Annotated in this window: 56 protein-coding genes, 1 pseudogene and 1 riboswitch (2 of these 58 running past the window's edge); of the genes and pseudogenes, 30 read left to right on the forward strand and 27 right to left on the reverse strand. The window is 65.9% G+C overall.

All coding sequences use genetic code 11. The features are described from left to right. The 3 genes from ACIA48_RS11650 to ACIA48_RS11660 all read right to left on the reverse strand — a co-directional run. Positions 1–44, reverse strand: partial view of an SGNH/GDSL hydrolase family protein gene (locus ACIA48_RS11650; RefSeq protein WP_396730973.1) — the start only. 727 nt of this gene lie to the left of the window's left edge; the window shows 44 of its 771 coding nt (coding positions 1–44); the start codon lies at positions 42–44; its stop codon lies beyond the left edge, outside the window. A gap of 9 nt (positions 45–53) precedes the next feature. After that, positions 54–1001, reverse strand: coding sequence for an ankyrin repeat domain-containing protein (locus tag ACIA48_RS11655; RefSeq protein ID WP_396730975.1), 948 nt, complete (start codon positions 999–1001; stop codon positions 54–56). Between the two features lie 66 nt (positions 1002–1067). Beyond that, complete coding sequence (locus ACIA48_RS11660) at positions 1068–1874, reverse strand: hypothetical protein (RefSeq protein ID WP_396730977.1); 807 nt, start codon at positions 1872–1874, stop codon at positions 1068–1070. 110 nt (positions 1875–1984) lie between these two features. On the opposite strand from ACIA48_RS11660, the gene ACIA48_RS11665 reads away from it, so the two are divergent. The 3 genes from ACIA48_RS11665 to ACIA48_RS11675 are packed head-to-tail and all read left to right on the forward strand — an operon-like array spanning position 1985 to position 4050. Beyond that, positions 1985–3304 carry an NAD(P)/FAD-dependent oxidoreductase gene (locus tag ACIA48_RS11665; protein WP_396730979.1) on the forward strand — a complete coding sequence of 440 codons (1320 nt, stop codon included), beginning with the start codon at positions 1985–1987 and terminating at the stop codon, positions 3302–3304. Between the two features lie 33 nt (positions 3305–3337). Then, complete coding sequence (locus ACIA48_RS11670; RefSeq protein ID WP_267305020.1) at positions 3338–3529, forward strand: hypothetical protein; 192 nt, start codon at positions 3338–3340, stop codon at positions 3527–3529. Positions 3530–3558: 29 nt separating this feature from the next. Further along, on the forward strand, positions 3559–4050 hold the full coding sequence (locus ACIA48_RS11675) for an NUDIX domain-containing protein (protein WP_396730981.1): 492 nt from the start codon (positions 3559–3561) through the stop codon (positions 4048–4050). A 22-nt stretch (positions 4051–4072) separates the two neighbouring features. Here ACIA48_RS11675 and ACIA48_RS11680 read toward each other — a convergent pair. From ACIA48_RS11680 to ACIA48_RS11695, 4 genes and pseudogenes are all read right to left on the reverse strand, one after another. Next, positions 4073–4510, reverse strand: a pseudogene (locus tag ACIA48_RS11680) (nuclear transport factor 2 family protein); the annotation flags it as partial. Beyond that, a complete protein-coding gene (locus ACIA48_RS11685; protein WP_396730983.1) occupies positions 4462–5901 on the reverse strand; it encodes a serine/threonine-protein kinase in 1440 nt (479 codons plus the stop codon). The gene ACIA48_RS11685 and the pseudogene ACIA48_RS11680, both read right to left, overlap by 49 nt. 22 nt (positions 5902–5923) lie before the next feature. Beyond that, complete coding sequence (locus ACIA48_RS11690; protein WP_396730985.1) at positions 5924–7030, reverse strand: PDR/VanB family oxidoreductase; 1107 nt, start codon at positions 7028–7030, stop codon at positions 5924–5926. Then, entirely contained in the window at positions 7030–7923 is an 894-nt protein-coding gene (locus ACIA48_RS11695) for a metal-dependent hydrolase (protein ID WP_396730987.1), read from the reverse strand. The genes ACIA48_RS11690 and ACIA48_RS11695 overlap by 1 nt, the downstream gene beginning before the upstream one ends. 121 nt (positions 7924–8044) lie before the next feature. Here ACIA48_RS11695 and ACIA48_RS11700 point away from each other — a divergent pair, with 121 nt between their 5' ends. Both ACIA48_RS11700 and ACIA48_RS11705 read left to right on the forward strand, forming a co-directional pair. Further along, complete coding sequence (locus ACIA48_RS11700) at positions 8045–8890, forward strand: lysophospholipid acyltransferase family protein (RefSeq protein WP_396730989.1); 846 nt, start codon at positions 8045–8047, stop codon at positions 8888–8890. Further along, the gene (locus tag ACIA48_RS11705; RefSeq protein WP_396730991.1) at positions 8887–9321 is read left to right on the forward strand and encodes an SRPBCC family protein; all 435 of its coding nucleotides are present in this window, start codon (positions 8887–8889) and stop codon (positions 9319–9321) included. The genes ACIA48_RS11700 and ACIA48_RS11705 overlap by 4 nt, the downstream gene beginning before the upstream one ends. Here ACIA48_RS11705 and ACIA48_RS11710 read toward each other — a convergent pair. From ACIA48_RS11710 to lysA, 3 genes are all read right to left on the reverse strand, one after another. Beyond that, positions 9318–9737, reverse strand: coding sequence for a hypothetical protein (locus ACIA48_RS11710; protein WP_396730993.1), 420 nt, complete (start codon positions 9735–9737; stop codon positions 9318–9320). The genes ACIA48_RS11705 and ACIA48_RS11710 overlap by 4 nt on opposite strands. A 93-nt stretch (positions 9738–9830) precedes the next feature. After that, positions 9831–11963 (reverse strand): 4-alpha-glucanotransferase, encoded by a 2133-nt coding sequence (gene malQ / locus ACIA48_RS11715; protein ID WP_396730995.1) that lies wholly within the window; start codon positions 11961–11963, stop codon positions 9831–9833. Between the two features lie 19 nt (positions 11964–11982). Then, on the reverse strand, positions 11983–13299 hold the full coding sequence (gene lysA / locus ACIA48_RS11720; protein WP_396730997.1) for a diaminopimelate decarboxylase: 1317 nt from the start codon (positions 13297–13299) through the stop codon (positions 11983–11985). Between the two features lie 77 nt (positions 13300–13376). Here lysA and ACIA48_RS11725 point away from each other — a divergent pair, with 77 nt between their 5' ends. Together ACIA48_RS11725 and ACIA48_RS11730 are read left to right on the forward strand one after the other, a co-directional pair. Beyond that, positions 13377–13994 carry a TetR/AcrR family transcriptional regulator gene (locus ACIA48_RS11725; RefSeq protein WP_396730999.1) on the forward strand — a complete coding sequence of 206 codons (618 nt, stop codon included), beginning with the start codon at positions 13377–13379 and terminating at the stop codon, positions 13992–13994. Next, positions 13991–14950, forward strand: coding sequence for an SDR family NAD(P)-dependent oxidoreductase (locus ACIA48_RS11730; protein ID WP_396731001.1), 960 nt, complete (start codon positions 13991–13993; stop codon positions 14948–14950). Before ACIA48_RS11725 ends, ACIA48_RS11730 begins: the two co-directional genes overlap by 4 nt. Here the strand turns inward: ACIA48_RS11730 and ACIA48_RS11735 are convergent. Both ACIA48_RS11735 and ACIA48_RS11740 read right to left on the reverse strand, forming a co-directional pair. Then, positions 14891–15184: a DUF202 domain-containing protein gene (locus ACIA48_RS11735; RefSeq protein ID WP_396731003.1), complete on the reverse strand. Its 294-nt coding sequence runs from the start codon at positions 15182–15184 to the stop codon at positions 14891–14893. The two genes, ACIA48_RS11730 and ACIA48_RS11735, sit on opposite strands and share 60 nt — an antisense overlap. A 3-nt stretch (positions 15185–15187) precedes the next feature. Continuing rightward, positions 15188–15535 (reverse strand): YidH family protein, encoded by a 348-nt coding sequence (locus ACIA48_RS11740; RefSeq protein ID WP_396731005.1) that lies wholly within the window; start codon positions 15533–15535, stop codon positions 15188–15190. A 43-nt stretch (positions 15536–15578) separates the two neighbouring features. On the opposite strand from ACIA48_RS11740, the gene ACIA48_RS11745 reads away from it, so the two are divergent. Beyond that, entirely contained in the window at positions 15579–16778 is a 1200-nt protein-coding gene (locus ACIA48_RS11745; RefSeq protein ID WP_396731007.1) for an MFS transporter, read from the forward strand. On the opposite strand, the gene ACIA48_RS11750 is transcribed toward ACIA48_RS11745, so the two are convergent. The 4 genes from ACIA48_RS11750 to ACIA48_RS11765 are packed head-to-tail and all read right to left on the reverse strand — an operon-like array spanning position 16747 to position 19017. Further along, positions 16747–17070 carry a DMT family transporter gene (locus ACIA48_RS11750; protein ID WP_396732737.1) on the reverse strand — a complete coding sequence of 108 codons (324 nt, stop codon included), beginning with the start codon at positions 17068–17070 and terminating at the stop codon, positions 16747–16749. The genes ACIA48_RS11745 and ACIA48_RS11750 overlap by 32 nt on opposite strands. After that, the gene (locus ACIA48_RS11755) at positions 17070–17438 is read right to left on the reverse strand and encodes a DMT family transporter (RefSeq protein ID WP_396731009.1); all 369 of its coding nucleotides are present in this window, start codon (positions 17436–17438) and stop codon (positions 17070–17072) included. The genes ACIA48_RS11750 and ACIA48_RS11755 overlap by 1 nt, the downstream gene beginning before the upstream one ends. A 23-nt stretch (positions 17439–17461) precedes the next feature. Next, positions 17462–18079 carry a TetR/AcrR family transcriptional regulator gene (locus tag ACIA48_RS11760; protein ID WP_396731010.1) on the reverse strand — a complete coding sequence of 206 codons (618 nt, stop codon included), beginning with the start codon at positions 18077–18079 and terminating at the stop codon, positions 17462–17464. Continuing rightward, positions 18076–19017 (reverse strand): oxygenase MpaB family protein, encoded by a 942-nt coding sequence (locus ACIA48_RS11765; RefSeq protein WP_396731012.1) that lies wholly within the window; start codon positions 19015–19017, stop codon positions 18076–18078. The genes ACIA48_RS11760 and ACIA48_RS11765 overlap by 4 nt, the downstream gene beginning before the upstream one ends. An 89-nt stretch (positions 19018–19106) precedes the next feature. Between ACIA48_RS11765 and ACIA48_RS11770 the strand changes: the two genes are divergently transcribed. From ACIA48_RS11770 to ACIA48_RS11790, 5 genes are all read left to right on the forward strand, one after another. Continuing rightward, positions 19107–20669: a carboxylesterase/lipase family protein gene (locus tag ACIA48_RS11770; protein WP_396731014.1), complete on the forward strand. Its 1563-nt coding sequence runs from the start codon at positions 19107–19109 to the stop codon at positions 20667–20669. 39 nt (positions 20670–20708) lie between these two features. Beyond that, positions 20709–21629 (forward strand): sterol desaturase family protein, encoded by a 921-nt coding sequence (locus ACIA48_RS11775; protein ID WP_396731016.1) that lies wholly within the window; start codon positions 20709–20711, stop codon positions 21627–21629. Positions 21630–21672: 43 nt separating this feature from the next. Beyond that, positions 21673–23079 (forward strand): NAD(P)/FAD-dependent oxidoreductase, encoded by a 1407-nt coding sequence (locus tag ACIA48_RS11780; protein WP_396731017.1) that lies wholly within the window; start codon positions 21673–21675, stop codon positions 23077–23079. Between the two features lie 189 nt (positions 23080–23268). Continuing rightward, complete coding sequence (locus ACIA48_RS11785; protein WP_396731019.1) at positions 23269–23895, forward strand: LysM peptidoglycan-binding domain-containing protein; 627 nt, start codon at positions 23269–23271, stop codon at positions 23893–23895. A gap of 221 nt (positions 23896–24116) precedes the next feature. Then, positions 24117–24797: a hypothetical protein gene (locus ACIA48_RS11790; RefSeq protein WP_396731021.1), complete on the forward strand. Its 681-nt coding sequence runs from the start codon at positions 24117–24119 to the stop codon at positions 24795–24797. On the opposite strand, the gene ACIA48_RS11795 is transcribed toward ACIA48_RS11790, so the two are convergent. After that, positions 24794–25234 (reverse strand): nitroreductase family deazaflavin-dependent oxidoreductase, encoded by a 441-nt coding sequence (locus ACIA48_RS11795; RefSeq protein WP_396731023.1) that lies wholly within the window; start codon positions 25232–25234, stop codon positions 24794–24796. The two genes, ACIA48_RS11790 and ACIA48_RS11795, sit on opposite strands and share 4 nt — an antisense overlap. A 101-nt stretch (positions 25235–25335) precedes the next feature. Between ACIA48_RS11795 and ACIA48_RS11800 the strand changes: the two genes are divergently transcribed. From ACIA48_RS11800 to ACIA48_RS11820, 5 genes are read left to right on the forward strand one after another with little or no spacing between them, the layout of a single operon-like run. Beyond that, the gene (locus tag ACIA48_RS11800) at positions 25336–26013 is read left to right on the forward strand and encodes a TetR/AcrR family transcriptional regulator (protein ID WP_396731025.1); all 678 of its coding nucleotides are present in this window, start codon (positions 25336–25338) and stop codon (positions 26011–26013) included. A gap of 42 nt (positions 26014–26055) precedes the next feature. Next, complete coding sequence (locus ACIA48_RS11805) at positions 26056–26403, forward strand: ArsR/SmtB family transcription factor (protein ID WP_396731027.1); 348 nt, start codon at positions 26056–26058, stop codon at positions 26401–26403. After that, on the forward strand, positions 26396–27034 hold the full coding sequence (locus tag ACIA48_RS11810) for an SRPBCC domain-containing protein (protein ID WP_396731029.1): 639 nt from the start codon (positions 26396–26398) through the stop codon (positions 27032–27034). Before ACIA48_RS11805 ends, ACIA48_RS11810 begins: the two co-directional genes overlap by 8 nt. 45 nt (positions 27035–27079) lie before the next feature. Continuing rightward, on the forward strand, positions 27080–27577 hold the full coding sequence (locus ACIA48_RS11815) for a VOC family protein (protein ID WP_396731031.1): 498 nt from the start codon (positions 27080–27082) through the stop codon (positions 27575–27577). Continuing rightward, positions 27574–29055, forward strand: a complete 1482-nt coding sequence (locus ACIA48_RS11820; RefSeq protein ID WP_396731033.1) for an FAD-binding protein — start codon at positions 27574–27576, stop codon at positions 29053–29055. Before ACIA48_RS11815 ends, ACIA48_RS11820 begins: the two co-directional genes overlap by 4 nt. Here the strand turns inward: ACIA48_RS11820 and ACIA48_RS11825 are convergent. The 3 genes from ACIA48_RS11825 to ACIA48_RS11835 are packed head-to-tail and all read right to left on the reverse strand — an operon-like array spanning position 29052 to position 34526. Continuing rightward, on the reverse strand, positions 29052–30968 hold the full coding sequence (locus ACIA48_RS11825; protein WP_396732739.1) for an ABC transporter ATP-binding protein/permease: 1917 nt from the start codon (positions 30966–30968) through the stop codon (positions 29052–29054). The genes ACIA48_RS11820 and ACIA48_RS11825 overlap by 4 nt on opposite strands. 58 nt (positions 30969–31026) lie before the next feature. After that, positions 31027–32928, reverse strand: a complete 1902-nt coding sequence (locus ACIA48_RS11830) for an ABC transporter ATP-binding protein/permease (RefSeq protein ID WP_396731034.1) — start codon at positions 32926–32928, stop codon at positions 31027–31029. 5 nt (positions 32929–32933) lie between these two features. Then, entirely contained in the window at positions 32934–34526 is a 1593-nt protein-coding gene (locus tag ACIA48_RS11835) for an FAD-dependent monooxygenase (protein WP_396731036.1), read from the reverse strand. A 20-nt stretch (positions 34527–34546) separates the two neighbouring features. Between ACIA48_RS11835 and ACIA48_RS11840 the strand changes: the two genes are divergently transcribed. The 12 genes from ACIA48_RS11840 to gcvP all read left to right on the forward strand — a co-directional run bounded on the left by ACIA48_RS11840 (position 34547) and on the right by gcvP (position 48066). After that, the gene (locus ACIA48_RS11840) at positions 34547–36205 is read left to right on the forward strand and encodes an acetolactate synthase (RefSeq protein WP_396731038.1); all 1659 of its coding nucleotides are present in this window, start codon (positions 34547–34549) and stop codon (positions 36203–36205) included. A 288-nt stretch (positions 36206–36493) separates the two neighbouring features. Beyond that, entirely contained in the window at positions 36494–38842 is a 2349-nt protein-coding gene (gene secA2 / locus ACIA48_RS11845; protein ID WP_396731040.1) for an accessory Sec system translocase SecA2, read from the forward strand. 11 nt (positions 38843–38853) lie between these two features. After that, positions 38854–39477 carry a CDP-alcohol phosphatidyltransferase family protein gene (locus tag ACIA48_RS11850; RefSeq protein WP_396731042.1) on the forward strand — a complete coding sequence of 208 codons (624 nt, stop codon included), beginning with the start codon at positions 38854–38856 and terminating at the stop codon, positions 39475–39477. 11 nt (positions 39478–39488) lie between these two features. Next, a complete protein-coding gene (locus ACIA48_RS11855; protein WP_396732742.1) occupies positions 39489–40391 on the forward strand; it encodes a DUF881 domain-containing protein in 903 nt (300 codons plus the stop codon). Positions 40392–40401: 10 nt separating this feature from the next. Next, positions 40402–40734 carry a small basic family protein gene (locus tag ACIA48_RS11860; RefSeq protein WP_006243660.1) on the forward strand — a complete coding sequence of 111 codons (333 nt, stop codon included), beginning with the start codon at positions 40402–40404 and terminating at the stop codon, positions 40732–40734. Positions 40735–40737: 3 nt separating this feature from the next. Further along, positions 40738–41562: a DUF881 domain-containing protein gene (locus tag ACIA48_RS11865; protein ID WP_396731044.1), complete on the forward strand. Its 825-nt coding sequence runs from the start codon at positions 40738–40740 to the stop codon at positions 41560–41562. Positions 41563–41593: 31 nt separating this feature from the next. After that, the gene (gene gcvH, locus ACIA48_RS11870) at positions 41594–41989 is read left to right on the forward strand and encodes a glycine cleavage system protein GcvH (RefSeq protein WP_396731045.1); all 396 of its coding nucleotides are present in this window, start codon (positions 41594–41596) and stop codon (positions 41987–41989) included. A gap of 173 nt (positions 41990–42162) precedes the next feature. Continuing rightward, positions 42163–42636: a glycogen accumulation regulator GarA gene (gene garA / locus ACIA48_RS11875; RefSeq protein ID WP_396731047.1), complete on the forward strand. Its 474-nt coding sequence runs from the start codon at positions 42163–42165 to the stop codon at positions 42634–42636. Between the two features lie 3 nt (positions 42637–42639). Next, the gene (locus tag ACIA48_RS11880) at positions 42640–43389 is read left to right on the forward strand and encodes a MerR family transcriptional regulator (protein ID WP_396731050.1); all 750 of its coding nucleotides are present in this window, start codon (positions 42640–42642) and stop codon (positions 43387–43389) included. Positions 43390–43437: 48 nt separating this feature from the next. Next, positions 43438–43932: a bifunctional nuclease family protein gene (locus tag ACIA48_RS11885; RefSeq protein ID WP_006243655.1), complete on the forward strand. Its 495-nt coding sequence runs from the start codon at positions 43438–43440 to the stop codon at positions 43930–43932. A 251-nt stretch (positions 43933–44183) separates the two neighbouring features. After that, complete coding sequence (locus ACIA48_RS11890; protein ID WP_396731052.1) at positions 44184–44807, forward strand: MerR family transcriptional regulator; 624 nt, start codon at positions 44184–44186, stop codon at positions 44805–44807. A 129-nt stretch (positions 44808–44936) separates the two neighbouring features. Further along, positions 44937–45035: riboswitch (glycine riboswitch) on the forward strand. Positions 45036–45192: 157 nt separating this feature from the next. Continuing rightward, positions 45193–48066, forward strand: a complete 2874-nt coding sequence (gcvP, locus tag ACIA48_RS11895; RefSeq protein ID WP_396731054.1) for an aminomethyl-transferring glycine dehydrogenase — start codon at positions 45193–45195, stop codon at positions 48064–48066. A 3-nt stretch (positions 48067–48069) separates the two neighbouring features. On the opposite strand, the gene ACIA48_RS11900 is transcribed toward gcvP, so the two are convergent. From ACIA48_RS11900 to ACIA48_RS11930, 7 genes are all read right to left on the reverse strand, one after another. Next, the gene (locus tag ACIA48_RS11900; RefSeq protein WP_396732745.1) at positions 48070–48930 is read right to left on the reverse strand and encodes a haloalkane dehalogenase; all 861 of its coding nucleotides are present in this window, start codon (positions 48928–48930) and stop codon (positions 48070–48072) included. 215 nt (positions 48931–49145) lie between these two features. After that, entirely contained in the window at positions 49146–51302 is a 2157-nt protein-coding gene (locus tag ACIA48_RS11905) for a substrate-binding domain-containing protein (protein WP_396731056.1), read from the reverse strand. Positions 51303–51340: 38 nt separating this feature from the next. Continuing rightward, positions 51341–53536 carry a malate synthase G gene (locus tag ACIA48_RS11910; RefSeq protein WP_396731058.1) on the reverse strand — a complete coding sequence of 732 codons (2196 nt, stop codon included), beginning with the start codon at positions 53534–53536 and terminating at the stop codon, positions 51341–51343. Positions 53537–53600: 64 nt separating this feature from the next. Beyond that, positions 53601–54584, reverse strand: a complete 984-nt coding sequence (locus tag ACIA48_RS11915; RefSeq protein WP_396732747.1) for a 3-methyladenine DNA glycosylase — start codon at positions 54582–54584, stop codon at positions 53601–53603. Continuing rightward, positions 54577–55641 (reverse strand): hemolysin family protein, encoded by a 1065-nt coding sequence (locus ACIA48_RS11920; RefSeq protein WP_396731060.1) that lies wholly within the window; start codon positions 55639–55641, stop codon positions 54577–54579. The genes ACIA48_RS11915 and ACIA48_RS11920 overlap by 8 nt, the downstream gene beginning before the upstream one ends. Then, positions 55641–57002 carry a hemolysin family protein gene (locus ACIA48_RS11925; protein ID WP_396731062.1) on the reverse strand — a complete coding sequence of 454 codons (1362 nt, stop codon included), beginning with the start codon at positions 57000–57002 and terminating at the stop codon, positions 55641–55643. The genes ACIA48_RS11920 and ACIA48_RS11925 overlap by 1 nt, the downstream gene beginning before the upstream one ends. Positions 57003–57219: 217 nt before the next feature. Then, a protein-coding gene (locus tag ACIA48_RS11930; RefSeq protein WP_396731064.1) for a GuaB1 family IMP dehydrogenase-related protein crosses the window boundary here: on the reverse strand, positions 57220–57671 show its end. Its footprint extends 985 nt past the window's final position; the window shows 452 of its 1437 coding nt (coding positions 986–1437); its start codon lies off the right edge, out of view; it ends in the stop codon at positions 57220–57222.

The raw sequence follows: 57671 nt of genomic DNA on the forward strand, positions 1-57671 counted from the left end.
GTCTGGCTATCGCCGATCGCGACGTATCGGGTGTACCTGGGCACACCGGCACTCTAGCGGCGAAGCGCTGCCTCCACCTCTGACGCTCCGGCGTTCGCCGCGAGTTCACGGTGGCGCTGCGACACCTCGGCCCCGCCCGCGCGCAGGAGATCGACGAGCTCCGCGACCGCCACAGCACGGTAACCGTTGAACTTCGAGCCAACTGACCACCACGCCATCAGCGAGTCCAGGCCGCGGCCGGGCTCGGCACCGAGGTCGACCATTGCGGCCACGGTCGCGGGCAGGACCATCCGCGCCGCGAGTTCGATCGGCTGGGTCCCGCTCGGCAGCGGAGTGTTGACGGAAGCACCGGCGCGCACCAATGCGCGCACGATCTCCGGGTTGACGTTGTCGGCCGAGTCGTTGATCACGTGCATCGGGGTGGCGCCGTCGGAATCGATGAGGCCGGGATCGACGCCGTGCGCGAGCGCATGGTTGAGCGCGACGGTGCGCCCCCGCCGCACGATCTCATGCAGAATAGTCGTGAATTTCTCACCGCGAGCGGATAATTCGATACGACGTCCCGCATCGGCATCCGCGTCGATCAGTGCGACCGAGATGCCGGCGGCCAGCGAGCGCAACGCGTACCACAGCGGTGTGGCGCCGCACGGGTCGACGGGGTCGGGGTCCGCGCCCATAGCCAGAAGTTCGATGACCCGCGTGTCACCGCGATGTGCGCGCTCGAAGAGATCCAGGTCCGTCGGCGCCAGGGGTTCAGTCCAGGCGGGGCGACCGGCCCCGAGCGCGTCCAACACCTCCAGCGTGCCTGCGCGCCTGGCCCCTAGGTCGAACCACGGCCAGGGCCCCGGGCCCTTGCGAACGAATTCGTCGACCGGGACGCGGTGTTCCTCGGTGATGGTCCTGCCGAAATCCTCGTAGGCTGACGAGAACGCCAGGTCGTCAGCGTCGCGCGAGACAACGACCTCGACGGGTCCCTCTTGGTAGCGCGCGATTTCGGTCACAAGACAGGCATTGTCGCAAACGACCGAGGGGCCATCCGAGTGGATGACCTCCTGGTGGTCTTCGGGCTAGAGGAGGCGCGTCAGTCGTGTGAGGTTCAGCGGAACTCCCGCGACGCTGAGCTGACCGAGGATGTCCTCCAGTCGCTTGCGGGGCAGGTCCATCTGCCATTCCGACACCGACGCCGAAAGGCATATCGCATCGGGGGCGAAGCGGATACCGGTGAGCCGCAGGCCGTGCGGCAGCTCGGGCAGGTGCACCGGGTACGCCGGGGTGTTGGCGGGCAGAGGCATCCGTGATCGGCGGACGACGAGGGCGCGCGGTCGAAGCCACAATGTCGAACCATCGAGGCGCGCGTCGATTTCGAGGTGGCCGAGCAAAGGCCGTCGCGCCATCCGCAGTCGCGCTACACCGTCGCTACCGACCTCACCGGACAGCCGCGGCGCCGCCCAACGAAACAGGTCGTGCAGCGCCGCGGTGGGCACCTCCAGCGTGAGGTCCACCGGCGCGGCGACCACGACCGGCGGCGCGGTCGGCCGGATGTGCACGTTGTGCAGCGTCGCCGTCGCATTGTTGAAGGTCTGGTCTTCCCAGCTGATGTCGCGGACTGCGATGCGGACGTCGTTGAGTTGCCCTACCGCCAGGCCGCGGACGTCGAGCCTGGAATCGAACTCGGTGACCGTCAGCGTGAGCATGCCGTCGTCGAGGCGAATTGCGAGGCGGCGGCCCACAACGAGCCTGCGCACGGTCGTGAACAGCGACCGGTAGGCCATCGCCGCGCCGCTGCTGACCGGAGCCACCGCCGCCGACGACCACAGTGACGTCAACATGTCGATCGGCCGAAACGGATCGAACCGGCGGAGCGGGCCCGTCATGTCATCCAGCATCCGCTATCCGCGTTGCGAAATGGAAGGGACACCGGGTGAATCATGATCGGCAACAGGGGGACTACGGCATTGAGAGCACCTTCCGTAAGGTGGAAACGATGACTTCGGTGGTAGTGGTCGGCAGCGGATTCACCGGCTTCGAATGCGCCCGCCAATTGGCGCGAAAGATGCGTAAACACTCGAAGGCCGGGGCTTCGGTCGACATCACGATCATCTCGCCCGTCGACTACATGCTGTACACGCCGCTGCTGCCCGACGTCGCCGGTGGACTCGTCGACGCGCGGTTCGTCGCGATCCCGCTCGCCAACGCCCTGCGCGGCGTGCAGGCCATCCGCGGGAGAGTCGACGACGTCGACTTCGACGGCAAAACCGTGACGTTCACCGACCCGGAGGAGCGCGTCCGTAGCCTCGCCTGGGACCGGTTGGTGTTGACGCCGGGTTCGGTGACCCGGCTGTTCGACATCCCTGGGCTCGCCGAGTACGCCCGCGGCCTCAAGTCGACGGCGGAGGCGCTGTACCTGCGTGACCATGTGCTCGAACAACTTGAACTGGCCGACGTCGACGACGACGAAGGCCGAGCTGCGGCGCGGCGCACGATCGTCGTGGTCGGCGCGTCGTACTCGGGCACCGAGCTGGCTGTTCAGTTGCGGGCGCTCGCCGATTCCGCGGCCAAACAGATGGGCTTCGACCCCTCCGAGGTGAAGTTCGTCCTGCTGGACCTGGCCGACCAGGTGATGCCCGAAGTGGGCGAAAAGCTTGGCGCCGCAGCGCAACGTGTGCTCAAGTCGCGTGGTATCGACGTGCGGCTCGGTGTCACGCTCGCCGAGGTCCACCCCGAACACGTTGTGCTCAGCGATGACTCGCTGATTCGCACCCATACCGTCGCATGGGTTACCGGAGTCACCGGCGCACCGCTGATCGAGAAGCTCGGGTTACCCACCGAGCGGGGCCGTCTCAAGGTGACGACGGACCTGCAGGTCCCCGGATATCCCGATGTGTTCGGTGCGGGCGACGCGGCGGCGGTCCCCGATGTGACACAGCCCGGAAAGATCACCCCGCCCACCGCGCAGCACGCCACTCGACAGGGAAAAGTGCTGGCGCGCAACGTCGCCGCAAGCCTGGGTTACGGCAAGGCCAAGTCATACAAACACCGCAACATGGGCCTGGTCGTCGACCTCGGGCCCCGATACGCCGTCGCCAATCCGCTCAACGTGCAGTTGTCCGGCTTCCCGGCCAAAGTCGTGACCCGGGCATACCACATCTACGCGATCCCGCGATTCGTCAACAGGTGGGCGGTGTCCCTGGCGTACCTGACAGATGTGTTCTTCGACCGCTCGGTCGTCTCGTTCGGACTGTCGACTCAAGAGGATGCGCGGTTCTCGACCAGCGAGGGCATCCCGATGCCCAAACCGGACTGATTGAAGTCGTCCTCAGCGGGAACGTTAAGCGGTATGGCTACATATCGCGTTTTGAACCCCAAGGGTGACGTTGTCGACACGAAGGACATCGAGAGCGCTGATGACGCGCATGCCTGGTTCGTCGATCAGAAGGCCGATCCGGAACTCGGATGGCGCATGGAGGTCAAGTCCGACGACGGCGATTGGGCATTCTTCGACAGCAGCGAGGGCGACCGCAAGTACTGACTGGCGCGGGTACTCACTAGGCTTGAGCGGTGCCCAAACTCAGTGCGGGTCTGTTGCTGTACCGCGTCGTCGACGGTGGACTCGAAGTGCTGATCGGGCATCCGGGCGGCCCGTTCTGGGCGCGCAAGGACGACGGTGCCTGGTCAATACCCAAGGGGGAGTACACCGAAGGTGAAGACCCGTGGACGGTCGCCCAGCGTGAGTTCTACGAGGAACTCGGCAAACGCGCACCCGACGGCCCACGCATCGAATTCGATCCGGTAAAACAGCCCAGCGGCAAGGTGATCACCGCCTTCGCTGTCCGCGGCGACCTCGACCTCGCCGGCACCTTCTCCAACACGTTCGAGCTGGAGTGGCCGAGGGGTTCGGGGAAGGTCAGGGAGTTTCCCGAAATCGACCGGGTGGGTTGGTTTCCCGTGGCTGAGGCTCGGTTGAAGCTGCTGAAAGGTCAGCGGCCGCTGCTCGACCGTCTGCTTTTGGCGCTCGAAGGCGACGAACCGGTCTCGTCTCGATCGCGTTGATGGTCAGCGCGCGACCGTGGATCCGCCACCCGGCCGGCGTCCGCAAGTATTCGTCGTCGTACCGCAGATGCCACACCAGATCTGTGATTTGATCTCCTGCGGTCGTCCAGTGGTGCGCTATGCAGGTGATCCGGCCCAGCGCGTAGTCGGCCCGGTCACCCGGCGCGTACACCTCGCCGACGATCGCGTGTTCGGTGCGGGTCACTGTGCCCAGCGACGTCATCGCGGACCGGACGCCGTCGCGGCCGTGGTGCGTCAGCACCGGCTCCAACGACCGGGGTGGATCCGGTAAGCGCAGTTCGGCTGTGTGGGTGAATAATTCGACCACATCGTCGAAGCGTCGGTCATCTACCGCCGAGGCGTAGAGATGCACAAGGTCGGCGAGCGCGAGCCGGTCGGACGTGGTCAGGCTCATGGCAGCGGGGGTAGGCCGTTGCTTTCCCGGATATCCCTGCGGCATTCGCGACGGGTCTGCCCGGTTTGTTGCATGCACACCAGTACCGGGTTCTCTTCGGCGACCGGCAACGGTTCTTCGGTCGCTTCGGTGGTGACGGTGGGGCTTGGGACGTCGCCCTGGGTCAGCGACCAGATCGAGTCACCGGTGGGTTGCAGGGTCGAGCAGTACGCCGTGGAGCCGTCGGCCGTCGTGGATGTGCTCCCGACGGGGGAGCAACTCGCACCGATCACCGCCGCGGCGGGAGCCGAAGTGGTAGTCGTCGTATCCGTCGGCGACGCTGTGGTCGTGGGGGAGGGTGGCGGCTCCGGCGGCGGGGGCAGGGGTGTGAACGTCGGCCTCGTGACCGCGGCAGATGTCGTGGTCGGGGCGGCAACGGGGCGGTCTTCGTTGTCGGCGCGTCCGGCCTCGAAGACCGCCACCACAATCGCGACGAGCAGCAGTACCGCCAGGATGGCCGGAACGATGACGCCGGCGCGAACCCATGAAGGTCGAGGAGCCTTTTCGGGCTTCGCCACCGAGGCGGCGAGGCTGGTGCCCACATCGGCGGGTGTGTCCGATCCGAGCTGGTGGGCCAGCGCTCGCGCGAAGTCGGCGCACCGCTCGAATCGGTCGGCCGGGGACTTCGCCAGCGCCTTGGTGAGCACCGGATCGAGTCCGGCCAGCTCTGGGCGCTGCTCGGCGATAGCGGGCGGCGCCGCCGACAGATGCTGGCTGATGACGACAGCGGGGTTGGAATGCTGGAACGGGGGCCTTCCGGTCAGCAGATGAAACGCGGTGGCTGCCAACGCATATTGATCGGCTCGTCCGTCGAGACGCTCGCCCATCAGCTGTTCGGGTGCGGCGTAGGACACCGTGCCGACCGTCATGTTCGTCGCCGTCAGACCGCTGATGTCGTTGGTCCAGCGAGCGATCCCGAAGTCCGCCAATAGAATCCGTTGATCGCTGCCCTCGGGGTTGGCGAGCAGGATGTTGGCGGGTTTCACGTCGCGGTGCAGCAGGTTGCGCTGGTGCGCGTAGTCGAGAGCATCGGCAACTGAGGAGATGATCTCGGCGACCTCACCTCTGGCCATCCCGTCGGGATAACTCTCACGCAGTAGGCACGCCGCATCGGTGCCCTCGACGTAATCCATCGAGATCCACAGCTGGCCCTCGAACTCGCCACGATCGTGCACGCCGACGATGTGCGGATGCCACAGCGTGGCGGCGATATCGGCCTCACGGTCGAACCGTTCTCGGTACTCACTGTCGGCGGAAACCGACGCGGGCAGCACCTTGAGCGCGTCGCGGCGCGGAAATCGCGGGTGTTGCGCGAGGTAGACCTCACCCATGCCACCGGCGCCGAGTAGGCACACGATGGTGTATCCCGCGAAAGTCGCGCCATCGGCCAACGGCATGGCCGAATAGTACGAGATGCCGCTACAGGTCGAGCGTGAGACGCGACCCGTCGGCGGCCCGGGATATACAGATCAACATCATCCGGTTCTCGTGTTCGGGGTCGGTGAGCAGCGTGTCGCGGTGGTCGACGACCCCGTCGAGCACCCGCGTCCGGCACGTCCCGCAGAAGCCCTGCTGACAGGAGTACGGGGCGTCGACGTCAGCCCGTTTCAACGCGGTGAGGAGGGTTTCGTCTGCGGCGACCCGGATCTGCTGTCCGGTCGACGAGACCGTGACCTCGAACTCCCTGCCGTCGACCACCGGCGGTGCGGCGAACCGCTCGAAATGAAGCTCGACCTTGTCGCGGCCCGCGAGCGCAGACCGGACCGCAGTGAGCATGGGGGCGGGCCCGCACGCATAGACCGCCGTGCCGTCCGGGCAATCGCCGAGCAGATCCGACGCCGTTGGCAGCCCGCCGTCGTCGTCGGTGTGGATACGGATCTCGTCGCCGTAACCCGCGACCTCGTCGACAAACGGCAGGCTGTCGCGGGTGCGTCCCGCGTAGACCATCGACCAATCGACTCCGAGGCGTCGTGCCAGCGCCAGCATCGGCAGGATCGGGGTGATCCCGATCCCGCCCGCGATGAACCGGAATCGCGTGGTCGGTGAACCGTAACCGGGCACCGTCAACGGGAACGCGTTGCGCGGGCCTTGCGTCGTCGCGGTCGCCCCGACGTCGAGCACGTCATGCACCTCGATCGAACCGCCGCCGCCGTCGGGAATTCTGCGCACCGCGATGCGGTACACATCGGTGCGATCCGGATCGCCGCACAGCGAGTACTGGCGCAACCGTCCGCTCGGCAGGCCCACATCGATGTGCGCGCCCGGATGCCAGCGGGGCAGTGGCTCGCCGTCCGCGGCGGCGAACGTCAGCGCTACCACGTTCTCGTCGTGGGCCACCGTCTGCCTGTCGACCACCCGCAACACCCGTGTCCGGTCGGACGCTTCCGGCAGCGTCACCCGCTTGGTGACATGCGACAGCGCGTCCATCCCGGAGATCACCGCGCCGGCGAAGCCCATAAGCACGTCGCGGCGGCCCGGCCGAAACGGGTTGGTCGGCAGCTGCCGGTAGCGCTCGCGCAGCCCCATCAAAGGTGTGCCGCGCGGGCAGCCGGAGAAGAGGCCAGATAGGCGACGGCCTGCGCGGTGGAGCCCATCTCCTCCGGTGTGTACGCGCGCCGGAAGTAGGTCAGGGTCTGCGAGCCGAACAACACGCGGAACTTGGGCAGCAGCCCCAGTTCGGAGTCGCGCACCCGCAACCGCTGCATCTTGAGCCAACCGATGTCGTTGGCGGGATCGGACTTGAACAGGTACCAGGTGCCGCGTTGGAAGAACGCGAAGATCGCCGATGCGGACAGAGCCATGGCTTTGATGCGGGCGGGGTAGCTGTCGTGGAAGTACACCGCCACGTCGTGGGCGACGCTGCGGTGCTCGACCTCCTCGCTGCCGTGCCACCGGAACAGGTCGACCATCGTCGGGTCGGCGCGGTGCTCGTCCCAGGTGGAATTGAGTGCGAAGTCGCCGAGGACAGCGGTGTAATGCTCGATCGCCGCGATGATCCACAGGCGTTCACAGAGGTTGTTCAACCGGCGCTTCGGATTCGTGGAAGTGGTCGGGGTCAAGACTTTTCCGAACAGATACTCGACCATCTCCAGGATCGGAGCGGGGTCGACACCGTTGCCGACCAGGAAATCGCGGATCACCGCGTCATGGGCGGCCGCGTGCGTGGCTTCCTGGCCGATGAATCCGCGGATGTCCTCGGCGAGCTTCGGGTCCTTGACCAAGGGCAGTGCCTCGTTGAACGTCTCGACGAACCAGTGCTCGGCGGAGGGCAGTACGACGTTGAAGAGGTTGATCATGGTGGACGCGACCGGATGGGCCGGGATCCACTCAAGCGGGACATCCGCAAGGTCGAAGTGCACCTTGCGGGCCTGGATCTGCACGGGTCCCGGATCGATTTCCCGGGCGGGCAACGCTGCCATGGCGGACTCCTTCACGAGAAGGTGGTGCACGGAAGCTTACCGGAATTAGGTGGGAACGCCGGTATCGGGTTCTTGCCGGATTGCGAGTTTCAAGCTTCCGTCCACGGTCAATAATCACGCTATGGCGGGTCTCGGCGACATTCTGAACTGGACTCGGGACCAGGTCACCTCCCGGGTGCCGAAGGCCGATCTGGACCAACGCGACCCCGACTACATCCGCGAGCAGCTGCCTGGATTGTGGCTGCTGGCGTCGCTGTACTTCCGCGCCGACGTCCGAGGCCTCGACCGGATACCGACCGACGGTCCGGTGCTCATGGTGGGCAACCACAGCGGCGGCAATCTCCCGCCGGATACGTTCGTTTTCACGCTGGCGTTCTGCTCCTACTTCGGCGTCGAGCGGCCGTTCTATCAACTTGCCCACAACCTCGTCGTATCGATGCCGGGATTGGGCTCGCTGCGCAAGTTCGGCACCGTGGCCGCGAACCACGAAAACGCCGAGCTGGCACTGGAATCCGGTGCCGCGCTGCTGGTGTACCCCGGCGGCGACTACGAAGTGTTCCGGCCGTCGTGGCAGCGGCACGATGTCGACTTCGGCGGTCGTAAGGGCTACGTCAAGCTCGCCCGCGAGGCCGGAGTGCCGATCGTGCCGATCGCCAGCGTTGGCGGGCAGGAGGCGGCGCTGTTCCTGGACCGCGGGCAGTGGTTGGCCAAGCTTCTGATGGTCGACAAGATGGCGCGGTTGAAGAGCGTGCCGATTCTGCTGGCGCCGCCGTGGGGTCTCACGGTCAGCGACATGGTGCCGAGGTTGCCGCTGCCGACCAAGATCGCGATCGAGGTGCAGGACCCGGTCGACCCCGACGACATCGCCGCCAGCGACGACGCCGTCGTGCACGAGAAAGTCGAAGCCGCCCTGCAGGCTGGCGTGGACCGGTTGGCGGCGGAACGACGATTTCCGGTGTTGGGATGAGGGTTCAGCGGCAGTGCGTCGTAGACGCCGATCGCGAAGCGGTGTGGAAAGTGGTGAGCAACCCCGACTGCTACCCGGAGTTCATGGCCAGCCTCGAACGTTGGGAGACGGCCGACAACGGGACCCCGGGCCTCGGCGCCCGATACACCGTGCACTGGAAGGTCGGATCGGTGCCCATCGGCGGGACCATCGAGCTCGTCGAGTTCGATCCGCCCCGCGAGCTGTCGTGGGTCGGGCTGGCCGGCGTCTCACAGCGCGGACGGTTCCGGCTGCGCGAGACGGCCGACGGTCGGACCCAGGTGACGTTCCGGCTGGCCTACGAATCAGCGGGCAACGTGCTCGGGCTGATCGCAGACCGCGTGGCCGCCGGCCAGGTGGGCCGGACCATGGGTGAGACGCTCAAGAATCTGCGCCAAATGGTCGAAGGCTAGGCCGGAGGAGCCGGCGGGGCACCGGCTCCCGGAGCGCCCTGGATTGGCACCACCGGCGTCGGGGTGACCGTGGTGACGCCGTTACCGCCGACGCGGGGACCACCCGACGGACCCATCTGTTCGAGTTGGTCGGCTGCTGCCTGGCTGCAATCGAGCATCAGCAGAATTCGGCCGCTGGACGTGATCTTCTGGCTGTCGACCAGGCAGTTGGCCTGCGACAGCACGCTGCCGAACGATCCGCCGAAGTAACCCTTGTAGCCCTGGGCCTTGAGGAGCTGCAGTGCCTTGTTATAGGGCTCGCCGACGACGTTCGCGTAGTTCGAGCCGCCCGGCTGAGACATCGCGATTCCCGCGCCGACCAGCGCGGCGGAGCCGACTGCCACGAGCCCCCCGCTCAGGACAACGAGCTTCTTCACGTGAAATGTCTCCCTACGTCGATGCGGTGCGAACATATCGCAGACGTGACAATTGTGAAACCGGAGGAGAACCGCCCGGCGTTACATCTGGGATTACACCTGGGTATTGGCCGCGACCCGCATGACCTCGGCCAACGCGGCCGCGCGCGGATCGGTGAAAACGTCTTCTAGCAGCAATTTCTTGCCATCTGGATCCGTCAGCGGGACTCTCCAGTTCGGATACTCGTCGGTGGTACCCGGCTGATTCTGCGTGCGCAGGTCCCCGACGGCGTCGGCCAGCGACAGGGCCAGCAGCCGAGACCGCGTTCGGCCCAGATACTTGTACAGCGCCTCGACCACCTGATCGACCCCGGCCTCGTCGAGATCACCGCTCAACAGCCCGACCCGGCGTAGTTCGTCGAGCCACGCGGACTGCTGATTGCGATCGGCGGCCAGCTCTTCCTCGGCGGACCGCGTCAGCAGGCCGAGCTTGTCACGCAGCCGGACATGCTCACCCGCCAGGTAGCCGGGGGTCGGCGGTAGGTCGTGGGTGGTCACCGAGGACAGGCAGTACTCGCGCCAGCGTTCGGCGCGCAGCGGCCCGCCGTCACCGTCGCGGTCGAATTCGAACCACAGGATCGAGGTGCCGAACAGGCCGCGCTCGCGCAGATAGTCGCGCACCCAGGGTTCGACGGTGCCCAGATCCTCGCCGACGACGACGGCGCCTGCGCGGTGAGCTTCCAGCGCGACGATCCCGATCATCGCCTCGTGGTCGTATCGCACATAGGTGCCCTCGGTCGGTGGGGCTCCCTTTGGAATCCACCAGAGCCGGAACAGCCCGATGATGTGGTCGATCCGTACGCCACCCGCATGCCGAAGCAGTGCGTTGACGAGCGCGCGAAACGGTTCGTACGCCTGCTTCGCGAGTTCGTCGGGTCGCCACGGGGGCTGTGACCAGTCCTGTCCGAGCTGATTGAACTCATCAGGCGGTGCGCCGGCTGTGGCGCCCAGCGCCAGCACGTGCTGCAGGGCCCACGCATCGGCCCCGTTCGGGTCGACTCCGACGGCGAGGTCATGCATGATGCCCAGCCCCATGCCCGCGGCTATCGATGTCGCCTGCGTCGCGGTCAGCTGATCGTCCAGCTGCCACTGCAGCCACCGGTGGAAATCGACGGTTGCTTCGTTGTCGGCGGCGAACTCGGCGACGGCGGGACTCTCGGGATGACGCAACTCCTCGGGCCACTCGTGCCAATCGGCGCCGTGCTTTTCGGCCAGGGCGCACCATGTCGCGAAATCGTCGAGGCTACGGCCCTGCCGATTGCGGTAGGCCTCGTAGGCCAGCTCGCGGCCCGTAGATCGCTTCACGCGATACACCGTCTCGAGGGCGGCGCGCTTGCCTTTCCAAACGGCGTCGCGGTCGATCAGACGCGACTTCTGCGCGCGCGACTGGGCGTACTCGCGGACTTTTCGGATGCGCCCCCGGTGCGTGACGAAGGCGAACTCCGGGATCGCCTCCACTCTCAGGTACATCGGGTTGACGAACCGCCGTGAGGTCGGCAGATACGGCGATGGTTCCATCGGTGCGGTGGGTGCGGCGGCGTGCAGGGGATTGACGAGGACAAAGCCGGCGCCGTATCGGGCCGCCGACCAAACGGCGAGATCGGTGAGATCCGTCAAATCGCCGATTCCCCATGAGTTTTGGGATCGGACGCTATACAGCTGGGTGGCCAGGCCCCATGCCCGGCCGGTTGGCGGTTCGAGCGAGGCAGGGGAGACGACGATCGGGCAGCTGACATCTGACGTCCCGAGCTGGAGATGCAGCTCGTGGTACCCCAGCGGCAGGTCGGCGGGCAGCTCGAAGCTGGCCTCGCCGATTAGTCGACCGTCGAGATCGTAAGGGGCCCTGTTATTTTCCAGCTGGCGCAGACCCATCCGGACGGACCCATCCTCGAGTCGGATCCATAACTGCGCCGGATCCCCGTGCGTGACGTGCACCCAGAAAGACGATGTCGCTCCGGCGCGGCCGACGATGACCGGCGGAAGTGAGCGAGACCAGTGATCGTGATCGTGTTCGGCCAGCGCCGCGGTGCGCCGGTAGTCCGTGGCGGCCTGAACACCGAGGGCGTCGAGCACACCGACGAGCGTCGATTCACCGACCGTGATGCGCCGTCCGGTCCAATCGTCGTATTCCGTTGCAACGCCGTAGCGTCGCGCCAACTCGACGAGCGACTCGGGGAGATCGGTCATGCGACTATCTTGCCCGCTATCAGTCGATGTCACGCATCAAGAGGTCGTCCCAGGTGTCGCGGCGGACCACGAGTCGCGCCGCACCGTCCCGTGCGAAGACCACGGGAACGCGGCGCGCGCCGTTGTACTGGTTGGACATCGTGTAGCAGTAGGCCCCTGTGACGGGCACCGCGAGCAGATCGCCGACCGACGGTTCGCGCAGTGCGACTCCGTCGACCAGTTCGTCGCCCGATTCGCAGTGCCGTCCGACCACGCTGACGGTTTCCCCGCCACCGACCCGGTTGACGATCGTCGCCTCGAACCGCTGACCGGTGAGTGAGACCTCGAGGTTGTCGCCCATGCCGCCGTCCACCGCGACGTGGGTGACGACGCCGCGTTTGAGGGTCGTGACGCGATAGACCGTGCACGCACTGTTGGCGACCATGCTGCGGCCGGGTTCGACGATGATGCGGCTGCCGGCGGGCAATAGCGCCTTCGCCTGGGTCACCATCGCGTCGGCGTAGTCGTCGAGAGTCGGCGGGAGCTCGTCATAGGTGTAGCGCACTCCGAGGCCGCCGCCGAGGTCGTAGACCTCGAATGTGCCGAGCTTGGCGATGGGCTCGACGGCCTGCGCGAGTTGTTCGACATTGAGAAGCTGCGAGCCGACGTGGGTGTGCACACCGTCGAGCCGCATCTTGGCGCTGCGCTCGATCCGAGCGATCGCGGCACGGGCGTCGTCGGGCATGAGACCGAATTTCGACCCCGCGTGTCCGGTCGCCTGCGAGGCGTGGGTGGCGGCGTCTACGCCAGGGATGACGCGGACCAGGCAAGGCTGGATTCTTGAAGGAAGATGGCCCGAGCCTACGATGCGCTCGAGCCGGTCGATGTCGTCGAAGTTGTCTACGACCACCAGGCCGACGCCGCGCGCGACGGCCAGCTCGAGTTCCTCGTCGGATTTGGCGTTTCCGTGTAGCACGAGTCGCGCGGGATCCGCACCGGCCCTGAGCGCAGTCAAAATCTCGCCGCCGCCCGCGACGTCGAGGTGCAGACCCTCCTCGACCATTACCCGCTGAACGGCGGTGCACGGGAACGACTTCGACGCGAAGGCCACGTCGCAGCGCGTCCAGCGAGTTCGGAAGGCGCTCAGGTAGTCCCGGGCGCGCTGACGCAGCGCGTCTTCGGAGACGACGATCGCCGGGGTGCCGAACTGCGCGGCCACGTCGTCGAGTCGGCAACCGCCGACCATGAGGGTCCCGTCGCTGTCGGTGCCGGTGCCAGGCGGAAAGAGCCCGACCAACTCGGCGGCCTCGGCTTTCCTCTGCTCTTCGCGCGAGCGCTCATCGCCGTGGATCGTCATCGACTCAGGGTCCCACCGCGCATGCCCGGGTGACCGCGGTCGACAAACTTCACGAAGACCGCTACTTTATGTCTGTAATGATCCTTACAGAGCGAATTCCGACGAAGAAACAGCAGCAGGGCGAGCAGTCCCGCGAGCAGATCCTCGACGCGACGGAGAAGCTGATGAGCTCGCGCGGCTATGCCGCGACGTCGATCAGCGACATCCGCAAGGCCTGCGGTCTGCCGGCGAGCTCGATTTACTGGCACTTCGGCTCCAAGGACGGCGTGCTAGCGGCCGTCATGGAACGCGGTGCGCAGCGGTATTTCGCGGCGATTCCCGCCGAGGCCACCGTCGAACGGCAGCTCGATGCGGTGATTTATCAGCAGTCGCAGCATCCCGATTTCCTGCGGCTGTTCCTGCTTCTGTCGCTGGAGCGCAGCGACGATCCCGCGGCCGCGGAGGTGATACGCCGGGTGCGCGACACCGCGATCGCACGGTTCCGTGACGCGATCACCCAACTGCTTCCCGCTGACCTCCCGGAACCCAAGGCCCAGCGCATTCTTGATGAACTCGCCGCGGTGGCCGTCGCGCTGTCGGACGGCATCTTCCTCGCGGTCCACCTCGAGCCCACCACCACAGACGTCGACCGGATGTACCGCCGGCTGTTTCAGACCGTGACCGCCTTGATCCCGATTCTCTTGGAGGAGAAGTGACTGCAGCGCCAAACAAGACCGCAATCATCACCGGTGCCAGCGCGGGACTCGGATTGGAATGTGCGAGAGAGCTTCTCGCGAACGACCCGTCCTGGCATGTCGTGTTCGCGGTTCGCGATGTCGCGCGCGGCGTGCACGCCGTCGAACGCGCCGGCCACCCGGCGCGAAGCACGGTTCTCGAAATGGACCTCGCGTCGCTGACGTCGGTCCACGCTTTTGCCGAGGACTTCCGCAGCCGCAACCTGCCGCCGCTGCACGCGATCGTCTGCAATGCCGGTCTTCAGGTGGTGTCGGGCACCGAGCGCACCGCCGAGGGAGTGGAGATGACGTTCGGCGTCAACCACCTCGGACACTTCGCCCTGGTGCAGGATCTGCGCGCGGACCTCGCTGCGCCGGCGCGCATCGTGGTGGTCGCCAGCGGCACCCACGATCCGGCGAAGACCACGGGGATGCCGTCACCGCAGTACACAAACGCCGCCGATCTCGCATACCCCGGGGACGACGAACCGGTCGACGGTCGCCGCCGGTACACCACGTCCAAACTATGCAACGTGCTGTACGCCTACGAACTCGACCGCCGGCTCGGCCGGGGCACCGAGGGTGTCACCGTAAACGCGTTCGATCCCGGCCTCATGCCCGGTTCCGGCCTCGCCCGCGACTACTCGCCGATGGGGCGGTGGGCCTGGCGATATGTGTTCCCGCTGCTGCGGGTGCTGCCCAACGTCAACAGCACGCGGTCCTCGGGCGCCCGCCTTGCGGCGCTGGTGCGGGACTCGCGGTTCAACGACGTCACCGGTATGTACTTCGAAGGGAAGCGGCCGATCCAGTCCTCCGTCGACTCCTACGACCGCGAGAAGGCGCTCGATCTGTGGGCGACCAGTGAGCAGCTACTGACTCTAGAGACCGCCGAACACCAGGATCAGGGCCGCGAATCCCGCAGTCGCCCAGCCGAGTAGGAGGATTTCGGCCCTCGGTACGGTCGTGTAGCGATGCGCCCGGCGGCGACCCAGCCACACGACGAGTATCGCCAAGAGGGCCCCTATGGCGGGCAGGACCATTCGCCCATCGTCCAGCGGCCCCTGGCCGAACAGCGGCAATGCTCCGGCCACCAGAAAGCTGAGTGCGCTTCGCTCCCAGGATAATTGGGTGCGTTCCGCCTGCAGTCCCGGTCTTTCGGGTCGACCTGCCATGGGCTACGGCTGGACCGCGATAACGACGATCAGCGCGATGGTCAGTACGACGATGGCGCCGCCCAGCAGCGCAGGCATCCGCGACCGGGGCAGTTCACCGCCCTCATGCATGGCCGCCTGTACCGCACGCCAACGTTGCACGGCCAATACCGCGAGAATGCCACCCGACGCCGTCAGCACCATTCCCAGACCGTGGCGCACCCCGGGGATGGTCAGGGCTGGAACGAGTTGTACGACCGCGACACCACCGGCGATGAGTGCCAGCGCGGTGCGAATCCACGCGAGGAAGGTGCGCTCGTTCGCGAGCGTGAAGCGATAGTCCAGATCCTCGTGATTGTCGGCAACTGCCACGGTGAATCAGCCTAGAGGCCTCCGATCGGTAGTGTCGCCGGACATGGCGCCTGAACCGCTCGACGTCGTTGTGGCGCAGCACCGAAAGGCCAGGATCGCCGTCGCGGCCCTGTTCCTGAGCAACGGAGCTCTATTCGCCAACCTGCTGCCTCGCTATCCCGAGATCAAGACCGACCTGCAGCTGTCCAATACGGTCTACGGCATCGCGATCGCGGCGTTCTCTGCCGGCGCCCTGGTGGCCGGCCTGACGGCTGCGGCGTTGATCCGGCGGTACCGGTCGTCGCGCGTCGCGGTTGTCGGCACCCTCGGCCTCGCAGGTTTCGTACTCCTCGCGGGCCTCGCGGGCACCCCGCTGGTTCTGGCCGCCGCCCTTTTCATGGCTGGCGCGTGCGATGCGGTCACCGACGTGGCGCAGAACGCGCACGGACTCCGTCTTCAGCGCAACTACGGTCGGTCGATCATCAATTCACTGCACGCCGTGTGGGCGGCCGGCGCCATCGTCGGTGGCCTAATGGGTGCGAGCGCGATCGCGCTGGACATCTCCAGGCCAATCCATTTGGGGGTCGCAGCCATTCTGTTCGGCGGCCTCGTATTGGTTGCCTACCCCTACCTGTTGAAGGGGCCCGATCACGACGACCATCCCTCACGGATGACAGATGGTGCATCGGGTGCGGGTCTGGCGGTGTACGGGACGCTGGTCGCGCTCGTTGTGCTCGCCATGGCGGGAGCAACCGTCGAGGATGCAGGAAGTTCCTGGGCCACACTGTATCTGCGTGACACCCTTGGTGCACCGGGTGCGGTCGCGGTGTTCGGCTACGTGGCGCTGGTCGGATTCATGTTCATCGGCCGGCTGATCGGGGACCGCCTCGTCGACAGATTCGGCGAACGCACCGTCATTCGCGCCGGCGGCGTTATCGCGGCGGTGGGGATGGGAGCCGCGCTGGCATTCCCCTCGGTGCCCGGCACCATCGCCGGGTTCGCCGCGGCGGGGTTCGGCGTGGCCTCTCTGATCCCGGCGGCGATGCATCGCGCCGACCAGCTGCCGGGCCTGCGACCGGGAAGCGGATTGACCGTGCTGACATGGCTGATGCGGATCGGCTTCTTCGGTGCGCCCTTGATCATCGGTGTCATCGCCGATGCGACGAGCCTGCGGGTCGGGTTGCTGTTCGTCCCTGTCGCGGGACTCGTCGCGATCGCCCTCGCTGGAGCTCTCAGTGCGCGACCCCAACCATCTCGATCGTGAGCACACCACCGACGATGAGCGCAATGCCCAGCCCCATCATCAAAGTGAGCGGTTCGTTGAACAGGAAGCGCGCAATGACCGCCACCAGCGCGACACCGCACGCCGACCACACGCCGTACGCGATGCCGACCGGCATCCCCAGGCCCAACGACACCCACAGCAGATAGAACGACAGCAGGTAACCGACGACGATCGGGACGATCCACACCTTCTTCCGGAAACCATCGGAAGCGCGCAGCGACAGGGTCGCGGCCACCTCGACGAGGATGGCGCCGGCGAGCGCGAGCCACATCACGGAGCCGCCCCGGCGGCGACATCCGGTTCCAGCTCGGCCGTCGCGGCTCGATGCGATCCGAACTCGATCAGCAGCACCCCGGCGATGATGAGCCCGATGCCCGCGACGATCGGCCAGGTGAATGGGTCGCCGAACAGCACGGCCGCGAGCACCGCGGTGACCGCCGTGCCGAGTGCGCCCCAGATTCCGTACGCGACGCCGACGGGTACGCCGGCCCGCAGGACCATCGTCAACAGGAAGAAGGACGCGAGGTAGCCGGCGATGACGACCGCGAGCCACGCCGAATGATCCTGTGACGCGCGCAGGGACAGCGTCGCAGCGACCTCGGTGGAGATTGCGCCACCAAGGAGCGCCCACTTCCGCACGGCACCAAGCTATGCCATCGCCCTCAGATGGCGCGCTCGACCATCGGCGTCAGCACCTCATGCGCGAACCGCCGCAGTTCGGCGTCGTCGCTGAAGTCCGGATCATCCGGTGGAATCGAGATATAGGTGGGGAAGAGCCGGGCGAATACGTCGGCAACCCAGCGGACCTGCCGCGGCGGTGTCCCCGGCGTATCGCCGTGGATGTAGTTCGCGATGAACGCCGACCCCATCTTCAGTAGTTCCGCCGAATCGATCGGGGCCGGTTCGACATGCCCGGCGCGGCGCAGCATCGGGTGCTCGCGGGCGAACGTGACGGCCGCGATGAACGCCTCGGCCACACCTTCGTTCGGATCATCTCCTGCGTCGATGGCATCGGCGACGGCGCCGAGGAATCGTTGCGTCTCCCGGCGAACCAGCGCTTCGACCAGATCGTCGCGCCGGGGATAGCGGCGGTAGGCCGTCATCCGTGACACTCCGGCGCGCCGGACGACATCCTCAACCGTAATCCGTTGCAGCCCAACGGATGCCGCCTCCTGTAGGGCGGCGTCGAGGATGCGTTGACTGGTACGGTCGGCTGCTTCGTCCACTCTGCCCATGGATACGGCGCCGCCAACGACTTCGATGAGCTGGGCGTCGATCACGACACCGCGACTTTCGGCTGCACACCCGCAGCGCGTTCGCGGGCGAGCTCGACGTACCTCGGCGTGCCGAACGCCCAGCGCAGGTGCCGCGCGTCGAAATGCAGGGCGGGCTCGATGAGCCGGCGGGTCAGCGCGGACGGCCGGTCATAGCCGATGAGCTCGCGCGCCCATGATGGCGCCCGGCTCATGCCGGCGTAGATGGTGAACCGGTGCAACTGGCGGTCGACCGGTCCGGGCAGATCGGGGAAGAACGGCGACGTCATCAAGAAGTCGATGAACTCACGTGTTTGGGCATTCACGCTTAGCTTAGGCCGCATGGTCTGCACGTAGTCGTCGAGTTCGGCGGCCGTGGTCGGCACCCAGTCCGCTCCACCCATCCTGCCGATCACGGCTTGCTCGGCCAGGTAGCGGTCCTGCTCGTCGCGGGACAACGGACGGTTGGTGTGTTCGAACGTCCGAAGGATCATCCATGGGATGCATGTGTGCACCCATGCGATCAACTCGGGATCCAACGCGTGGTACGGCACACCGTCGGGGCGGGTGCCGTTGACGAACGAGTGCACGTGCCTGACGCGTTCGATGACGCGGGTCGCAGCCTCGGTGTTGCCGAATGTCGTGGTCAGGACGTAGCCCAGGGTGGCGCGGGCCCGCTGGAACGGGTCGTCGCGATAGTTGGACAGATCCTGGACTCCTGCCACCACGGACGGATGGAGTATCTCCAGCACGATCGCGGGCAATCCAGCCTGCGAAACCGACGCCAGGTCGGCGTTGATCTCCCACGACATGCTGTCCGGCCCGATCAGGCCGGGATCGCCGGGCGGCCCGCCGTAGACCGCGGGATCATCGTGACGACCAGCGCTTTTCTCGAAGTCTTCGACGATTCGCCTGCGCACCTTCTCGGCTGTGGTGAGTCGCTGCGGTAGAAATGTGACATTCACACCACCATGTATACCACTCATCGCCGGGGCCACGCGGTACGCGCGCGTACTGTGGAGTGGTTGTGTTCATCGGCTGAAGGAGGCCATCGGTGACGGCGGAGGCCAACACTCGACGCGCTGCAGACGACCAGCTGGTCGTCGATACCGCGCACGGTCCCGTGCGCGGAGTCGACAACGGGACGGTCAAGGCGTGGAAGGGCATTCGCTATGCCGCGGCACCGGCCGGCGAGCTGCGGTGGCGAGCGCCGCAGGCGCCTGAGCGGTGGTCGGAACCGGCCGATGCGACGCGGGTGGGCCCCGCCTGCCCGCAGCCGACGTTTCCCAGGATTCCGCTGAACCTCGGCGCCCCCCAGGGTGACGACTGCCTGACACTGAACGTATGGGCGTCATCGGACACCGAGCCCGGGGACAGCAAGCCGGTCATGGTGTGGGTGCACGGCGGCGCCTACATGCTCGGCGCATCGGCCCAAACGCTCTATCACGGTGGCGTGCTCGCGGGCAGCGGAGACGCGGTGATCATCACCGTCAACTATCGGTTGGGCGCACTGGGTTTCCTGGACCTCTCCTCGTTCTGCGACGGGTTCGAAACGAACCTCGGGCTGCGTGACGTGCTGTTCGCGCTGCAGTGGGTGCGCAACAACATTGCCGGATTCGGCGGAGACCCGACACGCGTTACCTTGTTCGGCGAGTCCGCGGGTGCAGGCATTGTCACCACACTGCTGGCCAGCCCGGCGGCCGAAGGGTTGTTCTCGGCGGCGATCGCCCAAAGTTCGCCCGCCACATCGATTTACGACCAGGAGCGCGGTCGTCGCGTGGCCGATCAGTTCCTCGATGCGTTGAATCTCGGACGCGACGACGTCGGGCGGCTGCCCACGATCCCGATCGACGCGGTGCTGACCGCCTCCAAGCATGTCTTCGACCAGGTGCCGGTCAGTGCGCCGGGAACACTGGCGTTCGTCCCGATCATCGACGGTGACATCGTGCCGGAGCATCCGGTCAAACTTGCCAGGGAAGGGCGCACTCATCCGGTCCCGCTGATCATCGGCACCAACAAGCACGAGGCCGCCCTGTTCCGCTGGATGAAGTCACCGCTGATGCCGATCACGCCGGAGGCGCTGCGGACGATGTTCGCCGACATCGCTGCCGAGCAGCCGGCCCTGCAGCTGCCCAGTGAAGCGCAGATCCGTACCGCATACCGCGGGCGGCCGAAGGCGATCGGCATGGGAGTGGCCCGCGACATCGGTTTCCGCATGCCCTCTATTTGGTTCGCCGACGGCCATCGTGAGGTCGCACCCGTCTACCTCTACCGGTTCGACTTCGCGACCCCGATGCTGCGCCTGCTGCGCCTCGGCGCGGCACATGCCACCGAGCTGCCGTACGTATGGGGCAACCTGGTCGCCGGGCCGAAGGACCCTACGTTCAAACTGGGTGGGCTCAAGGCCGGTAAGACGGTGTCGGCACGGATGCGCAAGCGCTGGGTGAGCTTCGCGGTGGACGGTAAGCCCTCGGCGTCAGCAGCGGATCCCCAATGGCGTCCGTACCGCAAAGAGGATCGTGCTTCGCTGATCATCGACGCGGCCGAGCGGGTGGTCGACGATCTCGACCGTGACCTGCGACTGGCCTGGGGCGACGAGGTGCTCAGCTTCCGCTGAGTGGCGCCCGTCGTAAACTTTCCCACCGGAGGTGTCACCGTGGACTGGACACGTGTTTTCTCGGACGTGCTACCGCCGCTGATGCACGACCCGGTGACGTTCGCCATCCCGTTCTTCCTGATCTTGCTCGTCATCGAATGGGTCAGCGCGGGCAAGCTGGTGCATGACGAGGCGGAGCGCGCCCCCGCGGGTGCCTATCTCAAGCCCGACGCGTGGGCGAGCATCAAGATGGGCCTGGTCTCGATCGCCACCAGCGGCGTCCTCAACGCCGTCGCCCTACTGGCCTACGCCGCGCTGTACGTCTACGTCGCACCGTGGCAACTGCCGGCCACCGCCTGGTACACGTGGGTGATCGCCATCGTCGGCGTCGACGTTCTGTACTACGTCTATCACCGGATCGCTCATCGGGTCCGCTTGATCTGGGCGACGCATCAGGCACACCATTCCAGCCAGTACTTCAACTTCGCGACCGCGCTGCGCCAGAAATGGAACATCAGCGGCGATGTCTTCCTGCGAGCCCTGCTGCCATTGCTCGGCGTGCCGCCGTGGATGGTGTTCGCCAGCTTCTCGATCAACCTCATCTACCAGTTCTGGATCCACACCGAGCGCATCGGAAAGCTATGGCGGCCAATCGAGTTCGTGTTCAACACGCCATCACATCACCGGGTTCATCACGGTATGGACCAGCAGTACCTTGACAAGAATTACGGCGGCATCTTCATTCTCTGGGACCGGCTGTTCCGCAGCTTCAAGGAAGAGAACGTCCGCCCGAACTACGGGCTGACCAAACAGGTGGACACCTACAACATCTGGACCCTGCAGATCCACGAGTACGTGTCGATCTTCCGCGATGTCCGGGCAGCACCGCGATGGCGCGACAAGCTCGGTTACGCCTTCGGGCCTCCCGGTTGGCTGCCTGCCGAACAGCGCGTCGAGGACCCGGCCAAGGTTCGCGTCTAGGATTTTTCGGCGCCGGTGCCATCGGCCCCGTAGTGTCCGCCATGTGCAGACCGTGTTCGATGCCCCCGTTGATCCCCGATTGATCGAACGTTCGCTTGCGGCAAGCACCTTCGGCTCGATGTGGCTGGACATTTCACGGCCCGCCTACCCGCAGCTGACGGCGCCGGTCACCTGCGACCTGCTCGTGGTCGGCGGCGGTTACACCGGGCTCTGGACGGCACTGCATGCCGCCGAGCGCAATCCGGACCGACGGATAGTGCTGATCGAGGCCAACCGCATCGGCTGGGCGGCATCGGGACGCAATGGCGGTTTCGTCGACGCCAGCCTGACTCACGGCGCCGAGAACGGAAAGTCGCGCTGGCCCAAGGAGATCGACACCCTCGATGACATGGGTTTGCAAAACCTCGACGGCATGCAGTCCGACATCGAGCGGCTGGCGCTCGATACGGAGTGGCAGCGCACGGGAATGCTTTCGGTCGCGACCGAACCGCATCAAGTCGACTGGTTACGGGACGCGGCGGATGGGGGAGAAGGGCGCTTCCTCGATACCCGGCAGGTGCGCGCGGAGGCGAACTCGCCGACCTACCTCGCTGGCCTGTTCAGCGCCGACAGTTGCGCCATCGTCCACCCGGCCAAGCTCGCGTTCGAATTGGCCCGCGCGTGTACGGAGGCCGGTGTGCAGATCTACGAGGGCGCCAACGCCACCCGCATGGACGCCGACGGCTCCGCACTGCGTGCGCACACCGCGACTACGACCATCACCGCTCGCCAGGTAGTGCTGGCGACGAATGTCTACAAGAGCCTGCTGCGGCGTAACCGGTTGCACACCGTGCCGGTGTACGACTACGTGCTGGCGACCGAGCCGCTCACCGGCGCGCAGCTGGGCCGCATCGGGTGGCGAAACAGGCAGGGGATAGGCGACTGCGCCAACCAGTTTCACTACTACCGGCTGACGATGGACAACCGCATCGTATGGGGCGGCTATGACGCCGTATACCACTTCGGAGGCAAGGTCGATCCTGCGTACGAAGACCGCCCCGATACCTACGAGCGCCTCGCCGCGCACTTCTTCATCACCTTCCCGCAACTCGAGGATGTCCGGTTCTCGCACCGCTGGGCGGGGGCCATCGACACCAACACGCGGTTCTGCGCGCACTGGGGTCTGGCTTTCGACGACCGCGTCGCGTATGTCAACGGGTTCACCGGCCTCGGGGTGGGCGCGGCGAGGTTCGCCGCCGACGTGTGTCTGGACCTGCTTGAGGGCAGCCCCACACCGCGCACCGAGTTGGAGATGGTGCGCCGGCGTCCGCTGCCGTTCCCGCCAGAACCGGCCGCGAGTATCGGCATTCAGGCGACGCGATGGTCTCTTGACCGCGCCGATCACTCGGCGGGACGCCGCAACATGTTCCTGCGTACCCTCGATGCGCTGGGCCTGGGTTTCGATTCTTAAAACGGCGCGCGCACCAGCAAAGGGCCGTCTGCTAGCTGAGCAACGTAATACGTTCGCGCCGAATAGTTTTGGACACCTGTTGTTCGGTAGACGTTTCCAATCGCGGTGAGTCAAGCCCTGCCGCGACCGACCGTGGGTCAGTAGGCTCGATGCATTCTGTTCGATCGCTTTTCGAGGAAGGGGAACGACGTGGCAGACACACTCACCGAGGGTCAGAAGCTCCAGAGGGGGGATGCACTGACCTCCAGCAACGGGGCGTACACGCTGACGTTGCAGCAGGACGGCAACCTGGTCCTGGCCGCCCGCGGACAGGCCGTGTGGGCGACGGGCACCGACGGCCAGAACGTCGAGCGTGCCGAGGTGCAGACCGACGGCAACTTCGTCCTGTACACGTCGGAGAAGCCGGTGTGGCACAGCGATACAAAGGGCAGCAAGGACGTCAAGCTCGTGCTACAGGACGATCGCAACCTGGTGCTGTACGCCAAGGGCGGCCCCGCGTGGTCGACCAAGACCGAGACGTCCGAACCGCCGCCGGCCCCCGAGAAGGAGATCGCGGGGCCCGAACCCGCGGCACCAGAAGTTGCCGCCGCTGTCGCCGAGGAACCGGCACCCGCGCCTGCGCCGGAACCGGCCCCCGCTCCGCCACCACCGCCGCGGCCGGCTCCGCGGACCTACACCGTGGTGTCCGGTGACACGCTCTGGGCGATCTCGGAGCGCTTCTACGGCGACGGCAGCAAGTATCAGGTGATCGCCGATGCGAGCGGCGTTGCCAACCCCGATCTGATCCACCCGGGGCAGGTGCTGACGATCCCCTGAACGACCCACTCAGGGACGAAATTCTGTGCTGGGGGGACGCCAACTCTGTGACCGCCGTTGCCGGGCTGTAACGCTTCCGTGATCCTTGCCGATGGGCTTGAGTAGGTACGACAGTTGTGTGATTGCTCCTGGTCGGGCGCGGGTATCGCTTCTCGCACTCGGCCTATGAGCATCGCTTAACGCCGGTACCCTTTACTCACTTGAGACCCAAGGGGGCGACGATGCGCCGACGTTCGTTACGCGTATTGGCGACAGTGGCGGCCTCACTCGGCGCGCTCGTGCTCCCCGGAGCTCCGGTGCAGGCCGATCCGGGCGTCGTGGTGTTCCCCGGCATGGAAATCATCCAGGGCACCAACGCCTGCACCTTGGGATTCGTCGACCCCGGCGCGCGGATCGCCTACACCGCGGGCCATTGCCGCGGCGACGGCACGGTGCAGGACCGCGGCCGCAGGCACATCGGGCAGCAAGCGTCGTTCCGCGACAACACTCCCGACGGCGCCACGATCGACACCAACCACCAGATCACCGACTGGGAGGCGATCACCATCGATCCCGACGTCGCGATCAACAACATCCTGCCGCGCGGCCTGGTGCTCGTGTCCGACCCTGGCGTCGTGCCCACGCCCGGGATGCCGGTATGCCACTTCGGCGTGGTGACAGGTGAGAGCTGCGGGAACATTCAGGCCGTCTACAACGGCTGGTTCACAATGACCAACGGTGTGGTGAGTCAGAAGGGCGATTCCGGCGGGCCGGTCTATTTCATCACTCCCGACGGCAGGGCCGCGATGGTCGGAATGTTCAACAGCACCTGGGGGCAGTTCCCCGCCGCCGTGTCCTGGCACGTCGCCAATCAGCAGGCGCATCAGGACGTCATCTCCGCGGCCTCGGCTCCCGTGCCCTAGCGGTGTAGCTCGAATACGGGGATCGACGGCGCCGTTGCGCTGATCTCGGCGTCCGAGGATTCTGGTGTCAATCCGCCGACGTGTCCCTTCACCTCCCAGTACCACCGATCAAGGTAGTGCCGCAACAACTCTGGCTTGGAGTCGTCGGCGACCTCGGTGATGCGAATCTCGCGGCTGTGCCACCGTGGCCCCATTTCGATGACGCCCGCGGCCCGTGCGTTGCGAACCCACTGCGTGGTGCCGCGCGGTGAAACCAGGTAGTCGCGCCCGGCGACGGTCAGCAGGTTGACCACCACTCCGCGACGCTTTCCGGTCTTCCGGCCACGGACGCGCACCGCCACCGTGCCGGCGATGCTGACCCCGACTTCGGCGAGGAGGCGGAACACTTCATTGAAGGCGCGGGTAGCGGCTGTGGGTTGGTCGTACCGCACGGTCATCACATTCTCCTTCGATTCGAGAGCAGCGCTCTCTTTTGAGGGTCGCACGCGGAGCCGGGAAAATCAAGAGCAGTGATCTCGGTTTGTGCGACACTGGCGACATGGGCAAGCGGCAGGACGCGCGCGACCGCATCGAGAGCCAGATCATCGAACTTGGCCGTCGCCACCTCGTCGCCGAAGGTGCCGCCGCGTTGTCGCTGCGCGCCATCGCACGCGACCTAGGCATGGTGTCGTCGGCGGTCTACCGGTACGTGGCCAGTCGCGATGAGTTGCTGACACTGCTGCTTGTCGACGCCTATTCGGAACTGGCCGACGCGGTGGACGACGCCGCCGCGGCCGCGAAGTCCTGGCGCGATCGGTTGTCTGCCATGGCGCAGGCTGCGCGGCGGTGGGCCGTCGATCACCCGGAGAGATGGGCATTGCTGTACGGCAGTCCGGTGCCAGGGTATCGGGCGCCGGCGGAGCGAACCGTCGGCCCGGGCACGCGGGTGGTCGGTGCGCTGTTCGACGCCGTGGCCGCCGGTCTCGCGATCGGTGAGATCTCAAAAACGGAAATTACTGTGGCGCAGCCTTTGTCGTCGGACTTCGAGCGAGTGCGCGAGGAGTTCAGTTTTCCCGGGGATGACTCCGCGGTGGCCAAGTGCTTTCTATTGTGGGCGGGCCTGATCGGGGCGATCAGCCTGGAGGTGTTCGGCCAGTACGGTCCGGACACTCTCACCGATCCAGCTGACGCATTCGATCTCCAGGTCGAGCTGTTGTTGGAGATGCTGACACGCTAATTCAGTATTGACTTATATAAGTCACTGCTTTAACTTTAGATCGTGCACGCGTTCGACGTCCTGGGCGACCCGGTGCGACGGCGCATTCTCGAATTGCTTGCCGCGGGCGAGCAGTCGGCCGGAACCATCGGTGCGCAGATTCAGGACGAGTTCGCGATAAGTCAGCCTGCGGTCTCGCAGCATCTCAAGGTGTTGCGGGAGAACGGATTCACCTCGGTGCGTCCAGACGGGCAGCGCAGGCTCTACGCCGTAAATGGCGCGGCGCTGCGCGATGTCGATGAGTGGCTCGACGGCTTCCGCCGGTTCTGGGCTCCCAAACTGGACGCCCTGGCGACCGAAATCGCGCGAGGTAAGCGACAACGCAGAAATCAAGGAGGGCAACATGACTGAGGTAGATGTCGAGCATCAAATCAATGCCGTCGAGCGCAAGTTGGGTTCGCGCATCATCGATGCCAAGGATGCGCACGTCGTCACCATCAGCCAGTCCTACGACACCGATCAGGACGATCTCTGGGACGCCGTGACGAGCATCGAGCGCATTCCACGGTGGTTGATGCCGATTTCGGGCGACCTGACCGTTGGCGGCTCCTACCAGTTGGAAGGTCAGGCGGGCGGCACCGTACTGACGTGCGATCCGCCGAAAAACTTCACCGCGACCTGGGAATTCGGCGGAGGCATCAGTTGGATTGATGTCAGCGTCAGCGCCGACGGCCCGGACCGTGCGCGCTTGGTGATCGAGCACATCGCTCACGTCGACGACCACTGGGATCAATTCGGGCCGGGCGCTGTCGGGATGGGCTGGGATTCGATGGTGCTCGGGCTCGCGATCCACATGGCAACCGGGGAGGCCATCGACCCGTCGTTCGGCGAACAGTGGATCGTCACCGACGATGGCCGTCGATTCCTCACACTCTCGGGCGAAAAGTGGTGTGACGCGAACGTCGCATTCGGAACCGATCCCGCGGCGGCGCGCGACATGGCGAAGCGATGCCTGGCGGCGTACCTCGGTGAGGAAAACTAGAACACGTTCTAGCTATCCGGAGCGGCCGGAGATATCCTCGACCCGATGCATGCCCAGACACCTGTCCAGATTGCGTGGGTGACGCGGGACCTCGACGCCACCGAAAAGGCGCTGACCACGATGTTGGGCGCCAAGAAGTGGGTGCGTATCCCGGACGTCCACTTTGCGCCCGACACGTGCACCTTCCGCGGCAGCCCCGCCGACTTCACCGCGACCATTTCGTTCAGTTATGCCGGTGACATCCAGCTCGAGCTGATCGCGCCGCTCAATGGCGGCCCGAGTGTGTACACGGAGTTCCTCGACGCCGTCGGTCCCGGTCTGCACCACGTGTGCATCGAGGCGCCCGACGCCGCGGCGTTCGACGCCGCACTGCGTGACGCGGAACGCAACGGCACGCCCGTCGTCCAGCAGGGGATCATGCCCGGAGGGATGACGTTCGCCTACCTGTCGGCCGCTGACGCCGGCGCCCCCTACATCGAGATCGCCGTCATCCCTGACGAGATCAAGTCATTTTTCGACTACGTGAAACAGGAGCAACAGTGAGCGCTCTCGACATTCCGGACACCGTCAACGCCGCTGACGTGGAGTCATGGTCCGACGAGGTCGACGTCCTCGTCATCGGCTTCGGTATGGCAGGTGGTTGTGCGGCGGTCAGCGCCGCGGCGGCGGGAGCGAACGTCCTGGTGCTGGAGAAGGCGGCTGCCGCGGGTGGCACCAGCGCTATGGCCGGCGGCCACTTCTATCTCGGTGGCGGCACCGCGGTACAGCAGGCCACCGGACATGACGACAGTGCTGATGAGATGTACAAGTACCTCGTCGCGGTGTCTGCCGACCCTGATCTCGACAAGATCCGCCTCTACTGCGACGAAAGCGTCGAACACTTCGATTGGCTTGAGGCGCTTGGGTTTCAGTTCGAACGCAGCTACTGGAAGGGCAAGGTGGTGGTGCCGCCCGGCACCGAGGGGCTGTCCTACACCGGCAACGAGAAGGTGTGGCCGTACTGCGAGCAGGCCAAGCCTGCGCCGCGCGGACACTCGGTGCCGGTGCCGGGGGAGTTGGGCGGTGCCGCCATGGTCATCGATCTGCTCGTCAAGCGGGCCACCGATCAGGGCGTGCAGATCCGCTATGAGACCGGCGTGACCAATCTGGTGGTCGACGGCGGGGGCGTGGTCGGTGTCCGCTGGAAGCACTTCGGCGAGACCGGGACGATCAAGGCCAAGGCGGTCGTCATCGCCGCGGGCGGGTTCGCGATGAACGCCGCCATGGTCGCCGAGCACACACCCGCCCTGGGGCAGAAGCGGAAAACCAAACACCACGGCGAGGTCGAGCCGTACATCCTGGGTAACCCTCACGACGACGGAGTCGGGATCGGCCTCGGCGTGTCGGCCGGGGGCGTGGCCGAGAACCTGGACGGGCTGTTCATCACCGCCGCGGCCTACCCGCCAGAGATCCTGCTGACGGGCGTCGTGGTCAACAACCAGGGAGAGCGGTTCGTCACCGAGGACTCCTACCACTCACGCACATCGGCGCACGTTCTGGAGCAACCCGACCAGCAGGCATATCTGATCGTCGACGAGGCGCACATGCAGATGCCCGAGATGCCGCTGATCAAGTTCATCGACGGATTCGAAACTGTCGCGGAAATGGAAGAGGCTCTTGGTATTCCGGCGGGCAAACTCGCTGCGACCCTCGACCGGTACAACGAGAACGCCGCACGTGGCGAGGATCCGGACTTTCACAAGCAGCCGGAATACATTGCCGCACAGGACAATGGGCCGTGGGCGGCGTTCGATCTGTCACTGGGGGTGGCGATGTACTCGGGATTCACCATGGGTGGTCTCGATGTGTCCATCGACGGGCAGGTGCTGCGCTCCGACGGCAGCCCCATTCCCGGCCTGTACGCGGCGGGCGCGTGCGCGTCGAACATCGCCCAGGACGGTAAGGGCTATGCCAGCGGCACCCAACTAGGTGAAGGTTCGTTCTTCGGCCGGCGCGCGGGTGTGCACGCCGCGCGGGCCTAAACCTGCGCGGGTTCGTCGTCTCCGACTCGGCCCAACCGCCATTCGCCGCCGCCGAGCAGTTCGAGTTCGTGGGTGTGATGCTGCTCGAGGGCCTTGCGGTGACTGACGCTGACCAGGATGGTGTCGGGCAGCTCGGTGCGAATGAGGGTGTACAGCAAGAACTCCAGACCTTCGTCCAGTGCCGACGTCGACTCGTCGAAGAACACCGCTTTCGGTTTGGTCAACGACACCCGGGCGAATGCGATCCGCTGTTGCTCGCCGGGGGAGAGTACTTTCGCCCAGTCCTGGACCTCATCGAGTCGACCAGTTAGGTGCGGAAGTGCGACCTTCTCCAACGTTCGCTTCAGCGTCGCGTCGTCGATCTCACCTTCCTCGTTCGGGTAGCTGACAACGGCGCGCAGATTGCCGAGCGGCACATAGGGCATTTGGGAGAGGAACATGGTCTCGTTGGGCCCACACGGCCGTGTCAACGTCCCTGAGGTGTAGGGCCACAACTCGGCGAGGCTGCGCAGCAGCGTCGTCTTGCCCGAGCCGGATTCACCCTTCACCGCCAAGGTGTCGCCGACCTCGAGACGCAAGTCGAGCGGATTAAGGAGTTGCTTCCCGTCGGGGGTTCGCACCTCGATTCTCTTGAGTTCCACCGTGCCGTCCTTGCACGCTGTGGTCGTGATCTCGGGCAGTGACCGGCCCTCTTCGTTTGCCGTCATCAACCCGTCGAGACGGATAATCGACGCCCGGTAGCCAGCGAACGCGTCGTACGCATTCCGGAAGAAGGACAGGCCATCTTCGATGCTGCCGAATGCCGACGCCGACTGCGTCATGGCGCCGAGCGTGATTTCGCCGCTGAAGAAGCGGGGGAATTGGAACAGGTAGGGCGGCACCACGATGATCTGGCTCATCGACAGGTTCCAGCCGTAGAAACCCAGCATCCTGTTGATCCATCGCTTGTAGTTGGCGACGATCGGTGCGAAGAGTTTGCGCAACCCGGTGCGCTCGGCGAGTTCGCCGCGGTAGAAGGCAACAGCTTCCGACGCATCGCGCAGGCGCACCAATGCATAACGGAAGGCCGCGTTGAACTTCTCGTTGCGGAACGACAGCCAGATGATCGGGCGACCCACCCAGAACGCGATGACCGACGCGAAGAGCACGTAGCCCAGCAGGATCCAGAACATCGCCTTGGGGAGTTCGTAGTTCACGAACGGAAGCGTGAGTGTCCCCGACAGGTTCCACAGAATCATCGTGAACGCCATCATCGAGGCGAGCGCGTTGACCCCACCGAACAACAGCGTCGACGTCGACGTGTTGCCCGGCGTGTTCGGAAGGCCACCGACGCCCGCGGTGAAGATGTCGATGTCGTACTGGATTCGCTGATCGGGGTTGTCGATCGTGTCGTCGATGAAGCGGCCGCGGTAGTACGCCTTGCCGTCGAGCCAGTCGCCCGTCAGCCGATCAGTCAGCCATGCGCGCCAGGCCAGCATGAAGCGCTGCGTGATGAACAGATCGAGCATGATTCGCGCAACATGCAGGAACGCCAGGATCGAGAACACGATCATCGACATGTAGAAGCCGTCGCGCCCGGAGTTCCTGACCTCGTCGCTGCCGGTCGCCAGCCCCCCTGCGACGGCCTGAAGGGCGGTCATCATGTCGTTGCCCTGGAAGCTGAACAGCACGGTCAGCCGAACGCCCACCATCACCGACAGCAGGATGACCGCTAGCCACAGCCAAACCCTGACGCTTTCCGGGCCTTTGAAGTAATCGCCGGTGATGCGCCAGAACTGCCTGCCCCACACCGTGTACTTGGCGATCAGCACACAGATCAACAGCGTCGCCACCGCGGCGATCAACCACGCCTGGCCGATCCATTGCAGCGACGCCAGGAGCTCATGTCCCCAGTCCAGCGTCGGGACGAACATTCCCTCTTCCACTGTGGCAAGGTACCTCGCCAGCCTGTTACAGGGGTTGCCAGTGGTCTCAACTCTCCGTAGCGACGCGGGCGAGCCGCCACGCGCCGTCGCCGACCAACTCCAGCCGCCGGCTGTGGAACTGTCCGACGGTGACGCGGTGGCTCACACTCACCACGATCGCGTCGCGGAGTTCAGCACGCAGTAGCTCGTAGAGCATCAACTCCAGACCCTCGTCCAGTGCCGATGTCGACTCGTCGAGAAACACCGCCGACGGCCGATTCAGCAGTATGCGGGCGAATGCGAGGCGTTGTTGTTCACCGACGGAGAGCACTTTCGCCCAGTCCTGGGTGTCGTTGAGGCGTATGGCGAGCTGCGACAGTGCGACCTTGACGAGCGCTTCTTGGATCTCCCGGTCGCCGATCGAGCCGTTCGCGAGCGGATAGGACGCGACGGCGCGCAGGTCGCCGAGCGGGAGATAGGGGAGTTGTGGCACGAACATCGCTTCGCTGCGGCCGGCCGGAAACCGGACGACGCCCGAGGCGAACGGCCATAACCCGGCCAGGCTCTGCAGCAGGACCGTCTTGCCGATTCCAGACCGTCCGCTGATCAATAGTGAGTCACCGGGATGAAGCCTCAGGCTGAGCCCGCGGACGAGCGAATCGCCGTTCGGGGTGCGGACCTCGACGTGGTCGACCTCCAACGAACCATCGTCCGAGCCCGCCGTGTCGATTGACGTGAACAATCCCGCTCGCGAGTTCTGATCAGACAGCCCATCCAGTCGAATGATGACTGCGCGATAGCTGGCAAATTGGTCGTAGGCGTTGCGGAAGAACGAGAGTGAGTTATGGATCTCGGTGAAAGCGTTGGACGACTGCCACACGTCGCCGAACGAAATCCGTTGTGCAAAAAGCGCTTGCGCCTGCACGATCCACGGAAGGGGGTTGATTGCCTGGCTCATGGTCACGTTGAAGCCGAAGAACAGCATCATTCTGTTCAGCCAGTTCCGGTAGTTGCGCATGACGTCGGAGAGTCGGCCGTCCAGCAGCTTTCGTTCGGCGTTCTCGCCGCGGTACATGCCGACAGCGGCGCCGGTGTCGCGCAACCGCACCAACGCATACCGGAAGCCCGCGTTGCGAAGTTCGTTGAGATAGCTCAACCGGATCAATGGTCGACCGATGACGAACGCGACCACCGTCACCACCAACACGTAGGCGATCACGATCCAGAACAGCGCCTTGGGCAGGACCATGCCGCCGATGGTGACGGGTTCGGACAACCGCCACAGAATCGCACCGAACGACAGCACCGAGACGGCGGCGTGCACCGCGCCGAACAACAAGGTGTTGCTCGAGTTGAAGATCGGGTTGTTCGTGCCGCCGCCGACGCCCGCGGTGAAGCTGTCGATGTCCTGCTGGATTCGCTGATCGGGATTGTCGATGGGCTGACGCGTGAACTGAGCGCGAAAGTAGGCGAAGTCACCGAGCCAATCGCCGATGAACTGATGGCTCAACCAGATTCGCCATCGCATCATGAATCGTTGCGTCACGTACATGTCGATTAGCAATCGCACGAGGTAGCACCCTGCGAGGACGCCGAACACCGCGATGGACGCCCAGAAACCATCGATACCGGACGAGCGCACCGCATCGTTGGAGCCGCCCTGGAACGCGATCTGCACCGCGGTGAACAAGTCGTTGACGTAGTAGGTCAGGAGAACGTTGATGCGGACCGAGACGATCGTCGACAGCAGGAGAAACCCGACGACCACCCACACCGGCGTGCTCCGTCTGCCGGTGAAATAGCCAGACGTGATGCGCCAGAACTGACGTCCCCACTCGGTCATGCGGCCGATGAGCACCAGGACGACGAGTAGGCACACCGCGGTGATGACGAACATTTGCAGAATCCAGATCGCGGAGTTGCCGATTTCGCGGCTCCAGTCGATGGACGACTCGAACTGTGAGTTCAAAGCGGCTAGCCGAACGTCTTTCGCAGGTATGCCGTCAGGCCGTCGACGTCGGAGTGCTCGCCGGCGAATCCGAGGTATCCGTCGGGCCTGACGACGAAAGCGGCGTGCCCAGCCGTCGGATACGCAGCGGCGAAATTCGACTCCGCGTCGCGTATCAACGGCAGCACCGTGCTGCCGACGTCCGCGCCCGGCGCGGCGACGAGATACACGTGGAGATGGTCGCCGGCGATCGCTGTCGCGGCCTCCGCAGCCTTTTCGAACTGCTCGACGTCGGCGGGCCCGGCGGTGCCGTCCGCGTACAGCAGCAGTGTGTGGCCCGGCCCGAAAAGCGAGAACAGCCGCAGCGGTCCGGTGACCGCGGCGCGGGTCAGTCCCGTCGCGTCGGGCGCCCGTCCGCCCGCGTTGGACGCCACGATTGGGCTGTCGGCGTAGTTGATGAGTAGCTGGGCCTCGCGGCGGATCACGTAGTCGACATCGGTCGAATCGGAACCGATGCCGTCACGCGCACTGCGTACGGTCCTGCCGACGACCTCCTCGCCGACGGGCCGGCGTTCGGCGTCGTAGCTGTCGAGCAGAGCGGGTGCCGCACGGCCGGACACCGCGAGCGCGAGCTTCCAGGCCAGGTTGTGCGCGTCCTGGATTCCGGTGTTCATGCCCTGCGCACCCGTCGGCGGGTGGATGTGTGCGGCGTCGCCCGCGACGAACACGCGGCCTCGGCCGTAGGCGTCGACGATGCGGTGGCTGATCCGAAAGACGGAGGACCAGCGCATGTTTCGCGCCGTCGTCGGCTCAGGGGACAGCCGGTCGAGCACCGCCTGCACATGGCTCAGCTCGGGTTTTCGGTCGCCCTCGAAGCCGTGTGCGATGCTCTGCGACGGTGCCGCGGACAGCTCGGGCGGAACGAGCATCGACATCCGATATCGGCCGCGCCCTGGCAGTGGGATACAGACCAGCAGATCGTCTGTCGCGCCGTCGGTCTGATGCATCGCGCGGACGGCGTAGCCGCGGGGCACCGACCAGTCCACCTCGACATCGCCGAGCATGTACTGCTCCTCGAACGCCGCGCCCTCGAACGTGAGCCCAAGGGCCTTGCGCACTGCGCTGTGCGCACCGTCGGCGCCGATGAGGTAACCGGCCTGCACCGTATGTTCACCGCCGTCACCGGCGAGCGTGACGCGCACTCCGTCGGCGTCCTGTTCGAACCCGGTGACCCGCACGCCGCGCTCGACCTCGACGCCGCGCATTGCGAGTTCGGAGCGCAGGATCCGTTCGGTGGCGTACTGCGGTATGGCGGTGAAGCCGAACGGCACATCGGACGGAACGGCGAAATCGACCTGGCCGACCTTCTCGCCGTTGACGTACACGATCTGACCGTGCATCTCGATGGCCGCGTCCAGCATGCGCCCTAGCAGGCCCATCGACTCGAACACTTCGAGCGTACGTGGTTGCACACCAACAGCTTTGGCATACTGCGGCGGTTCCAGCAGTGGGTCGACGATGCGGCAATCGATGCCGCGTCGGGTCAGTTCGATGGCCGCGGTGAGGCCGATGGGGCCGGCGCCGGCGATGAGTACTTGCGTTTGCGAAGAGTTCGGCACGGGCTGATTATGCTGCCTGCATGAGCAATGACGCTCCGCTATCTGAACTCTCTTCCGTCAACGCCGGACACCTCATCGCCCGGCGGTTGCGGGCGAGCGGGATCGACACGGTCTTCACCCTGTCGGGCGGTCACCTGTTCTCGATCTACGACGGTTGTCAGGCCGAGAACATTCGCCTGATCGACACCCGACACGAACAGACCGCGACGTTCGCCGCCGAGGGCTGGTCGAAGGTGACCCGCGTACCCGGCGTGGCTGCGCTGACCGCGGGGCCCGGTGTCACCAACGGCATGAGCGCGATGGCTGCCGCGCAGCAGAACCAATCTCCACTGGTCGTGCTCGGCGGCCGCGCACCTGCCGCACGCTGGGGACAGGGCTCGCTGCAGGAGATCGATCACGTGCCGTTCGTCGCGCCGCTGACCCGCTTCGCGGCGACCGCGCAGTCACCGGACGCCGTCGGCCCGTTGATCGACGATGCGTTGCGCGCGGCGTCGGGAATCGACGGGCAACCGACGGGGGTGGCTTTTGTCGACTTCCCGATGGATCACGTGTTCGGCACCGCCCACGACGACGGAGGACCCGGCGCACTCGCCGGTTCGTCCACGGTGGTGCAGCCCGACGGCAACGCCGTCGACACGGCCGTCCGACTGCTCGCAGGTGCTCAACGGCCCGTCATCATGGCGGGCACCAACGTGTGGTGGGGGCATGCCGAAACCGCCCTGCTGCGCCTAGCCGAAACGCTGCGCATTCCGGTGCTGATGAACGGCATGGCGCGCGGCACCGTGCCCGCCGATCACGACCTCGCGTTCTCGCGGGCTCGGTCGAAAGCGTTGCGCGAGGCCGACGTTGCCGTCGTGATCGGCGTGCCCATGGACTTCCGGCTCGGCTTCGGCGGCGTGTTCGGAGCTGAAACCACACTGATCGTGGCCGACCGCGTCCGACCCGACCGACCGCACCCTCGCGACGTCGCCGCCGAGCTGTACGGAGATCTGACCACCACCCTGACGGCACTGTCGGGCGCGACGCCGTGCGACCACGAGGCCTGGATAGCCGACCTGCGCGCCACGGAGATCAACGTGCGCGCGACTGAAGCCGACGAGTTGGCCGATGACCGCACGCCGCTGCATCCGATGCGGGTGTACGCCGAACTGAGCCCGCTGCTGGATCGGGACGCGATCGTCGTGATCGATGCCGGCGATTTCGGTTCCTACGCCGGCCGGGTCATCGACAGCTATGTGCCGGGCGCATGGCTGGACAGCGGCCCGTTCGGCTGTCTGGGGTCGGGACCGGGATACGCGCTGGCCGCCAAGCTGGCCCGACCCGATCGGCAGGTAGTGCTGTTGCAGGGCGACGGCGCATTCGGGTTCTCCGGCATGGAGTGGGACACGTTGGTGCGTCACGGGGTTCACGTGGTGTCGGTGATCGGCAACAACGGAATCTGGGCGCTGGAGAAGCACCCCATGGAGATGTTGTACGGCTATTCGGTGGTCGCCGAACTTCGACCAGGCACGCGCTACGACGAGGTCGTCACCGCACTGGGCGGCCACGGTGAACTGGCGACCACGCCGGCCGATTTGCGGCCCGCGCTGGAGCGGGCCTTCGCGGCCGGAGTGCCCGCTGTCGTCAATACGCTGACCGATCCGACGGTGGCGTACCCGCGTCGCTCCAATCTCGGCTGACCCTGTCGCGAGCGTGCGTGTCTGCAGGCGACACGCCGTGGTTCTTCGGCAGTTTGCGCACCCTCCGCCGCGTTCGAGCGCGAACTGGTCGGCGATGTTCCGCCCACCGTGGCAATGCTCCGCGCACCGGCTGCCGGGGTATCGCGACTCGGACCCGTCTTCACACCGACCAGACATCGTGTTCGCGGGCATCGTGCGCATCGGCTTCGGCACCGTCGCCTGACAGCGAAGGTGCGCGAACTGCGCACATTCGGCGGCGTGTCGGCTTCAGACACGCACGCTCGCGGGATGAGGGGAGGCGCCGCGTACCGTAAAGCTGTGGCGAAGACCAAAACCCGCACCTCAGGTCGTGTCAGCAGTCGGTTCTGGCGGATGCTCGGGGCGAGCACCGACAGGGATCAGGCCTCGTCGATGGCCCAGGTGGGCGACTCGGCGGAGTACGACGCGAAGGCCGCTGACCTCGACGACGAGCAGCTGCTCAAGGCCGCCAAGCTGCTGAACCTCGACGACCTCGCCGACTCCGCGGACATCCCGCAATTCCTGGCGATCGCCCGGGAGGCGTCCGTCCGGACCACGTCACTGCGACCTTTCGACGTGCAGCTGCAGGCGGCCCTGCGGATGCTCGCGGGCGACGTCGTCGAGATGGCCACCGGCGAGGGCAAGACCCTCTCGGGCGCGATCGCCGCGGCGGGCTATGCGATCGGCGGCCGCCGCGTGCACATCATCACCATCAACGATTACCTCGCACGCCGTGACGCTGAATGGATGGGCCCGCTGCTGGAAGCCTTGGGCCTCAAGGTCGGCTGGGTCACCGCCGACTCGACGCCCGACGAGCGGCGCGCGGCGTACCAGTGCGACGTCACCTATGGTTCGGTCAACGAGATCGGGTTCGACGTCCTCCGCGATCAGCTGGTCACCGACGTGAGCGACTTGGTATCACCGAACCCCGATGTGGCGCTGATCGATGAGGCCGACTCGGTGCTCGTCGACGAGGCGCTGGTGCCGCTGGTGTTGGCCGGAACCACGCACCGCGAGACGCCGAGGGTGGAACTCATCCGGATGGTTGGCGAGCTGACCGAGGACAAGGACTACGAGACCGACTCCGACAGCCGCAACGTGCATCTCACCGAGGCCGGAGCGCGGAAGCTGGAGGCCAAGCTCGGCGGCATCGACCTGTACTCCGAAGAACACGTCGGCTCGACCCTGACCGAGGTCAACGTCGCCCTGCATGCCCACGTGCTCCTGCAACGCGATGTGCACTACATCGTTCGCGACGACGCGGTGCATCTCATCAACTCCTCCCGTGGCCGCATCGCGCAGTTGCAGCGTTGGCCCGACGGCCTCCAGGCCGCGGTGGAGGCCAAGGAAGGTATCGAAACAACCGAAACGGGCGAGGTGCTCGACACGATCACCGTGCAGGCCCTGATCAACCGGTACCCGACGGTGTGCGGAATGACCGGCACCGCGCTGGCCGCGGGCGAGCAGCTGCGCCAGTTCTACAAGCTCGGTGTGTCGCCAATCCCCCCGAACACCCCCAACATTCGCGAGGACGAGACCGACCGGGTCTACGTCACCGCTGCTGCCAAAAACGATGCGATCGTCGAGCACATTGTCGAGGTGCACGAAACCCGTCAGCCGGTGCTGGTCGGCACCCGCGACGTCGCCGAGTCCGAAGACCTGCACGAGCGGCTGGTCAAGGCTGGGGTGCCGGCTGTCGTGCTCAACGCGAAGAACGACGCGGAAGAAGCGGCCGTCATCGCCGAGGCGGGAGCGCTCGGGGCGGTGACGGTGTCCACGCAGATGGCCGGCCGCGGTACCGACATCCGGCTCGGCGGGTCCGATGAAGCCGATCACGACAAGGTGGCCGAGCTCGGAGGCCTGCACGTGATCGGCACCGGACGCCACAAGACCGAGAGGCTGGACAATCAGTTGCGCGGGCGCGCGGGACGCCAGGGCGATCCAGGATCGTCGGTGTTCTTCTCCAGCTGGGAAGACGACCTCGCCGCCGCGCACCTCGACGCGAGCAAGCTGCCGATGCAGACCGACGAAGACGGTCGAATCGTCAATCCCCGCGCCGCCACTCAGCTTGACCACGCGCAACGCATCGCTGAAGGGCACCTGTTGGAAGTGCACGCCCAAACGTGGCGTTACAACCAGCTCATCGCCCAGCAGCGCGCCATCCTGGTGGAGCGCCGCGACACGCTGCTTCGCACTCCGACTGCGCGCGAAGAGCTGGAGGAACTGTCACCGGACCGCTACGAGGCGCTGGTGGACGACATCGGCGAGGAGAAGCTCGAGAAGATCTGCCGGCTGATCATGCTGTATCACCTCGACCGTGGCTGGGCCGACCACTTGGCCTACCTGGCCGACATCCGCGAAAGCATCCATCTGAGGGCGCTCGGACGGCAGAACCCGCTCGATGAATTCCACCGGATGGCCGTCGATGCGTTCGGCTCGCTGGCCGCCGATGCGATCGAGGCCGCGCAGCAGACTTTCGATACCGCGGCCTCCATCGAGGACGAGCCCGGCGTCGACTTGTCCAAGCTTGCGCGGCCGACCTCGACGTGGACATACATGGTGCACGACAACCCGCTCTCCGATGACTCGGCGCTGAATCTGCCCGGGGTATTCCGCTAGGTTTTAGGGCCATGGAGGAGCCGCGCAGCCGGCGACATCAGACAGAGGCCGCGAAGTCGTCTGAATCCCGGGTACTGACCGTGCCCAATGTGCTCAGCGCGCTACGCCTGTTGCTGGTGCCGGTCTTTCTGTGGCTGCTGCTCGTCGTGCACGAAACCGCCTGGGCGGTCGGCGTGCTGATGTTCACCGGATTCTCCGACTGGGCCGACGGCAAGATCGCGCGACTGGTCGAGAATCAGTCGTCGAGACTCGGTGAGCTGCTGGACCCGGCGGTCGATCGCATCTACATGGTCGTCATCCCGATTGCCATGGCGATCCACGGATCGGTGCCGTGGTGGATCGTGTTGACCCTGCTCGGCCGCGACGTCGTCCTGGCAGCCACGCTGCCACTGCTGCGCAGTAGGGGACTGACCGCGCTGCCAGTCACCTACATCGGCAAGGCGGCGACCTTCGCGCTGATGTCCGGGCTGCCGTTGATCCTGCTCGGCCAGTGGGATGCGTTGTGGAGTCGTGTGATTCTTGCGTGCGGCTGGGCGTTCTTGATCTGGGGTCTGGTCATGTACCTGTGGTCCGGTGTCCTGTACCTGGTCCAGGTTTCGATGGTGATGCGCGGCATGCCCAAAGTGGGGCGTTGAGGGCACCGGCGATGAGCCAACTCGGCGGCTATGACCCGGAAGCTGGACGAAGCGCCCACGTGGCGGACCGGCCGACGTTGATCCCGGTGCCCTCGCTGCTGCGCTCCCTGTTGTCGGACCATCTCGACCCTGGCTACCAGGCGGCAGCGGATGCGAGAAAACAGGGGAAACCGCGCAAACGGTGGCAATCGTGGGCGTGGCAGGTCGCGGGTGCGCTCCTCATTGCAACGGTGTTCGTCGTCGCGGTCGTCCAGGCCCGGTCCACCGCGCCCGGCGTACGGGAGACGCAGCATGTGCTTTCCGGCAGTGTGCGTTCGGCTGAGACGGCAGTGGCCGACGCTTCCGGCCGACGCGACGCCCTGGCCGCCGAGGTGGACACCGAACAACGCCAACGCCTGGAGGGCGACGCGCGGGGTCAACAGCTGCTCGGCCAGCTCGACATGTCGAACCTCGCGGCGGCAGCCACGCCCGTGATCGGGCCGGGTCTGGAGATCACCGTCACGGATCCGGGGATGACGCTGGACCTCAGCGACGTATCCAAGGAGCGGGTGCCCGGCAGTCAGCAGGTGATCCTCGATCGCGACCTGCAGCAGGTGGTGAATTCGCTGTGGGTGGCTGGCGCGGAGGCAGTCTCGGTGGGCGGCGTGCGCATCGGTCCGAATGTGACGATCCGGCAGGCTGGCGGCAGCATCCTTGTCGACAACCAACCGATCAGCAGCCCATACGTGATCCTCGCGGTCGGTCCGCCGCACGCGATGCAAGACGTCTTCGATCGCAGTCCTGGTCTGCAACGCCTTCGACTGCTGGAGACGTCGTACGGTGTCGGAGTCAAAGTGAGTACCTCCGAGGCGCTCACCCTGCCGGCAAGCCCAATTCGAGATATCAACTTCGCCAAGGAGATTGGACAGCGATGAGTCGACAGCCATGATCGGAATCGCCGCGCTCGTCATCGGCATCGTCCTCGGGTTGGTGTTCCACCCCGACGTGCCCGAGTTCGTCCAGCCCTATCTTCCGATCGCCGTCGTCGCCGCGCTCGACGCCGTGTTCGGCGGTCTGCGGGCATATCTGGAACGCATCTTCGACTCGAAGGTGTTCGTGGTGTCCTTCGTGTTCAACGTCTTGGTGGCCGCGCTCATCGTCTACGTCGGCGACCAGCTCGGGGTCGGCACGCAGCTGTCGACCGCAATCATCGTCGTGCTCGGCATCCGCATATTCGGAAACGCAGCCGCGTTGCGGCGCAGACTGTTCGGCGCATAGACCGTGAGTGACGAGCAGCCCCCGCAGCACTCGGCCGAATCCGATCACCACGGCCGCCACGAGCTGCCGCCCGACGCGCCCTCGCCCGAGATCGGCGAACTGCATCGCGGTGGCGTCGCAGGCGTTGTGCATCGCGGACGGTCGCAGATTGTGTTCGGTGCGCTCGCGATTCTGCTGTGTGTGCTGCTGGGGCTGGCGATCATCACCCAGGTGCGGCAGACCGAGTCGGGTGATTCGCTGGAAACCGCTCGTCCCGCCGATCTGCTGGTGCTACTGGACTCGCTGCAGCAACGTGAGGCGGCGCTGAACACCGAAGTGGCCGACCTCCAGCGCACCCTGGCGCAACTGCAGGCGTCGGGCACCAGCGATCAGGCCGCGATCGAGAACGCGCAGGCCCGGCTGGCCGCACTGTCGATCCTGATCGGCACGGTGCCCGCGACCGGCCCGGGTGTGACGTTGACCATCACCGACACCACCCCGGGAGTCCCGGCCGAGACCATGCTCGACGTGATCAACGAGCTACGCAATGCCGGAGCGGAAGCGATGGAGATCCGCGGGGGAGGGTCGGCTGTGCGCGTGGGCCTGGACACCTGGGTCGTCGGAACCCCGGGCGCCCTGGTTGCCGACAGTGTGACCCTCAACCCGCCGTATTCGGTTCTCGCGATTGGTGATCCGCCGACCCTCGCCGCGGCCATGAACATCCCCGGCGGTGCGATGGACAGTGTCGAGCGGGTGGGCGGCACGATGGAGGTGCAGCAGTCTGACCGAGTCGACGTCACCGCCTTGCGGCAACCGAAACCTCGCCAATACGCTCAGCCCGTCAAGTGAGATTGAGCGCCGTCAGAGATCAAGGAGCGCCGTGAGCGAAATCCCAGCCGACCTGCACTACACCGAGGAACACGAGTGGGTGCAGCGCACCGGTGACGACACCGTCCGCGTCGGAATCACCGACTACGCGCAGTCCGCGCTGGGGGACGTCGTATTCGTCCAGTTGCCCGACGTCGGCGCCGACGTGGCCGCGGGCGAGTCGTTCGGCGAGGTGGAGTCCACGAAGTCGGTTTCGGACTTGTACGCGCCGCTCAGCGCGAAAGTCGTTGCGGTGAATGGTGATCTCGAGGGCAACCCCCAGCTCGTCAACTCTGACCCCTACGGCGCAGGTTGGCTAGTGGAGCTGCAGGTCGACGCTGGCGCGCTGGCCGACGGCCTCGGCAAGCTCCTGGACGCCGACGGCTACCGCGCCACAGTGACCGAATGACGGGTTGTTAGGGTGCTTCGAGCATTCCAAAGACACCGATACCAACCAGGCGGATCCGGCGGTGGTGGACACAACGACGTCGACCTCGCGGTACGGTCGACACCAGACGAACTTTCGGCTGAGGGTTGGCCTGAAATCGCCATATCGCCACAGCGGCCAGTGAGGAGCAGCGGGTGACGGACAAGGACCAGAATTCTGGGGCAGACCAGACGTCTGACGATCTCACCGTGGAAACGACATCAGTTTTCCGCGCGGACTTCCTCAACGAGTTGGACGCCCCGGCAGCGGCGGGCTCCGAAGGGGCGGTCACGGGGGTCGAGGGCCTGCCCGCGGGTTCAGCTCTGCTTGTCGTCAAGCGCGGGCCCAACGCCGGTTCGCGATTCCTGCTGGATCAGCCCACCACGTCGGCGGGTCGACATCCCGATAGCGACATTTTCCTCGATGATGTGACGGTGAGCCGCCGTCACGCCGAGTTCAGACTCGAGAGCAGTGAGTTTCAGGTCGTCGACGTCGGCAGTCTCAACGGCACCTACGTCAACCGTGAACCCGTGGATTCCGCGGTGCTCGCCAACGGCGACGAGGTGCAGATCGGCAAGTTCCGCCTGGTGTTCCTCACCGGGCCCAAGGGTGACGACGACTCAGGATAGCCAGTGACTGCCCCCGACACCCCCGCTCTGACTGGGATGTCGATCGGAGCGGTCCTCGATCTGCTGCGACCGGACTTCCCGGACGTGACCATCTCCAAGATCAGATTCTTGGAGGCCGAAGGGCTGGTCACGCCAGAGCGCACGGCGTCGGGTTACCGGCGGTTCACCGCCTATGACTGCGCTCGTCTGCGGTTCATCCTGACGGCCCAGCGCGATCAGTATCTGCCCTTGAAAGTCATCAAGGCGCAGCTTGACGCCCAGCCGGACGGCGAGTTGCCGCACAGCGGATCCGCTTACGGGGTACCGCGTTTGGTGCCCGTATCTGGTGATGATCCCGACTCCGAGGACGGTCGCGCCGGAATTTCGGGCGTCGGGCCGACGCAGGTGCGGTTGTCGCGCGAGGACATGTTGACCCGCTCCGGCGTCGACGACGAACTTCTCACCGCATTGGTCAAAGCGGGTGTCATCACCACTGGCCCGGCGGGCTTCTTCGACGAGCACTCCGTGACGATCGCGCAATGCGCTCGCGCGCTGGCGGAATACGGCGTCGAACCGCGTCACCTGCGTGCGTTCCGCTCGGCGGCCGACCGCCAGTCCGATCTGATCGCACAGATCGCGGGTCCGGTGGTCAAGGCGGGCAAGGCAGGGGCCAGGGACCGCGCTGATGATCTGGCGCGTGAGGTGGCGGCGCTCGCCATTACCTTGCACACGTCATTGATCAAGTCGGCGGTGCGCGACGTTCTTGATCGCTGAGGATTAGACTCAAATTTTGCAGGCTATCGGCGCGAAGGGCGGACACAGATGGGTGAGGTTCGTGTGGTCGGCATTCGCGTGGAGCAGCCCCAGAATCAGCCGGTGCTGCTGCTTCGCGAGTCCAACGGCGACCGCTACCTGCCGATTTGGATAGGCCAGTCGGAGGCCGCGGCCATCGCGCTCGAGCAGCAGGGTGTCGAACCGGCCCGACCATTGACGCACGACCTGATCAGAGATGTCATTGGCGCCCTTGGACATTCGCTCAAGGAAGTGCGCATCGTCGACCTTCAAGAAGGCACGTTCTACGCTGACCTGATCTTCGACCGGGACATCAAGGTGTCTGCGCGGCCCTCGGATTCGGTGGCGATCGCGCTGCGGGTCGGTGTGCCGATCTACGTCGAAGAAGCGGTTCTCGCGGAGGCCGGCCTGTTGATTCCCGACGAGAATGACGACGAAGCCACCGGCGCGGTGCGTGAGGACGAGGTCGAGAAGTTCAAGGAGTTCCTCGACAGCGTGTCGCCCGACGACTTCAAGGCCACCTAGGCAGCTTCCGGCGCCGTACCCGTTTTTTGGAGCTTGATTCGGCTGGCTTGGTCACGGAAGCGTCTCGTCGGCCTCGACACGCGGCGCGGGTTTCTTTCAACCGCTAATCGGGCAGCCATACTTTGGTGGTCGGACCTGCTGATGGGCAGTCGCGGGCTCGGCAAAAGCGTATGCTCGACACACTCGGGCTTGGGCAAATGTGCTGCCATGCAGGTCACAGAGGCGAGTTCGACCGGCGAGAGGATTCGAAAGTGGGAGACACGCCACGTCAAGAGGAGTTCGATCTTTCCTCGACCAGCGGTCCCGCCGAATCGGAAATAACCGTTGCCAGCGCACCGGTTCAGGGAGGTTTGTTCCCCGACGACTCGGTTCCCGACGAGCTCGTCGGATACCGCGGTCCCAGCGCATGCCAGATCGCCGGTATCACCTACCGGCAACTGGACTACTGGGCTAGGACGTCGCTGGTGGTGCCGTCCATCCGTAGCGCCGCCGGTTCTGGCAGCCAGCGGCTGTATTCGTTCAAGGACATCCTGGTCCTCAAGATCGTCAAGCGACTGCTGGACACCGGCATCTCGCTGCACAACATCCGTGTCGCCGTTGATCACTTGCGTCAGCGCGGTGTTCGCGATCTGGCCAACATCACGCTGTTCTCCGATGGCACCACGGTTTACGAGTGCACCTCAGCCGAAGAGGTGGTCGACCTGTTGCAGGGCGGTCAGGGTGTCTTCGGTATCGCGGTGTCCGGCGCGATGCGCGAGCTGACCGGTGCGATCGCCGACTTCCCAGGTGAGCGCGCCGACGGTGGCGAATCCATCGCCGCGCCCGAGGACGAGTTGGCGTCACGGCGTAAGCATCGCGACCGCAAAATCGGATAGTTCGCTCAGCACGAGCAGACGCAAAACTGCCGATTTTCGGCGTGAAATGGGCATGTTTGCGTTCCCCAGCTGACGCGTGGGCCCAGCTCGCGGTGATCCCAGCGCATCCCGGTAAACTCGTGATCGCATCGCCCTTGTGCGGGAGAGTTCCGTAGCCGCCAGCCACGGACGCCGAAGGAGCAACACCTCTCCGTCAACCTCTCAGGCACCCAGGACCGCGCATGGCCCCGATGCCTCTGGAAAGCGGTAGGCCCAGGTCTGCCCGCCCATGGGGAAAGGCCCATCTCGCGTTCCGCGCGGTGCGCCGAATCTCTCAGGCACCGACGACAGAGGGAGGGGAACCCCCAACGGTTCGTCAACCTTCACGTGTCTGGAGCAACCGCCGGTGTCCGACTCCGAGAACTTCACCTTCGCCGCACGACATATCGGACCTGATGCCGACGCCGTCGCCACCATGCTTTCGATCATCGGTGTTGACTCGCTGGACGAGCTCGCCAAGAAGGCGTTGCCCGCGGGCATCCTCGACTCGCTGAACGCCGATCAGGTGGCGCCGGGTCTCGATCAGCTCCCGCCGGCGGCCACCGAGGAGGAGGCGCTGGCGGAATTGCGTGCGCTCGCCGACACGAACACCGTCGCGGTCTCGATGATCGGGCAGGGCTACTTCGATACCCTCACACCACCGGTGTTGCGCCGCAACATACTTGAGAACCCGGCGTGGTACACCGCCTATACGCCCTATCAGCCCGAGATCAGCCAGGGCCGGCTCGAGGCGCTACTGAACTTCCAGACCATGGTCTGCGACCTCACTCGACTCGAGGTCGCCAACGCCTCGATGCTCGACGAGGGCACCGCGGCCGCCGAGGCGATGACGCTGATGCATCGCGCCGTCCGCGGATCGTCGAACCGGCTGGTCGTCGACGCCGACGTGTACCGGCAGACCGCCGCCGTGCTCGCCACCCGCGCCGAGCCGCTGGGCATCGAGATCGTCACCGCCGACCTCACGCAGGGCCTGCCGGAGGGCGAGTTCTTCGGGGTCATCTCCCAGTTGCCCGGTGCCAGTGGCGCCATCGTCGACTGGAGCGAGATGGTGACGGAGGCGCACGACCGCGGCGCGCTCGTCGCCGTCGGCGCCGACCTACTCGCCATGACGCTCGTCACGCCGCCCGGTGACATCGGAGCCGACGTCGCCTTCGGCAGCACCCAGAGATTCGGCGTGCCAATGGGATTCGGTGGACCGCACGCCGGCTATCTCGCCGTGCACGCCAAGCACGCCCGCCAGTTGCCCGGCCGCCTGGTGGGTGTGTCACTTGATGCAGACGGTGCGCCGGCGTACCGGCTGGCGCTGCAGACTCGCGAACAGCACATCCGGCGCGACAAGGCGACAAGCAACATCTGCACCGCACAAGTACTGCTGGCGGTGATGGCGGCGATGTACGCGAGCTATCACGGCGCGGACGGGTTGTCTGCGATTGCGCGGCGGGTGCACGGACACGCGCGTGCGATTGCCGGGGGTTTGACCGCCGGCGGTGTGGAGGTCGTCCACCGCGCATTCTTCGACACCGTGTCGGTCCGGGTTCCCGGCAGGGCAGCGGAGATCCGGGCCGCCGCCAAGGCTCACGGTGTGAACGTCTGGCTGGTCGACGACGACCATGTGTCGGTGTCCTGTGATGAGGCCACCACCGCGCAGCACGTCGACGCTGTGCTGTCGGCTTTCGGAGCCGCCCCGGCGGCGACATTAGACGGGGTGGTCGCAGCTGGAAGCGAGTCCGACGGACCGGCCATCGCGACCCGCACATCGGAGTTCCTGACCCATCCCGCGTTCACGAAGTACCGCACCGAGACGGACATGATGCGGTATCTCCGCTCGTTGGCGGACAAGGATATTGCGTTGGACCGCAGCATGATTCCGCTCGGATCATGCACCATGAAGCTGAACGCGGCGGCCGAGATGGAGCCGATCACGTGGCCTGAATTCGCACGCCAGCATCCGTTCGCACCGGCGTCCGACGCTCCCGGCCTACGCAAGCTGATCGCCGACCTCGAGTCGTGGTTGGTCGCGATCACCGGCTACGACGCGGTGTCACTGCAGCCGAACGCCGGATCACAGGGGGAGTACGCGGGCCTGCTCGCGATCCAGGCCTACCACGCCGAGCGCGGACAGCCGGACCGCGACGTGTGCCTCATCCCCTCGAGCGCACACGGCACCAATGCCGCGTCGGCCGCGCTGGTCGGCATGCGGGTTGTGGTGGTGGCATGCCGGGCGAACGGCGACGTCGACCTCGACGACCTCCGCGCGAAGGTGACCGAGCACGCGGATCGGTTGTCGGCGTTGATGATCACCTACCCGTCGACCCACGGCGTGTATGAGCATGACATCGCCGACATCTGCGCGGCCGTTCACGACGTCGGCGGTCAGGTGTACGTAGACGGGGCCAACCTCAACGCGCTGGTCGGCCTCGCCCGGCCTGGCCGGTTCGGCGGTGACGTCAGCCATCTCAATCTGCACAAGACGTTCTGCATTCCGCACGGCGGTGGTGGGCCCGGCGTCGGACCGGTCGCGGTGCGCTCCCATCTGGCGAAGTACCTGCCCGGCCACCCGCTGGCCGATGAGTTGCCCGACAAGTACGCGGTGTCCGCCGCGCCGTACGGTTCGGCGTCGATCCTGCCGATCAGCTGGGCCTACGTTCGGATGATGGGCGCCGGCGGACTGCGGGCCGCCTCGCTGACCGCGATCGCGTCGGCCAACTACATCGCCCGCCGGCTCGACGAGTACTACCCAGTGCTCTACACCGGTGAGAACGGCATGGTCGCCCACGAGTGCATCCTGGATCTGCGGACCATCACCAAGGAGACCGGTGTCACCGTCGACGATGTGGCAAAACGGCTGGCGGACTACGGTTTCCATGCACCGACGATGAGCTTCCCGGTGGCGGGCACGCTGATGGTCGAGCCGACCGAAAGCGAAAGCCTGGCCGAGGTCGATGCGTTCTGCGAGGCGATGATCGCGATCCGCGGCGAGATCGATCACGTGGCGGCGGGCACCTGGCCGGTGGACGACAATCCGATGCGCGGCGCTCCGCACACCGCGGAATGCCTGCTGGTGTCCGAGTGGGACCATCCATACACCCGCGAGCAGGCCGCCTATCCGCTGGGCAAGAACTACCGTCCGAAGGTGTGGCCCCCGGTACGTCGGATCGACGGCGCGTACGGCGACCGCAATCTCATGTGCTCGTGCCCGCCGGTGGAGTCGTTCGCCTGACGCTCAGGAGAATCGGTCGATGATCGCTTCGGCGATCTTTCCCGGTGCATCCTCCTGGATGAAGTGGTTGGCCTCCGGTAGCTCCACGACGACGTGGTCGGGGAACGCCTCCCGCATGCGCGCAAGGTTCGGCCCCGGCCGGAACGCGAAATCCTTCATGCCCCAGACGAATAGCGCCGGCTTCGATCCGAGTTCCGCGGGCACGTCGCGGCTGAGCCTTTCCAGGAGTGGGCGGGCTGCCAGGATCTCCTTCGGCATGCGCGCGACCCCGGCGCGGTCCTGCGGTGTGGGCTGGACTCCGCGGTAGTGCGCCATCACCGCGTCGTCCAATGAGGTGCTCGAGCCCGCCGGAATCATCCGCTCCACGAAGAAGTTCTGCTTCGTGATCGCCCACTGCATCGGCGGGCTGCCCATGACCACGCTGAACACCTTGGTGGACAACTCAGCGGTGGGCCAGAACCAGGTATTGCCGAGTACGACACCGCGGACGCGCTCGGCGCGGTCGGTGTCCACGGCCATGCTGATCGGGCCGCCCCAGTCCTGACCCACGCTCAGATACTGATCGAGCTCGAGATGATCGACGAATTCACCCATCACCGAGGCGTGCTCCTCGATGCGATAGGCGAATCCCGATGGGCGCTCGGACAGCCCGAAGCCGAGATAGTCGGGGGCGATGCACCGGAAGCGGTCACGCAATCCGGCGATGATGTTGCGGTAGAGGAAGCTCCAGGTCGGATTGCCGTGAAAGAACACGATCACCGGGCCGGTGCCTTCGTCGATGTAGTGCACGCGTCCGCGCGAGCTGTCGAACCATCGCGACGTGAACGGGTACAGCGCCGGGTCGGGTGTGAAGTCGCTCGGCAATTCAGATCCCTCCGTCAACGCCATTGATTACGGTTCGTCAGGTATTACCCCCCAGCGTGACAGAGTGGCGCGACGGCGGCACCTCGATGGGCACGCCCGCCGGCCGGGTGTTCGTCCGTTCGGCGCCGGCGGGAAGGCCAGGCGTTTCATGGGCGCTCGACGATTCGGTAGCGACCACGAACGTGCTCCGACGCGCCGAGCCTGCTGGCGGCGCGCTAGCCGATGAATGTTGTGACCGCCGACGTCAATTCCGGGCCCGTGGAGTTCGGCAGGTTCTGGTAGCTGCCGCCGCTGATCTGCGCGACTGCCTCCCACGTGGCGCGGTCGGAGTCCGAACCGAAGTCGATCACGTTCACCTTGACCGGGCGGGCCGGATCGACCGCTCCGCGGATGAACTGCTCCAGCCCTGCACCGTTCAACGACTGGTCGGTGTGTGGACCCGTGGTGATGACGAGAACCGAATTGGTCTGGCCCTCACGGAAGTTCTCCATGGCCTGGTCGTAGACGAGCCGCAGCGTGGTGAACGAAACTGCGCCGCCGTTCGAGGCGGTCTGCCCGTTCAACTCCGCGGTCAGCGCCGCCGACCGGGGCCTGCCGTCCACCTGATCCGACAGCGGGCCCGTCGAGATCTCCGAGCGGCCCTCGACACCGTCGAACGTCCACAGGCCGACAGCGGAGTTCGGCGGCAGCGCCTGCAGCCGGGCATTGAGTGCCGCGGCCACATTCGCCAGTCGCGATTCGCCGCCCTCGTCGGTCGGCATGGATTGATCGAGCATGATCGTCACCGCAGGATTGGCCGCCGGCGCGGTCAGCGTGTCGGCGAGCGTGACGCGCGCCGCGTTGTCACCGACCGACAGGGGAGCCCCCAGCGGTGCGAAATCGGTGACATCACTCTGCGGCGGTGTGCCGCCTTCGGTGCGAAAGCCCGCCTTGGACAGCTCGGCCAGCTGTTCCGGCTTGCGCATGAACCGCGCGAACTCGCTGGCCGCGGCGATCTGTTCCTGCGACAGCCAATCGCCTGCGAGCAGGGCCGTGGGGTAATCGGCCATCGCCACGGGGCCCGGAGGCAGCCAAGAGGTCAAGGTGTTCTTCGCATCGGGCAATGCCGTGCCGCGCTTGAAAAGCTGCTGCTCGGTGGTGACGACCGCGTGCACGGGCGCAGCCGCCGGATCGTCGGCGTTCAGCAGCGCGTCCATGGCCGTCGACGCCTTCTTGTCGGCCAGCTTCGGTTGGCCCGCAACCAGTGAATTCACCGCACCGATACCTGCGCTGGGCGGCTGCCCCGACGGTGCGGATGCCGCCGCGACGGCCTCTGCCGCCAGGTATGACGCATCGCTGTCGCCGGACACCGGCAGCGCCAACCGCAACGAACCCCAGCCCGGCAGCCCCAGCCCGTCCAGCGCGCTCGGATTCGTCTGCAAAGACGGCAACGATCGCCAGTTCTGTTGCCCAAGGGCGGATTTGAGTTGCGGCCGCATCGCGAGCATGACGGGCGACGAGACCAGTGAGCGGCTGTCGCTGATGATCTTCTCGCCGGCGCTGGCCTCAAGGCGGGCCGTCGAGATCGAGCTCGCCGGAATCCACATGGCAGGTCGTTCGCCGAGATCTGCCGGCCACTGGCCGATGAATCCGTTGACCACCTGATCCGACTCGGCCGACGCGACCCCGACCTTCACGCAGCGGTCACCTACTGGCGCGGCGCTGCGGTTGTAATTGTCGGCCAAGCTCTTTATCTGGTCCGACACCGAAGGATCGGCCACCACGGCAACGGCGAGTTCACCGTTCACGCATCGGGCCGCGGCAACGTCGCTGCGACTGGACAGTGCATCGCCGAAGAAGCGCCACAGGATGACCGCCCCGACGACCACGATGACAGCGACGAGCGCAGCGATCACGCTGATGCTGACGCCGCGTCTGCCCGGCGTCACCGCGCGGTGGCTCCCTGTCCACTCGCCGCCTTCCCAATCACCTCCGTGCTGGGGCCCCGAGCGCGGTCGATTGGGCGGCGGGGTCGACGAACCGACGCGCTGCAGGCCGAACTCCGCGGCTGGGTCGCTGTCGTCGTATTCCGTCTCCCGATAGTCAGGTTCGTCGAAGGTGAACTCATCAGGGTCTGGGCGCGAGAAGTCGGCATTGCCGAAATCCTCGCGGCGATAACCCGTTTCGGAATACCCGGGAGCGTCGACTTCGGACTCGCCGTACTCGTGCTCGGGCTCGCGGTACTGCGGTGCGTCGTGGTCCGGTTCGCTGTAGCCGGAACCGTAATCGTGCTCGTAGGCGCCTGGTTGCCCGAAACGGGTGGTCTCAGGTTCCTCGTGCTGCTCTTCGCCGCCGGCCGAATCCTCGGGGTCGGGAATGCTATGCCTGCCCACGGAAGCCCTTGTGCTCGCTACGTCGACGGGTCATCGGATCAACCACCGTTGCTTGCTGCCTTGAACTCTCGACGCTTGCGATGCAGGATCGGCTCGGTGTAGCCGTTCGGCTGAGCGGCACCGGACAGGATCAGCTCCTGCGCGGCGGTGAACGCCACGCTGCCGTCTGGGTCTGGTGCCATGGGCCGGAACTCCGGATCCTGCTCGTTCTGCTGGTCGACCACCGCGGCCATGCGCCGCAGGCTGGCCTTCACATCGTCCTCGGTGATGACACCGTGGCGCAACCAGTTGGCCAACAGCTGACTCGAGATGCGAAGGGTGGCACGGTCTTCCATCAGCGCGACATCGTGGATGTCGGGCACCTTGGAACAGCCGACGCCCGCATCGATCCAGCGCACCACGTAGCCGAGGATCGACTGGCAGTTGTTGTCGACCTCTTCGCGAATCTCCTCGGGCGCCCAGGCGAGCTCCTTGCCCAGCGGAACGGTCAGTAGCTCGTCGATCGTGGTCCTGGTCTTGCCCTGCAGTTCCTTCTGCACCGCGTCCACGTCGACCTCGTGATAGTGCATCGCGTGCAGGGTGGCCGCCGTCGGCGACGGGACCCACGCGGTCGTGGCGCCGGCCTTGGGCTGACCGATCTTCTGCTCGACCATGTCGGCCATCAGCTCGGTCATCGCCCACATGCCCTTGCCGATCTGGGCGCGTCCGGCGAACCCGGTGGCCAGGCCGACGTCGACGTTCTGGTCCTCGTAGGCCTTGATCCACGGCTGCGTCTTCATGGCACCCTTGCGGATCATCGGGCCCGCTTCCATCGACGTGTGGATCTCGTCGCCGGTGCGGTCCAGGAAGCCGGTGTTGATGAACGCGACGCGGTCCCTGGCGGCCTTGATACAGGCCTTCAGGTTGAGGGTGGTGCGCCGCTCCTCGTCCATGATGCCGACCTTGATGGTGTTCGTCGGTAGGCCCAGCACGTCCTCGACGCGGCCGAACAACTCGACGGTGAAGGCCACTTCGTCGGGTCCGTGCATCTTGGGCTTGACGATGTAGATCGAGCCGGTGCGGCTGTTGACCTTCGAACCGTTCTCGTCGCCGGACTTGAGGCCGTGCATCGCGATCAGGCTGGTGAACAGTGCGTCCTGGATGCCCTCGGGGATCTCATTCCCGTCGGCGTCGACGATCGCGTCGTTGGTCATCAGGTGACCCACGTTGCGCACGAACAGCAGGCTGCGGCCGGGCAGCGTCAGCTCACCCTCACCGTTCGGTGTCGTGTAGGTCCGGTCCTCGTTGAGGACACGGGTGAACGACTTGCCTCCCTTGGACATCTCTTCGGAGAGGTCGCCGCGGTTCAAACCCAGCCAGTTGCGGTAGCCGAGCACCTTGTCGTCCGCGTCGACGGCGGCGACCGAGTCCTCGAAGTCCATGATCGTGGTGATCGCGGATTCCAGGACGACGTCCTTGATGCCTGCCTGATCGGTCGAGCCGACGGGGGAGTCGGGGTCGACCAGGATCTCGATGTGCAGGCCGTGGTTGCGCAGCAGCACCGACCACGAGGGCGAGCCGAGCTCGCCGGTGTAGCCGACGAATTGCTCGGGTGTCGCAAGACCGGTGGACAGCCCATCGCCCAGCTCGACGATCAGTTGTCCCTCGTCGATCTTGATGCCGGTCGCGTCGTTCCACGCCCCGGTGGCCAGCGGCGCGGCGCCATCGAGGAAGCGACGGGCGTATGCGATGACCTTGTCGCCGCGGACTCTGTTATAGCTGCTGCCCTTTTCGGCGCCGTCGTCTTCGGAGATGACGTCGGTGCCGTAGAGCGCGTCGTATAACGAACCCCACCGGGCGTTCGCGGCGTTCAGTGCGAAACGTGCGTTGAGGATCGGGACCACGAGCTGCGGGCCCGCGGTCTTGGTGATCTCGTCGTCGACGCCTGAGGTGGAGATGGTGAAGTCGTCCGGCGCGGGCTGCAGGTAGCCGATCTCGGTGAGGAACTCCCGATACGCCTCGGCGTTGATGGGCTCGATGACGCGCTGGCGGTGCCACTTGTCGATACGTGCCTGTAGATCGTCGCGGTGGGCGAGCAAATCTTGGTTCTTCGGTGTGAGGTCGGCGACGACCTTGTCCACGCCCGACCAGAAGGTGTCGGGATCGAGGCCGGTGCCCGGAAGCGCCTCATCGTTGACGAAGTCATACAGCACCTGGGCAACCCGCAGATTGCCCACTTTCACGCGATCGCTCATATTTCCTCCCTCGCCGCAAAGGCGCGTCGAACAGCCGCATCGAACGCAGTGCCGTCGATCCAGCTTACCCGCGGGTAACGGCGCCTAACTCTGACGTCGCCGCCGGGGCGGCTCCGGTGCCCTCGTGCTCGACGCCGACGCTTTCCACTTCGGCCGGTGCGCGGTCCACCGCGGCGAGCAACTGCTCACAGGCCTCGGCTAGGCGCTGCCGGAGCGGTGCCGCCTGCTCGGCAATGTGCTGCTGAACCCGAACGTATTCGGCGCGTCCCGCCGACGTCTCGATGGCGATTGGCTCGAATCCGTAGTCGCGAAGATCATAGGGACTGGCACGCATGTCGAGCTCACGTGCCTGCGCGGCGAGCTCAAGACAATCCATCACCAGCGCCGAGTCGACCAAGGGACCCAGCTTGTAGGCGAACTTGTAGCAATCCATGGCCGCGTGCAGGCAGCCGGGTTGTTCGGCCCCGACCTGACCCGCCCGGGTCAGCTGCTCGCTGTTTAGCTCGGTCGCCGGTTCAGTGAAGAACCGGAAGGCATCAAAATGGCTGCACCGCAACGGCATTGATTCGACGACGGCATCCGTACCGGCGGCGCCGAGTCGCAGCGGGACTCGGTCGTGGCGCACGGTCGGCGCCCGGTAAACCATCGCCCACTCGTGCAGGCCGAAGCAGTTGAGTCGCGCCGGCCGCGACGCCGTCGCACGCAGCAGCTCGGCGATGAAGCGCACGGTGTCGGCACGCCCGGTGAGGAACTCACGGGTCACGCTCACGCCGGCGGGCGTGCGCCCGTAGCCGCTGCGCCCCAGATAGCGTGCCGCTGAATTACCGGTGAGCACCACACCGAAGCCCGGATGCCACGTCCGCAACTGCCGGGGACACAGGCTGTAGTAGCTCCACAGAAAGTCCCAGACGGGATGAGGCTCTCCCAGAGGTGCGCGGAACGAACGAAGGAATCCGTCGACCCGCTCGCGGTGACGCTGCTCCCGGACTGTCCAGTCGCGCTCGTCGAGCACGAATTCGCAGGTGAGGGTGTGCGCAGCCTCACACACGGTGTGTTCCGTCACGCACCGTCCCGACGAGATCCTCGACCAGGTCCTCCAGCGCCACCATCGCCGAAACGCTGCCGTCAGGCGCGGTGAGAAGGGCCAGGTGCGCGTTGTCCCGACGCAGCCGCGACAGCGCGTCGGGCAACGACATCGACGCAGGCACCCGCGGCAGCGGCCGCACCATCGACGCGTCCAGCACCGCCTGTTCGTTGGACGGATCGTGGACCAGCGGCAGCACGTCCTTGATGTGCAGGTATCCGACGTACTCGCCGGACGGGTCACTGACCGGGAACCGCGAATAGCCGGTTTCGGCGAGTGCGTCCTCGATCGCGCCCAGGGTGGGTCCAGAGCCAACGCGCGCCACCGGAACCGCGCGGATCTCGCTCAGGGGCATGGCGACGTCGTTGGCGACGCGATCGCGGATCTGCAGCGCCCGCGTCAGGCGACCGTGCTCCTCCTGGTCGAGCAGGCCCTCGGATCGCGACTCGGCGATCATCTCGGACAGCTCGACGGTCGAGACCGCGACGTCGAGCTCGTCCTTCGGCTCGACGCCGAACGATCGCAGCGTGATGTTGGCGCACCAGTTGTAGAACGCGATGAACGGGCGGGCCAGCCGGATGTACACCAGGTACACCGGAATCAAGAGCATCGCTGACGACTCGGGTCCGGCGATCGCGATGTTCTTCGGCACCATCTCGCCGAGCAGCACGTGCAGTGTCACCACGATGCCGAGCGCGACGAAGAAGGACACCGTGTGCAGCACGGAATCAGGGATACCGAACAGGCCGAACGGCTTCTCCAGCAGGTGCGCGACGGCGGGTTCGCCGACGCGGCCCAACAAGATCGAACAGATCGTGATGCCCAGCTGCGCGCCGGCCAACATCAGCGACAGGTTCTCGCCGGCGCGGATGACGGTCACCGCGCTCTTCTTGCCCTGCTCGGCCAGCGCCTCAAGGCGGTCGCGGCGCGCGGAGATCAACGCGAACTCCGAGGCGACGAAGAACGCGTTGGCGCCGAGCAGCAGGACTGTCAGCAGCACGCCGAAGATGTCGCCGCCCATCAGCCCTCGCCTCCCGAGCCGTGACGACCCAACTCGGTCAGCTCGAGCAGATCGATGCGTCTGCCGTCCATGCGGACGACCGTGGCCAGCCATCGAACCGGATCGTCGAGCGCGACACCGTCGGGATCGAACGCCGTCAGCTCCACCGACTCGGCCTCATCGGGAATGTGTCCCAGCTTCTCGAGCACCAGCCCGCCGATCGTTTCGTAATCCCCTTCGGGCGCGCGGAATCCGGTGGCGTCAGCGACCTCGTCGATGCGCAGTAAGCCGGACACCTGCCAGCCACGACCCGCAGGGACCACGTCCGGTGGCTCGACGTCATGTTCGTCGCGCACGTCACCGACGATCTCCTCGATCAGGTCCTCCATGGTGACCATGCCCGCAGTGCCGCCGTATTCGTCGACGACCAGCGCGGTCTGCAGGCCGTTGGCACGGATCTGGGTCATCACAGCGTCGCCGTCGAGCGTGGAGGGCACTTTGGCGATGGGCAACGCCAGGGTGGACAGCGCGGTGGAGGCCCGCCGTTCTGGCGGCACCTCGAAAACCTGCTTGACGTGCGCGATGCCGATGGTCTCGTCGAGGTCGCCTTCGATGATCGGGAAGCGGGAGTAGCCGGTCTTGATTGCCGCGGCCACGAGGTCGGCGGCGGTGTCGTCGGACTCGAGCGCCTCGATCTTGGATCGCGGAGTCATCAGCTCCTCGGCGCTGCGCTCACCGAACTGCAGGGATCGGTCCACCAGAACAGCGGTGACGGGGTCCAGCGCGCCGCTGCGTGCTGAACTGCGGACCAGCGAAACCAGCTCCTGCGGCGATCGGGCCGAACGCAGCTCTTCGGCGGGCTCGATTCCCAGCCTGCGCAGAATCCAGTTCGCAGTTCCGTTCGTCGCGCGGATCAGCGGTGTGAACAGCGCTGAGAACAGCAGCTGCGGGCCCGCCGACCAGCGCGCCGTCTGCACGGGCCGGGCCACCGCAAGGTTCTTGGGCACCAGTTCGCCGAACACCATCGACAACGACGTGGCGATCACGACGGCGCCGAAAAGTGCGAGGCCACCGACAAAGCGGTCCGGCACGCCGATCGCCTCGAGACCTGGCCGGATCAGCCGACCGACGACGGGTTCGGCCAGATAACCGGTGGCCAGCGTAGTGATCGAGATGCCGACCTGAGCGCCGGAGAGCTGGAACGACAGCGTGCGGTGGGCCCGTCGCACCATCTGGTCGCGTCGATCACCGCTGCGCGCATTGGATTCCACCGTGCTGCGCTCGAGCGCGGTCAGCGAGAACTCCGCGGCGACGAACACCGCGGTGCCCGCGGTGAGCAGGATGATCGCGCCGACGGAGAGCAAGGACATCGTGAGGCTCATCGAGTACTCGACGTCCTCGCCGATGGGGAGCCGGGCCTGTTGCCCGGCCGACTAGTGGAGGGCTCGGCGTCGGTTGGCTCAGCGTCTTTCGAAACGTTGCCTGGCCGCTCGGCCCCCAAGCTCGCGGCCTCAACGGGTGCCTGCGGCACGGGGTCCCTTTCGAGTAGACACGTCAAGAGTGAAAACCATGTTAGCCGGTGGCGACCGATGACTGGATTTACCAGCCGGTCGGCAGTGGATGCCCCTCGGCGAACCCCGCCGCGGACTGCACGCCGAGCACGACCTTCTCGTGTAGCTCCGCAAGATTGCCCGCACCCACATAGGTGCAGGTGCTGCGCACTCCGGAGGTGATGTGATCCAGCAGGTCTTCCACGCCGCCCCTGGACGGGTCCAGGCCCATCCGTGACGTCGAGATGCCCTCCTCGAACAGAGACTTGCGCGCCTGGTCGAACGGGTCGTCGTCGGCGGTGCGCGCCGCGACCGCGCGCTTGGACGCCATGCCGTAGCTCTCCTTGTACGGCCGGTCCTCGCGATCGCGCATCAGGTCGCCCGGCGACTCATAGGTGCCGGCGAACCACGAGCCGATCATGACGTTGGCGGCGCCGGCGGCCAGTGCGAGCGCGACGTCGCGCGGGTGCCGGACGCCGCCGTCGGCCCACACATGCCCGC

It is taken from the genome of Mycobacterium sp. NPDC051804 (assembly GCF_044452905.1).
Taxonomy (GTDB): domain Bacteria; phylum Actinomycetota; class Actinomycetes; order Mycobacteriales; family Mycobacteriaceae; genus Mycobacterium.

Bases quoted from the DNA above. Each gene is read 5' to 3' on its own strand.
- ACIA48_RS11810 (WP_396731029.1), top strand. From the start codon at position 26,396: ATGACTGAGGTAGATGTCGAGCATCAAATCAATGCCGTCGAGCGCAAG.
- ACIA48_RS11705 (WP_396730991.1), top strand. From the start codon at position 8,887: ATGAGGGTTCAGCGGCAGTGCGTCGTAGACGCCGATCGCGAAGCGGTG.
- ACIA48_RS11840 (WP_396731038.1), top strand. From the start codon at position 34,547: ATGAGCAATGACGCTCCGCTATCTGAACTCTCTTCCGTCAACGCCGGA.
- ACIA48_RS11685 (WP_396730983.1), bottom strand. From the start codon at position 5,901: ATGCCGTTGGCCGATGGCGCGACTTTCGCGGGATACACCATCGTGTGC.
- ACIA48_RS11745 (WP_396731007.1), top strand. From the start codon at position 15,579: ATGGCGCCTGAACCGCTCGACGTCGTTGTGGCGCAGCACCGAAAGGCC.
- ACIA48_RS11800 (WP_396731025.1), top strand. From the start codon at position 25,336: ATGGGCAAGCGGCAGGACGCGCGCGACCGCATCGAGAGCCAGATCATC.
- ACIA48_RS11700 (WP_396730989.1), top strand. From the start codon at position 8,045: ATGGCGGGTCTCGGCGACATTCTGAACTGGACTCGGGACCAGGTCACC.
- ACIA48_RS11695 (WP_396730987.1), bottom strand. From the start codon at position 7,923: ATGGCAGCGTTGCCCGCCCGGGAAATCGATCCGGGACCCGTGCAGATC.
- ACIA48_RS11795 (WP_396731023.1), bottom strand. From the start codon at position 25,234: ATGACCGTGCGGTACGACCAACCCACAGCCGCTACCCGCGCCTTCAAT.
- ACIA48_RS11910 (WP_396731058.1), bottom strand. From the start codon at position 53,536: ATGAGCGATCGCGTGAAAGTGGGCAATCTGCGGGTTGCCCAGGTGCTG.
- ACIA48_RS11920 (WP_396731060.1), bottom strand. From the start codon at position 55,641: ATGGGCGGCGACATCTTCGGCGTGCTGCTGACAGTCCTGCTGCTCGGC.
- ACIA48_RS11735 (WP_396731003.1), bottom strand. From the start codon at position 15,184: ATGGCAGGTCGACCCGAAAGACCGGGACTGCAGGCGGAACGCACCCAA.
- secA2 (WP_396731040.1), top strand. From the start codon at position 36,494: ATGAGGGGAGGCGCCGCGTACCGTAAAGCTGTGGCGAAGACCAAAACC.
- ACIA48_RS11660 (WP_396730977.1), bottom strand. From the start codon at position 1,874: ATGACGGGCCCGCTCCGCCGGTTCGATCCGTTTCGGCCGATCGACATG.
- ACIA48_RS11825 (WP_396732739.1), bottom strand. From the start codon at position 30,968: ATGTTCGTCCCGACGCTGGACTGGGGACATGAGCTCCTGGCGTCGCTG.
- ACIA48_RS11885 (WP_006243655.1), top strand. From the start codon at position 43,438: ATGGGTGAGGTTCGTGTGGTCGGCATTCGCGTGGAGCAGCCCCAGAAT.
- ACIA48_RS11790 (WP_396731021.1), top strand. From the start codon at position 24,117: ATGCGCCGACGTTCGTTACGCGTATTGGCGACAGTGGCGGCCTCACTC.
- ACIA48_RS11850 (WP_396731042.1), top strand. From the start codon at position 38,854: ATGGAGGAGCCGCGCAGCCGGCGACATCAGACAGAGGCCGCGAAGTCG.
- ACIA48_RS11670 (WP_267305020.1), top strand. From the start codon at position 3,338: ATGGCTACATATCGCGTTTTGAACCCCAAGGGTGACGTTGTCGACACG.
- ACIA48_RS11725 (WP_396730999.1), top strand. From the start codon at position 13,377: ATGATCCTTACAGAGCGAATTCCGACGAAGAAACAGCAGCAGGGCGAG.
- ACIA48_RS11855 (WP_396732742.1), top strand. From the start codon at position 39,489: ATGAGCCAACTCGGCGGCTATGACCCGGAAGCTGGACGAAGCGCCCAC.
- ACIA48_RS11750 (WP_396732737.1), bottom strand. From the start codon at position 17,070: ATGTGGCTCGCGCTCGCCGGCGCCATCCTCGTCGAGGTGGCCGCGACC.
- ACIA48_RS11815 (WP_396731031.1), top strand. From the start codon at position 27,080: ATGCATGCCCAGACACCTGTCCAGATTGCGTGGGTGACGCGGGACCTC.
- ACIA48_RS11860 (WP_006243660.1), top strand. From the start codon at position 40,402: ATGATCGGAATCGCCGCGCTCGTCATCGGCATCGTCCTCGGGTTGGTG.
- ACIA48_RS11925 (WP_396731062.1), bottom strand. From the start codon at position 57,002: ATGAGCCTCACGATGTCCTTGCTCTCCGTCGGCGCGATCATCCTGCTC.
- malQ (WP_396730995.1), bottom strand. From the start codon at position 11,963: ATGACCGATCTCCCCGAGTCGCTCGTCGAGTTGGCGCGACGCTACGGC.
- ACIA48_RS11665 (WP_396730979.1), top strand. From the start codon at position 1,985: ATGACTTCGGTGGTAGTGGTCGGCAGCGGATTCACCGGCTTCGAATGC.
- ACIA48_RS11690 (WP_396730985.1), bottom strand. From the start codon at position 7,030: ATGGGGCTGCGCGAGCGCTACCGGCAGCTGCCGACCAACCCGTTTCGG.
- lysA (WP_396730997.1), bottom strand. From the start codon at position 13,299: ATGACGATCCACGGCGATGAGCGCTCGCGCGAAGAGCAGAGGAAAGCC.